General features: G+C 45.3%; 53 protein-coding genes and 1 riboswitch (2 of these 54 only partly in view). Of the genes, 26 read left to right on the top strand and 27 right to left on the bottom strand.

The window, feature by feature from the left end; all coding sequences use genetic code 11:
• The 5 genes from OCU35_RS06435 to OCU35_RS06415 form a co-directional block, all read left to right on the top strand.
• Nucleotides 1–694, top strand: partial view of an amino acid ABC transporter permease gene (locus tag OCU35_RS06435; protein ID WP_017030617.1) — the 3' portion only. The gene continues 509 nt to the left of window position 1, outside the view; 694 of the gene's 1203 nt are visible here — the last part of the coding sequence; the start codon falls outside the window, past its left edge; it ends in the stop codon at nucleotides 692–694.
• Nucleotide 695: 1 nt separating this feature from the next.
• Entirely contained in the window at nucleotides 696–1793 is a 1098-nt protein-coding gene (locus OCU35_RS06430) for an amino acid ABC transporter permease (RefSeq protein ID WP_065599385.1), read from the top strand.
• Between the two features lie 16 nt (nucleotides 1794–1809).
• Nucleotides 1810–2559 carry an amino acid ABC transporter ATP-binding protein gene (locus OCU35_RS06425; protein WP_017030615.1) on the top strand — a complete coding sequence of 250 codons (750 nt, stop codon included), beginning with the start codon at nucleotides 1810–1812 and terminating at the stop codon, nucleotides 2557–2559.
• Nucleotides 2560–2766: 207 nt separating this feature from the next.
• Complete coding sequence (locus OCU35_RS06420) at nucleotides 2767–3429, top strand: Bax inhibitor-1/YccA family protein (protein ID WP_017029008.1); 663 nt, start codon at nucleotides 2767–2769, stop codon at nucleotides 3427–3429.
• A gap of 97 nt (nucleotides 3430–3526) precedes the next feature.
• Nucleotides 3527–3856 (top strand): TusE/DsrC/DsvC family sulfur relay protein, encoded by a 330-nt coding sequence (locus OCU35_RS06415; protein ID WP_017029009.1) that lies wholly within the window; start codon nucleotides 3527–3529, stop codon nucleotides 3854–3856.
• Here OCU35_RS06415 and yccX read toward each other — a convergent pair.
• Nucleotides 3851–4123 carry an acylphosphatase gene (yccX, locus tag OCU35_RS06410; protein ID WP_017029010.1) on the bottom strand — a complete coding sequence of 91 codons (273 nt, stop codon included), beginning with the start codon at nucleotides 4121–4123 and terminating at the stop codon, nucleotides 3851–3853. The genes OCU35_RS06415 and yccX overlap by 6 nt on opposite strands.
• Nucleotides 4124–4251: 128 nt before the next feature.
• Here yccX and OCU35_RS06405 point away from each other — a divergent pair, with 128 nt between their 5' ends.
• Nucleotides 4252–5439: a class I SAM-dependent methyltransferase gene (locus tag OCU35_RS06405; RefSeq protein ID WP_017029011.1), complete on the top strand. Its 1188-nt coding sequence runs from the start codon at nucleotides 4252–4254 to the stop codon at nucleotides 5437–5439.
• A 38-nt stretch (nucleotides 5440–5477) separates the two neighbouring features.
• Here OCU35_RS06405 and OCU35_RS06400 read toward each other — a convergent pair whose 3' ends face one another.
• Nucleotides 5478–11873 carry a VWA domain-containing protein gene (locus OCU35_RS06400; protein ID WP_261825875.1) on the bottom strand — a complete coding sequence of 2132 codons (6396 nt, stop codon included), beginning with the start codon at nucleotides 11871–11873 and terminating at the stop codon, nucleotides 5478–5480.
• 274 nt (nucleotides 11874–12147) lie between these two features.
• Here OCU35_RS06400 and OCU35_RS06395 point away from each other — a divergent pair, with 274 nt between their 5' ends.
• The 4 genes from OCU35_RS06395 to OCU35_RS06380 all read left to right on the top strand — a co-directional run bounded on the left by OCU35_RS06395 (nucleotide 12148) and on the right by OCU35_RS06380 (nucleotide 15406).
• A complete protein-coding gene (locus tag OCU35_RS06395; RefSeq protein ID WP_102334943.1) occupies nucleotides 12148–13455 on the top strand; it encodes a TolC family outer membrane protein in 1308 nt (435 codons plus the stop codon).
• A 1-nt stretch (nucleotide 13456) separates the two neighbouring features.
• Nucleotides 13457–14053, top strand: coding sequence for an OmpA family protein (locus OCU35_RS06390; RefSeq protein WP_261825874.1), 597 nt, complete (start codon nucleotides 13457–13459; stop codon nucleotides 14051–14053).
• A gap of 130 nt (nucleotides 14054–14183) precedes the next feature.
• Entirely contained in the window at nucleotides 14184–14534 is a 351-nt protein-coding gene (locus OCU35_RS06385) for a DUF2750 domain-containing protein (RefSeq protein ID WP_261825873.1), read from the top strand.
• A 65-nt stretch (nucleotides 14535–14599) separates the two neighbouring features.
• On the top strand, nucleotides 14600–15406 hold the full coding sequence (locus tag OCU35_RS06380) for a Cof-type HAD-IIB family hydrolase (RefSeq protein ID WP_261825872.1): 807 nt from the start codon (nucleotides 14600–14602) through the stop codon (nucleotides 15404–15406).
• On the opposite strand, the gene OCU35_RS06375 is transcribed toward OCU35_RS06380, so the two are convergent.
• The 4 genes from OCU35_RS06375 to OCU35_RS06360 form a co-directional block, all read right to left on the bottom strand.
• The gene (locus OCU35_RS06375; protein WP_261825871.1) at nucleotides 15398–15877 is read right to left on the bottom strand and encodes a GNAT family N-acetyltransferase; all 480 of its coding nucleotides are present in this window, start codon (nucleotides 15875–15877) and stop codon (nucleotides 15398–15400) included. The two genes, OCU35_RS06380 and OCU35_RS06375, sit on opposite strands and share 9 nt — an antisense overlap.
• Entirely contained in the window at nucleotides 15861–16487 is a 627-nt protein-coding gene (locus tag OCU35_RS06370) for a LysE family translocator (protein ID WP_102321732.1), read from the bottom strand. Before OCU35_RS06370 ends, OCU35_RS06375 begins: the two co-directional genes overlap by 17 nt.
• Before the next feature lie 61 nt (nucleotides 16488–16548).
• On the bottom strand, nucleotides 16549–17292 hold the full coding sequence (locus tag OCU35_RS06365; protein ID WP_240696227.1) for a hypothetical protein: 744 nt from the start codon (nucleotides 17290–17292) through the stop codon (nucleotides 16549–16551).
• Nucleotides 17293–17303: 11 nt separating this feature from the next.
• Entirely contained in the window at nucleotides 17304–17462 is a 159-nt protein-coding gene (locus OCU35_RS06360; protein WP_017027044.1) for a hypothetical protein, read from the bottom strand.
• Between the two features lie 284 nt (nucleotides 17463–17746).
• Nucleotides 17747–17853: riboswitch (glycine riboswitch) on the top strand.
• Nucleotides 17854–17938: 85 nt separating this feature from the next.
• Here OCU35_RS06360 and OCU35_RS06355 point away from each other — a divergent pair.
• Together OCU35_RS06355 and OCU35_RS06350 are read left to right on the top strand one after the other, a co-directional pair.
• Entirely contained in the window at nucleotides 17939–19324 is a 1386-nt protein-coding gene (locus tag OCU35_RS06355) for an alanine/glycine:cation symporter family protein (RefSeq protein WP_102542481.1), read from the top strand.
• Nucleotides 19325–19670: 346 nt separating this feature from the next.
• Complete coding sequence (locus OCU35_RS06350) at nucleotides 19671–21074, top strand: IS4 family transposase (protein WP_261825301.1); 1404 nt, start codon at nucleotides 19671–19673, stop codon at nucleotides 21072–21074.
• 29 nt (nucleotides 21075–21103) lie between these two features.
• Here OCU35_RS06350 and OCU35_RS06345 read toward each other — a convergent pair whose 3' ends face one another.
• The 3 genes from OCU35_RS06345 to OCU35_RS06335 are packed head-to-tail and all read right to left on the bottom strand — an operon-like array spanning nucleotide 21104 to nucleotide 23828.
• Nucleotides 21104–21886 (bottom strand): heme ABC transporter ATP-binding protein, encoded by a 783-nt coding sequence (locus tag OCU35_RS06345; protein WP_261825870.1) that lies wholly within the window; start codon nucleotides 21884–21886, stop codon nucleotides 21104–21106.
• On the bottom strand, nucleotides 21883–22932 hold the full coding sequence (locus tag OCU35_RS06340; protein ID WP_261825869.1) for a FecCD family ABC transporter permease: 1050 nt from the start codon (nucleotides 22930–22932) through the stop codon (nucleotides 21883–21885). Before OCU35_RS06340 ends, OCU35_RS06345 begins: the two co-directional genes overlap by 4 nt.
• The gene (locus tag OCU35_RS06335; RefSeq protein WP_102478144.1) at nucleotides 22929–23828 is read right to left on the bottom strand and encodes an ABC transporter substrate-binding protein; all 900 of its coding nucleotides are present in this window, start codon (nucleotides 23826–23828) and stop codon (nucleotides 22929–22931) included. The genes OCU35_RS06340 and OCU35_RS06335 overlap by 4 nt, the downstream gene beginning before the upstream one ends.
• Before the next feature lie 191 nt (nucleotides 23829–24019).
• On the opposite strand from OCU35_RS06335, the gene OCU35_RS06330 reads away from it, so the two are divergent.
• On the top strand, nucleotides 24020–24553 hold the full coding sequence (locus OCU35_RS06330; protein ID WP_065599847.1) for an ATP:cob(I)alamin adenosyltransferase: 534 nt from the start codon (nucleotides 24020–24022) through the stop codon (nucleotides 24551–24553).
• A gap of 79 nt (nucleotides 24554–24632) precedes the next feature.
• Here OCU35_RS06330 and OCU35_RS06325 read toward each other — a convergent pair whose 3' ends face one another.
• Nucleotides 24633–25262: a LysE family translocator gene (locus OCU35_RS06325; RefSeq protein WP_017027050.1), complete on the bottom strand. Its 630-nt coding sequence runs from the start codon at nucleotides 25260–25262 to the stop codon at nucleotides 24633–24635.
• Nucleotides 25263–25340: 78 nt separating this feature from the next.
• Between OCU35_RS06325 and OCU35_RS06320 the strand changes: the two genes are divergently transcribed.
• Complete coding sequence (locus tag OCU35_RS06320) at nucleotides 25341–26822, top strand: carboxypeptidase M32 (RefSeq protein ID WP_261825868.1); 1482 nt, start codon at nucleotides 25341–25343, stop codon at nucleotides 26820–26822.
• 93 nt (nucleotides 26823–26915) lie between these two features.
• Here OCU35_RS06320 and OCU35_RS06315 read toward each other — a convergent pair whose 3' ends face one another.
• The 5 genes from OCU35_RS06315 to OCU35_RS06295 all read right to left on the bottom strand — a co-directional run bounded on the left by OCU35_RS06315 (nucleotide 26916) and on the right by OCU35_RS06295 (nucleotide 32044).
• Nucleotides 26916–28229, bottom strand: coding sequence for a malic enzyme-like NAD(P)-binding protein (locus OCU35_RS06315; RefSeq protein WP_017027052.1), 1314 nt, complete (start codon nucleotides 28227–28229; stop codon nucleotides 26916–26918).
• Between the two features lie 261 nt (nucleotides 28230–28490).
• Nucleotides 28491–29297 carry a LysR family transcriptional regulator gene (locus OCU35_RS06310; RefSeq protein WP_102382500.1) on the bottom strand — a complete coding sequence of 269 codons (807 nt, stop codon included), beginning with the start codon at nucleotides 29295–29297 and terminating at the stop codon, nucleotides 28491–28493.
• 135 nt (nucleotides 29298–29432) lie between these two features.
• Nucleotides 29433–29891, bottom strand: coding sequence for a hypothetical protein (locus OCU35_RS06305; protein ID WP_261825867.1), 459 nt, complete (start codon nucleotides 29889–29891; stop codon nucleotides 29433–29435).
• A 272-nt stretch (nucleotides 29892–30163) separates the two neighbouring features.
• Nucleotides 30164–31012, bottom strand: coding sequence for a GGDEF domain-containing protein (locus OCU35_RS06300; RefSeq protein WP_261825866.1), 849 nt, complete (start codon nucleotides 31010–31012; stop codon nucleotides 30164–30166).
• 564 nt (nucleotides 31013–31576) lie between these two features.
• Nucleotides 31577–32044: a MarR family transcriptional regulator gene (locus OCU35_RS06295; protein WP_017030591.1), complete on the bottom strand. Its 468-nt coding sequence runs from the start codon at nucleotides 32042–32044 to the stop codon at nucleotides 31577–31579.
• A 288-nt stretch (nucleotides 32045–32332) separates the two neighbouring features.
• On the opposite strand from OCU35_RS06295, the gene OCU35_RS06290 reads away from it, so the two are divergent.
• The 4 genes from OCU35_RS06290 to OCU35_RS06275 all read left to right on the top strand — a co-directional run bounded on the left by OCU35_RS06290 (nucleotide 32333) and on the right by OCU35_RS06275 (nucleotide 35487).
• The gene (locus OCU35_RS06290) at nucleotides 32333–33418 is read left to right on the top strand and encodes a DUF3179 domain-containing protein (RefSeq protein ID WP_261825865.1); all 1086 of its coding nucleotides are present in this window, start codon (nucleotides 32333–32335) and stop codon (nucleotides 33416–33418) included.
• A 294-nt stretch (nucleotides 33419–33712) separates the two neighbouring features.
• Nucleotides 33713–34288, top strand: coding sequence for a hypothetical protein (locus OCU35_RS06285; protein ID WP_240696228.1), 576 nt, complete (start codon nucleotides 33713–33715; stop codon nucleotides 34286–34288).
• 138 nt (nucleotides 34289–34426) lie between these two features.
• Nucleotides 34427–35029, top strand: a complete 603-nt coding sequence (locus tag OCU35_RS06280) for a DUF3157 family protein (RefSeq protein ID WP_261825864.1) — start codon at nucleotides 34427–34429, stop codon at nucleotides 35027–35029.
• 107 nt (nucleotides 35030–35136) lie between these two features.
• Nucleotides 35137–35487 (top strand): EF-hand domain-containing protein, encoded by a 351-nt coding sequence (locus OCU35_RS06275; protein WP_102427316.1) that lies wholly within the window; start codon nucleotides 35137–35139, stop codon nucleotides 35485–35487.
• An 84-nt stretch (nucleotides 35488–35571) separates the two neighbouring features.
• Here OCU35_RS06275 and OCU35_RS06270 read toward each other — a convergent pair whose 3' ends face one another.
• The 3 genes from OCU35_RS06270 to OCU35_RS06260 are packed head-to-tail and all read right to left on the bottom strand — an operon-like array spanning nucleotide 35572 to nucleotide 39495.
• Entirely contained in the window at nucleotides 35572–36417 is an 846-nt protein-coding gene (locus tag OCU35_RS06270; protein WP_261825863.1) for a dimethyl sulfoxide reductase anchor subunit family protein, read from the bottom strand.
• A gap of 1 nt (nucleotide 36418) precedes the next feature.
• Nucleotides 36419–37039 (bottom strand): DMSO/selenate family reductase complex B subunit, encoded by a 621-nt coding sequence (locus tag OCU35_RS06265; protein WP_261825862.1) that lies wholly within the window; start codon nucleotides 37037–37039, stop codon nucleotides 36419–36421.
• Nucleotides 37040–37050: 11 nt separating this feature from the next.
• Nucleotides 37051–39495 carry a DmsA/YnfE/YnfF family dimethyl sulfoxide reductase gene (locus OCU35_RS06260; RefSeq protein WP_017027061.1) on the bottom strand — a complete coding sequence of 815 codons (2445 nt, stop codon included), beginning with the start codon at nucleotides 39493–39495 and terminating at the stop codon, nucleotides 37051–37053.
• A gap of 199 nt (nucleotides 39496–39694) precedes the next feature.
• Here OCU35_RS06260 and OCU35_RS06255 point away from each other — a divergent pair, with 199 nt between their 5' ends.
• Both OCU35_RS06255 and napF read left to right on the top strand, forming a co-directional pair.
• Entirely contained in the window at nucleotides 39695–40261 is a 567-nt protein-coding gene (locus tag OCU35_RS06255; RefSeq protein ID WP_261825861.1) for a molecular chaperone TorD family protein, read from the top strand.
• Nucleotides 40262–40263: 2 nt separating this feature from the next.
• Complete coding sequence (napF, locus tag OCU35_RS06250; protein ID WP_017030584.1) at nucleotides 40264–40773, top strand: ferredoxin-type protein NapF; 510 nt, start codon at nucleotides 40264–40266, stop codon at nucleotides 40771–40773.
• A gap of 57 nt (nucleotides 40774–40830) precedes the next feature.
• Here napF and OCU35_RS06245 read toward each other — a convergent pair whose 3' ends face one another.
• Both OCU35_RS06245 and hrpA read right to left on the bottom strand, forming a co-directional pair.
• Nucleotides 40831–41322, bottom strand: a complete 492-nt coding sequence (locus tag OCU35_RS06245) for an outer membrane beta-barrel protein (protein ID WP_261825860.1) — start codon at nucleotides 41320–41322, stop codon at nucleotides 40831–40833.
• Between the two features lie 74 nt (nucleotides 41323–41396).
• Nucleotides 41397–45302 (bottom strand): ATP-dependent RNA helicase HrpA, encoded by a 3906-nt coding sequence (hrpA, locus tag OCU35_RS06240; RefSeq protein ID WP_261825859.1) that lies wholly within the window; start codon nucleotides 45300–45302, stop codon nucleotides 41397–41399.
• 160 nt (nucleotides 45303–45462) lie between these two features.
• Between hrpA and OCU35_RS06235 the strand changes: the two genes are divergently transcribed.
• Nucleotides 45463–45714: a DUF6482 family protein gene (locus OCU35_RS06235; RefSeq protein WP_261825858.1), complete on the top strand. Its 252-nt coding sequence runs from the start codon at nucleotides 45463–45465 to the stop codon at nucleotides 45712–45714.
• A gap of 75 nt (nucleotides 45715–45789) precedes the next feature.
• Here the strand turns inward: OCU35_RS06235 and OCU35_RS06230 are convergent, their stop codons facing one another.
• The gene (locus OCU35_RS06230) at nucleotides 45790–47163 is read right to left on the bottom strand and encodes a MipA/OmpV family protein (protein WP_261825857.1); all 1374 of its coding nucleotides are present in this window, start codon (nucleotides 47161–47163) and stop codon (nucleotides 45790–45792) included.
• A gap of 110 nt (nucleotides 47164–47273) precedes the next feature.
• Nucleotides 47274–47963, bottom strand: coding sequence for a sulfite exporter TauE/SafE family protein (locus OCU35_RS06225; protein ID WP_261825907.1), 690 nt, complete (start codon nucleotides 47961–47963; stop codon nucleotides 47274–47276).
• Nucleotides 47964–48103: 140 nt separating this feature from the next.
• Here OCU35_RS06225 and OCU35_RS06220 point away from each other — a divergent pair, with 140 nt between their 5' ends.
• On the top strand, nucleotides 48104–48553 hold the full coding sequence (locus OCU35_RS06220) for a tellurite resistance TerB family protein (protein WP_261825856.1): 450 nt from the start codon (nucleotides 48104–48106) through the stop codon (nucleotides 48551–48553).
• On the opposite strand, the gene OCU35_RS06215 is transcribed toward OCU35_RS06220, so the two are convergent.
• On the bottom strand, nucleotides 48550–49080 hold the full coding sequence (locus OCU35_RS06215) for a 3'-5' exonuclease (RefSeq protein WP_261825855.1): 531 nt from the start codon (nucleotides 49078–49080) through the stop codon (nucleotides 48550–48552). The genes OCU35_RS06220 and OCU35_RS06215 overlap by 4 nt on opposite strands.
• Before the next feature lie 151 nt (nucleotides 49081–49231).
• On the opposite strand from OCU35_RS06215, the gene OCU35_RS06210 reads away from it, so the two are divergent.
• The 4 genes from OCU35_RS06210 to msrB all read left to right on the top strand — a co-directional run bounded on the left by OCU35_RS06210 (nucleotide 49232) and on the right by msrB (nucleotide 55928).
• Complete coding sequence (locus OCU35_RS06210) at nucleotides 49232–49864, top strand: DUF2760 domain-containing protein (protein ID WP_102547304.1); 633 nt, start codon at nucleotides 49232–49234, stop codon at nucleotides 49862–49864.
• Nucleotides 49864–51708 (top strand): Hsp70 family protein, encoded by a 1845-nt coding sequence (locus OCU35_RS06205; RefSeq protein WP_065598762.1) that lies wholly within the window; start codon nucleotides 49864–49866, stop codon nucleotides 51706–51708. The genes OCU35_RS06210 and OCU35_RS06205 overlap by 1 nt, the downstream gene beginning before the upstream one ends.
• Nucleotides 51709–51786: 78 nt before the next feature.
• Entirely contained in the window at nucleotides 51787–54612 is a 2826-nt protein-coding gene (locus OCU35_RS06200) for an Hsp70 family protein (RefSeq protein ID WP_261825854.1), read from the top strand.
• Between the two features lie 188 nt (nucleotides 54613–54800).
• Nucleotides 54801–55928, top strand: a complete 1128-nt coding sequence (msrB, locus tag OCU35_RS06195; RefSeq protein WP_261825853.1) for a peptide-methionine (R)-S-oxide reductase MsrB — start codon at nucleotides 54801–54803, stop codon at nucleotides 55926–55928.
• A gap of 70 nt (nucleotides 55929–55998) precedes the next feature.
• On the opposite strand, the gene OCU35_RS06190 is transcribed toward msrB, so the two are convergent.
• The 4 genes in view from OCU35_RS06190 to OCU35_RS06175 are tightly spaced (at most 18 nt apart) and all read right to left on the bottom strand, a layout consistent with a single transcriptional unit that may run on beyond the window.
• Entirely contained in the window at nucleotides 55999–56712 is a 714-nt protein-coding gene (locus OCU35_RS06190) for an alpha/beta fold hydrolase (RefSeq protein WP_261825906.1), read from the bottom strand.
• 18 nt (nucleotides 56713–56730) lie between these two features.
• Complete coding sequence (locus tag OCU35_RS06185; protein WP_261825852.1) at nucleotides 56731–56961, bottom strand: hypothetical protein; 231 nt, start codon at nucleotides 56959–56961, stop codon at nucleotides 56731–56733.
• Nucleotides 56962–56978: 17 nt separating this feature from the next.
• Nucleotides 56979–57452, bottom strand: a complete 474-nt coding sequence (locus OCU35_RS06180) for a DUF2947 domain-containing protein (protein WP_065598758.1) — start codon at nucleotides 57450–57452, stop codon at nucleotides 56979–56981.
• A gap of 1 nt (nucleotide 57453) precedes the next feature.
• A protein-coding gene (locus OCU35_RS06175) for an HD domain-containing protein (RefSeq protein ID WP_017030571.1) crosses the window boundary here: on the bottom strand, nucleotides 57454–57671 show its end. 373 nt of this gene lie beyond the right edge of the window; the window shows 218 of its 591 coding nt (coding positions 374–591); its start codon lies beyond the right edge, outside the window; the stop codon is at nucleotides 57454–57456.

Genomic DNA, 57671 nt, shown 5'->3' with positions numbered 1-57671 from the left:
CCTCTTCTTAAACGTTCGCGGCTTGTTTATGCCGGCCCCTGTTTTCAATGAAGGCAGCGGCATTGTTATCGCAGCTTTTATCATCGCGATTATTGCCTCAATCTTTGTTGCGATTTGGGCTAAAAACAAACAAAAGCTAACCGGTCAACAAACCCCTGTTGGTCGTATTTCTGTTGCACTGATTATCGTTCTACCTTTGATTGCATATTTCATTGCGGGAATGCCAATTAGCACCGAATACCCTGAACTTAAAGGTTTTAACTTTAAGGGTGGTATCAGTATCATTCCAGAGTTAGCCGCCCTTACTCTGGCACTGAGTATATATACGGCTTCGTTTATTGCCGAAATCGTGCGTTCAGGTATCAACGCCGTTAGCCATGGGCAAACTGAAGCGGCAATGTCCCTAGGCTTACCTCGTACTCGTACGTTGCGTTTGGTCGTGATTCCGCAAGCACTGCGTATCATCATTCCGCCTCTGACTAGCCAATACCTTAACCTGACTAAGAACTCCTCTTTAGCGATGGCCATTGGTTATCCGGATCTTGTGTCGGTATTTGCGGGTACGACGCTGAACCAGACGGGTCAGGCTATCGAAATCATCGCAATGACAATGGGTGTCTACCTGACATTAAGTCTACTGACCTCTCTAGTCATGAATATCTACAACAAGAAAGTTGCGCTGGTGGAGAGATAATATGAGCATACATCAATTTCAACCTGATCTTCCGCCACCCTCTAGCTCTGTAGGTGTTGTGGGTTGGTTACGTAAGAACTTATTCAGTTCTCCTTTAAACTCTATCGTTTCGGTTCTATTGGGCTATATCGCCTTTTTACTCTTCAGCAACGTTTTGAGCTGGGCGTTTGTAAACGCTGATTGGGTAGGTACTACACGTGATGACTGCACCAGCGCAGGCGCATGTTGGGTGTTTATCAGTGTGCGTTGGGAGCAATTTATGTACGGCTTCTACCCTGAAGCTGAACTGTGGCGTCCTCGCCTATTTTACGCAACACTCGCAATATTTGTTGCAGCGTTAATGTATGAAAAAACACCGAAGAGAACGTGGATTTGGTTGTTCTTTGTTAACGTCTATCCGTTTATCATTGCAGCCTTGCTGTACGGCGGTGTGTTTGGGTTAGAGGTAGTAGATACGCATAAATGGGGCGGCTTGTTAGTTACACTGATTATCGCACTCGTGGGTATCGTCGTTTCTCTGCCTATAGGCGTGGTTTTGGCACTGGGTCGCCGCTCTGAGATGCCAATCATTCGTAGCATGTGTACCATCTACATCGAAGTATGGCGTGGCGTACCGCTAATCACCGTACTATTCATGGCTTCAGTCATGTTACCTTTGTTCCTATCTGAGGGAATGGAGACGGACAAGCTGATTAGAGCCTTGATTGGTGTGGTGTTGTTTAGTGCTGCTTATATGGCTGAGGTTATTCGTGGTGGTCTTCAAGCGATTCCAAAGGGACAATATGAAGCAGCTGATGCGTTAGGGCTCACATATTGGAAGAAAATGCGTTTAATCATTCTTCCTCAAGCGCTTAAGATTACTATTCCTTCGATTGTAAACACCTTCATTGGTTTGTTTAAAGACACCAGTCTAGTTCTCATCATTGGTATGTTTGATGTTTTAGGTATTGGTCAATCTGCAAATACCGACCCTGAGTGGCTTGGTTTTGCTATCGAAAGTTATGTATTTGTCGCGTTAGTGTTCTGGGTATTTTGTTTCGGCATGTCGAGATATTCGATATGGCTAGAGAACAAACTTCACACCGGTCACAAACGATAATTATCAAGGACGTATTATGACGCAACAACAAGATTACATGATCCAATTGAAGGACATGAATAAGTGGTACGGTGAGTTTCACGTACTAAAGAACATCAACCTTGAGGTTAAAAAAGGCGAGAAGATTGTTATCTGTGGCCCATCGGGCTCTGGTAAATCCACAATGATTCGCTGCATCAACCGCTTGGAAGAGCATCAGCAAGGGCATATCTTTGTATCCGGTACAGAGCTCACCGAAGATCTAAAAAACATCGAAGCGGTGCGTAGAGAAGTGGGCATGTGTTTTCAGCACTTTAACCTCTTCCCTCACCTAACGGTTCTTGAAAACTGCACCTTAGCACCAATTTGGGTTAAGAAGATGCCTAAAGAAGAAGCTGAAAAAGTGGCGATGAAGTATCTAGAGCGCGTTAAGATCCCAGAGCAAGCAGACAAATACCCAGGTCAGCTTTCTGGTGGTCAGCAGCAACGTGTTGCTATCGCTCGCTCTCTTTGCATGAATCCTCAGGTCATGCTATTTGATGAGCCAACGTCTGCGCTTGACCCTGAGATGGTACGTGAAGTTTTGGACGTAATGGTTGAGCTTGCCGATGAAGGTATGACCATGCTGTGTGTAACGCACGAAATGGGCTTTGCAAAAGAGGTGGCGGATCGGGTTATCTTCATGGATGCCGGAGAAATCATTGAAGAAAACAACCCAGTGGACTTCTTTGAAAATCCACAATCGGATCGTACACAAAACTTCTTGTCGCAAATACTGCACCACTAACGGCAATTTTCACGTAGAATAAAGGGTAGCTAAGCTGCCCTTTTTACTTTGCTTTAACTAGCAATATTACCATTTGTTACACTTTGCGGTTCACTCGGTAACACTATTTGCTTAATATCAAGTTGGCTCAGGCGAATGTCATACTTGAAAAATGGAACTTTTCGCCACATATATATACTAATTATTTAAAGGTCTTTGAGGAACTCTATGAACAGTCCAATGGTATCACGCACTCGCACGCAAGAAAGTGTGCTGCAAACCAACAAGGTTTTGCGTAACACCTACTTCTTGTTATCACTAACACTACTTTGGTCTGCTATCGTTGCGGGCTTCTCTATGGCAATGAACCTACCTCGCCCAGGTCTTATCCTGATGCTGGTTGGTTTTTACGGCCTACTTTACCTTACTGAAAAGAACCGTAACAACAGCATGGGTCTAGTGTTTACATTCCTATTCACAGGCTTTTTGGGCTACACAACGGGTCCTATCCTGAACATGTACATTGGTGCAGGCATGGGTGACACCATAGTTACTGCTCTTGGTGGTACAGCACTGGCCTTCATGGGCGCATCTGCTTACGCTCTAACTACTAAACGCGACCTTTCTTTCCTTGGTGGCGTTTTGATGGCTGGCTTCGTAGTGCTACTAGTAGGTATGGTGGCCAACATCTTCCTACAAATGCCAATGATTCACCTAGCAATGAGCGGCATGTTCGTTATGTTCTCTACTGGTGTAATCTTGCTAACAACACAGCAGATTGTTCGCGGCGGTGAGACCAACTACATCTCAGCGACAGTAAGCCTGTATGTATCTATCTACAACCTATTCATCAGCCTGCTAAGCATTCTAGGCATCATGAATAACGATTAATTTTGATTAATCTCTGAGTTGTTAAGCCCGCACTAGTTGCGGGCTTTTTGTTTTTTAATGATAATTCAATGAACAGAATCTAAATTAGGAACAGACTATGTTTGAATTTAACGGCAAAAGCATAGAAACCGACGCGCAAGGCTACCTACTCAACTTTAAGGATTGGGAAGAAGGCATGATCGCTATCTTAGCCGAAGAGGAAGGCATTGAATTGACAGAGGCACACCTTGAGGTGGTGCATTTTGTACGAAACTTTTATATAGAGTTCAATACCTCACCTGCAGTTCGAATGCTGGTCAAGGCGATGGAGAAAGCGCACGGTCCAGAAAAAGGCAACAGCAAATACCTTTTCAAGCTGTTCAAAAAAGGTCCTGCAAAGCAAGCGACCAAATTGGCAGGACTGCCAAAACCGGCCAAGTGCTTATAGGATATTAAAGCCTGAATAGTGCTTAAATTCGGCTTCTGATGGAATACAGCTTTCTACAGAAGCCGTTCTTGGGCCTTGTTTGAGCCATTCACCTAACTGATCGACCCCTGACTCAGAGCCACAAGCCATCACTTCTACATTGCCATCATTGAGATTTTTCGCATAGCCGGTCAAACCCAGCTTTAATCCTTCATGAGCGGTGTGATAGCGAAAACCCACCATTTGTACCCTGCCCGACAGTAAGAACTTTCTACAGATCGACACCATATCGCCTCCTGATTGTCCAAAATAGATTCACCTATACGAATATCTAAAAGTATAAGCCCTTCTGATTTGCTTTTAGCGGATGCTTACACGACAATGTCACAAAATTTCCTTCGAGACCTACATTTCCTATGAGTGCATCTATAAAACTTGCCAAAGGCAGAGATAAATCTGTTCGCCGTCGCCATCCGTGGATCTTTTCTAGAGGTATAGAAACGGTTTCAGGTGATCCTCAACTAGGCGATACTGTGGATGTGTTTGCACATAATGGACAATGGCTAGCAAAAGCGGCTTACTCGCCTCACTCTCAAATTCGAGCTCGTGTTTGGAGTTTCGCTAAGCAAGAAATTGACACTCAGTTTTTCATCAAACGCATCGAGCAAGCGCAAATGTTGCGTGACGAATGCATTGCTGAGGGTGGGCTTACGGGTTATCGCCTGATTGCTGCAGAATCGGATTCTATGCCGGGTGTCACCATTGACCGCTACCAAGATTACATGGTGTGCCAATTTTTAAGTGCGGGTGCTGAAAAACTTAAACAGAACATTGTAGATGCTCTTGTACACTGCTTTCCTAGCTGTTCTGTTTACGAGCGTTCAGATGTTGCGGTTCGTAAGAAAGAAGGCTTAGAAGAGAGCACAGGCCTTTTACATGGCACTGACCCAACAGAGCCTGTAGTGATTGAAGAGAACGGCGTTAAGATTCAGGTGGACATTAAGACCGGCCACAAGACCGGCTTCTATCTTGATCAGCGTGACAGCCGCCAACATTCGATGAAGTATGTTAAGGGTAAACAGGTTCTCAACTGCTTCTCTTACACAGGCGGTTTTGGCTTGTATGCTTTGAAGGCCGGCGCTGAGCGAGTCATCAATGTTGACGTATCACAGCCAGCTCTTGATATTGCAAAGAAGAATGTTGAGATTAATGGCTTTGACGTTAAGAAAGCCGTTTTCCTTAACGCAGACGTATTTAAGATCCTTCGTGAATACCGCGATCAAGGTACACAGTTTGATGTGGTAATTATGGACCCACCTAAGATGGTGAGCTCTAAGCAAAACTTAAACAGTGGCGCGCGAGGATATAAAGACCTAAACATGCTGGCCATTCAAATCCTTAAGCCGGGTGGCACGCTACTCACTTATTCATGCTCAGGCTTGATGGAGTCAGGTTTGTTCCAGAAAATCATCGCAGATGCTGCACTTGATGCAGGGCGTGAAGTGAAGTTTGTTGAGTCATTTACTCAGGCGAGTGACCATTTATTTGATACGGCTTATCCAGAGGGGCTTTACTTGAAGGGCTTCGCGGCTAAGGTAATCTAACCGACAAAAAAGCCCTGCTCAAAGCAGGGCTTACTTTTTTAGGCATCTGTCAACACTACCATTTGCTGTAGATCGGAAATCAAGTCTGTACTTGATACGCCTTCGAATTCAATGCTCAACGAGTTGCCATTCACCTCAACGGTAAACGATGAACTGCTATCATCTCCTTCTACAGTATCTACAAAACCTGATATCAAAGCATCAATATCGTTCGGTTCATTCACATCCGGGAATAGGTCTCTCAAGTCGACACGATCTCCCTCAACTAATGAAAAATCTTTAATCACATCGATACTACCATCCTCGGAAAGATCCGATTGGGTCCATACAAAAGTATCCGCGCCAGTACCACCAGTCATAGTGTCGTCACCACTACCACCAAATAAAAGGTCGTTACCACCACTACCATCTAAGATGTCATTGCCACCTTGTCCGTAGAGGATATCATCTTGGTCTCCTGCCACTAAGGTGTCGCCTTCATGGTTATCTGCAGAGATATTAAACTCGTTCGCATTTTCGGTGATGTAGTCAAAGACATCTTTCGTGGTTATCGTCTCGTTGGTTTGATCTGAGTTAGCAACGACGTAGTTTTTGAGAGCTTCAACTCCTTGCCCCTCAATACCATCAAAAGAAATAGTATCGCCAAACAAGATATCTCGACCACCATCGGACGAGATAGTGTCTTTTCCGGGTAGTGTTTCGAATATCTCGCCTTCAATAGCCTCTGCAAGGCCGTCAACATTGACGATAAACTCAGCAGAGCCATCACTGTCGAATGTATTTAAAGTGGTTTTTCCGTCGTCATTAAGGTCCAACCCTATCGCGACAACATTTGAAATATCGTCCAACGAATCAAAGGCACCTTCATCTTCATCTTCATCGCGGTTAGGTTGCCCATCCGTAATGAATAAGGTCACACCTGGGTTTGATTCAGACGCGCCTTGGTCTTCCAACCATTCTGTTGCAACGTCAAAGGCTTCAGCATAATTTGTAGAGCCATCAGCTTCTATGGCATTCACTGCTGCAGCAAAATCAGCCTTAATTTCATCAATAGTTCTCGTCTCGTCATCTGCTCCTAAATTTACGGAAAACGCTATTGATGTACTGCCAGCAAATCCTGCCAACATAATATTTGCATTACCAGAAAAGTCTTTAACAGCACTGTCTACAATCTTGTTAAAAGCTTGAATGATCTGGGTTTTAGCCGTCCCGATCTGAGCATCACCACGCATACTACCGGATCTATCAAGTAGTATTACTATATTCAGGTCTTCGCCTTTATCACCAATAACACTTGTTGTATCACCAATAATTATTTCATTGCGATCATCACCGTTAATATCCTGATCACCCGAACCTTCTTCCACAAAGGCATACTCGGCTTTTAACGCATCATCAGTAACTGAAGCCTTGTTACCATCGATGTCCGTGCTGTTTGCGGTCACTGTAAGCTCACCATTACTCAAGTCACCCACATCTACGCCAGTGATTATGTAATTGCCATCGACTAACGTAATACCTTCTAGCTCTACTATTAGCGTTTCGCCTTTTTCATCAGTAATGACTACTGAATCTAAACTGAGTCCACCTTCTCCGATATAGCCGGTAATGGTTGCGGTTTCAGTCCCATCAATTTCTTCCTCACCAATATCATCCGTCAACGAGACCGTTGGCTGCGTAATGGTATCGTCATTATCGTCGTCATCACCATAAGTGAAGTCTTTCACTACTGTATCGGTGACTGTTGCTTTGTTGCCGTCCACATCCGTGCTTTTTGCTGTTACGGTTAATACTCCGTCATCAAAGCCTGATACATCGATGTCTTGAACTTCGTAATAACCGTCATCATCGACCGTTACTTCACTGACTTCGAACTCAATTGGATCACCACCTGGACCAGAGATAATTAAGCTGTCTAACGTTTTACCCCCTTCGCCTAAGTAACCGGTAATGGTCGCTTTCTCAGGGTCTCCAACTGGTTGTCCATCAACCACATCCGCACCATTGATGATTTCGCGATTATTACCTTCTTCATCTGGATTATTGTCGGTTAAAGACACTGTTGGTTGTGCTATATCACTACCTTCGTCGTCACCATCGTCGCCGTAGGTAAAGTCTTTTATTACCGTATCGGTCACTGTCGCTTTGTTGCCGTCCACATCCGTGCTTTTCGCGGTCACCGTCAGTTCACCATCAAGTAAACCACTGACATCAACGTCATTATTGACCGCATACGTACCATCAGGGTTGATAGTGACATCACTCACGGCAATCACTATCTCTGTGCCCTCTGAATCAGTAATAACGAGCGAGTCGAGTGTTTCAACACCCTCTCCAAGATACCCCGTTACCGTCGCTTTTTCCGGCTCGCCGACAAGCTCACCATCCACCACATCTGCACCGTTGATGATTTCGCGATCGTTACCTTCTTCGTCTGGATTATTATCCGTTAAAGACACGCTTGGCTGTGCAATGTCATCGCCTTCATCCTCACCATCGTCGCCGTAGGTAAAGTCTTTGACTACCGTATCGGTCACCGTTGCTTTGTTGCCGTCCACATCAGTGCTTTGCGCTGTGACCGTCAGTTCACCATCAAGTAAACCACTGACATCAACATCATTATTGACCGCATACGTACCATCTGGGTTGATAGTGACATCACTCACAGCAATCACTATCTCTGTGCCCTCTGAATCAGTAATAACGAGCGAGTCGAGTGTTTCAACACCCTCTCCAAGATACCCCGTTACTGTCGCTTTTTCCGGTTCGCCGACTAGCTGACCATCCACTAAATCTGCACCGTTGATGATTTCTCGGTCGTTACCGTCTTCGTCCGGATTATTATCCGTTAAAGACACGCTTGGCGGCGCAATGTCATCGCCTTCGTCGTCACCATCGTCGCCGTAGGTAAAGTCTTTGACTACCGTATCGGTCACTGTTGCTTTGTTGCCGTCCACATCAGTGCTTTTTGCTGTGACCGTCAGTTCACCGTCAAGTAAACCACTGACATCAACATCATTATTGACCGCATACGTACCATCAACGTTGATAGTGACATCACTCACGGCAATCACTATCTCTGTGCCCTCAGAATCAGTAATAACGAGCGAGTCAAGTGTTTCAACACCCTCACCGAGATAACCCGTTACCGTCGCTTTTTCCGGCTCGCCGACAAGCTCACCATCCACTAAATCTGCACCGTTGATGATTTCGCGATCGTTACCTTCTTCGTCTGGATTATTATCCGTTAAAGATACGCTTGGTTGTGCTATATCGCTACCTTCATCCTCACCATCATCGCCATAGGTAAAGTCTTTCACTACCGTATCGGTCACCGTTGCTTTGTTGCCGTCCACATCCGTGCTTTTTGCTGTGACCGTCAGTTCACCATCAAGTAAACCACTGACATCAACGTCATTATTGACCGCATACGTACCATCTGGGTTGATAGTGACATCACTCACAGCAATCACTATCTCTGTGCCCTCTGAATCAGTAATAACGAGCGAGTCGAGTGTTTCAACACCCTCACCGAGATACCCCGTTACCGTCGCTTTTTCCGGCTCGCCGACTAGCTGACCATCCACCAAATCTGCACCGTTGATGATTTCGCGATCGTTCCCTTCTTCGTCTGGATTATTATCCGTTAAAGACACGCTTGGCTGTGCAATGTCATCGCCTTCGTCGTCACCATCGTCGCCGTAGGTAAAGTCTTTTACTACCGTATCGGTCACTGTTGCTTTGTTGCCGTCCACATCAGTGCTTTTCGCTGTGACCGTCAGTTCACCGTCAAGTAAACCACTGACATCAACATCATTATTGACCGCATACGTACCATCAGCGTTGATAGTGACATCACTCACGGCAATCACTATCTCTGTGCCCTCTGAATCAGTAATAACGAGTGAGTCGAGTGTTTCAACACCCTCACCGAGATACCCCGTTACCGTCGCTTTTTCCGGCTCGCCGACTAGCTGACCATCCACCAAATCTGCACCGTTGATGATTTCGCGATCGTTACCTTCTTCGTCTGGATTATTATCCGTTAAAGACACGCTTGGCGGCGCAATGTCATCGCCTTCATCCTCACCATCATCGCCGTAGGTAAAGTCTTTCACTACCGTATCGGTCACCGTTGCTTTGTTGCCGTCCACATCGGTGCTTTTCGCGGTCACCGTCAGTTCACCATCAAGTAAGCCACTGACATCGATGTCATTATTGACCGCATATGTACCATCAGGGTTGATAGTGACATCACTCACGGCAATCACTATCTCTGTGCCCTCAGAATCAGTAATAACGAGCGAGTCAAGTGTTTCAACACCCTCACCGAGATAACCCGTTACCGTCGCTTTTTCCGGCTCGCCGACAAGCTCACCATCCACTAAATCTGCACCGTTGATGATTTCGCGATCGTTACCTTCTTCGTCTGGATTATTGTCGGTTAAAGACACTGTTGGTTGTGCTATATCACTACCTTCGTCGTCACCATCGTCGCCGTAGGTAAAGTCTTTTATTACCGTATCGGTCACTGTCGCTTTGTTGCCGTCCACATCCGTGCTTTTCGCGGTCACCGTCAGTTCACCATCAAGTAAACCACTGACATCAACGTCATTATTGACCGCATACGTACCATCAGGGTTGATAGTGACATCACTCACGGCAATCACTATCTCTGTGCCCTCTGAATCAGTAATAACGAGCGAGTCGAGTGTTTCAACACCCTCTCCAAGATACCCCGTTACCGTCGCTTTTTCCGGCTCGCCGACAAGCTCACCATCCACCACATCTGCACCGTTGATGATTTCGCGATCGTTACCTTCTTCGTCTGGATTATTATCCGTTAAAGACACGCTTGGCTGTGCAATGTCATCGCCTTCATCCTCACCATCGTCGCCGTAGGTAAAGTCTTTGACTACCGTATCGGTCACCGTTGCTTTGTTGCCGTCCACATCAGTGCTTTGCGCTGTGACCGTCAGTTCACCATCAAGTAAACCACTGACATCAACATCATTATTGACCGCATACGTACCATCTGGGTTGATAGTGACATCACTCACAGCAATCACTATCTCTGTGCCCTCTGAATCAGTAATAACGAGCGAGTCGAGTGTTTCAACACCCTCTCCAAGATACCCCGTTACTGTCGCTTTTTCCGGTTCGCCGACTAACTCACCATCCACTAAATCTGCACCGTTGATGATTTCTCGGTCGTTACCCTCTTCATCCGGGTTATTATCCGTTAAGGAAACGGTTGGCTCCGCTATTTCGCCGTCTGGACCATCCCCATAGGTAAAGTCTTTCTCTACCGTATCGGTGACCGTCGCTTTGTTGCCGTCCACATCAGTGCTTTGTGCGGTGACCGTCAAAATGCCATCGTCAAAACCTGATACATCGATATTCTCAATTGTGTAATAGCCATCTTCATCTATCGTAACTAAATCGAGATCAACATCGATGGGCTCGCCACCAGGACCTGTGATCACCAAACTGTCTAGGGTTTTACCCCCTTCACCTAGGTAACCAGTAATGGTTGCTTGTTCGCTCTCGTTGATGATCTCATTCTCAGCTGCATCTTCACCTTCTGTGTTATCCGTCAGGGACACAAACGGTGGAGTGATATCTGTACCCTCGTCATCACCATCGTCGCCATAGGTAAAGTCTTTCTCTACGGTATCGGTAGCCGAAACCGGATTTCCATCCCCATCACTGCCCGAAGCAATAACGGTAAGGACTCCGTCAGCTAATTGAGCGACATCTATGCCGGTAACTTCATAGTTGCCATTTCCATCAAATATAACCTGAGAGGGATCAACCTCTATTTGTTGATTTTCGCTGTCAGTGATGATTAGAGATTCAAGTGTTTCGCTATTTCCACCAAGGAATCCTTTAATGGTGGCGGTCTCTCCCTCCCCGTTTATCACCTCTTCTCCGTTGTTGTCCGTTAGCGAGACAGTACTCACTGCCAGCAGGGCAACGGTTTGAACGACAAACTCAGTGACAGCGTCACTTTGCTCTGGAGTAAAGCCAGCGGGAAAGACACCTTCTGTTTGAAAATCTGTAGTCGCGATAGTTTGCGCGCCATCTCGCTCTACTGCACCGGTTGCGGTCAAGCTCGATCCTTCATCATCTCCAGATTGAGGATCGTTGCCATCTTCTGCTGTAGGATCGCCGCCCTGTTCAAGTGAGTCTAAAACACCTTGAATTCCAGATTGTGCGTCTACAGATTGAATGGAGTTTTGTTGGGCGATAGACACTCGCAATTCAGTCACTATATCTTCAGGTACAGTTAGCGGGTTTTCGCCTACGGAAAGGATCACATCACCCTCTTGGGGGACATAATCTAGAGGAGCTATTTTTAGGTTACCTTGCGCATCGACAATCAACCACGCGTCGCCAGCGACGACGTCTTGAGCAAATGAGATACTGTCCATGTGTTCTCCTTGGCTAGAGTGTTCCTAGCTAGCCTGTTATCTACATATACATCTTTCTCGCTTCTGTTTAAATTTTATACTATTTTTAAGTAACCGTGACGATAATGTAACTAAGAAAAATGTGCTAACAATAAGAAACAATTTGCTTACAAAGAGATTGTAAATAGTTTTGTATTAACTATTATGTACTTAGTGACCAAAACGCTGTATTGAAAGCAAGTGAAGGCTTCAGTTTTGGTTAAAAAAAAAGTAACGGAATACTAGGGAGTACACCTTGAAAAGGATTAAGCTAAGCGCAATCGCTCTAGCTACAATGCTGTGCAATCCAGTCTCAGCCCAGTCGTTAGAGCAAGCCATTTCATACACTCTTCAAACCAACCCAACGGTTAAGAGCTCTTACAACGACTTCATGTCCTTTGTTTATGAAAACAAGGCCGCAGTACGTGAATACTACCCCAAGCTTGACCTGTCAGCAGGTATAGGTTGGGAGAACTATCAAAACGACCAAACCGACCGAGACGATGACTATACTGCGATAGATGCATCATTGACCTTTACTCAGTTGATTTGGGATGGTTCTAATACACTCAACAATATGGATCGGACGGCAGCCGAAGCTGAGTCGCTTAGGTATAAAGTCCTCAGTGACGCATCTGATATCTCATTGGAAGTCGCCAAGGTGTATCTCGATGCTCTGAAGGCCTATGAGATTTTGGCTCTTTCTGAGAGCAACCTTGCTACTCACAAAGAGATCTTTAAAGACATCAAAAAACGAACCGATTCGGGGATTGGCTCGACTGCCGATTTATCCCAAGTAGAGGCTCGTATTGCGAAAGCTCACGGCAACCTACTAGCGGCTCAGAACAACTTGTTTGATACGCACACACAATTTACTCGCTTAGTGGGTCAAAGCCCGCAAGGACTTGTGTTCCCGCGTGCAGACGAAACTACCATACCTCTTACCCTGTCAGAGGCTATTGATGTAGCGCTAGAGAAACACCCTGTGATTAAGACAGCTAAAGTAGATGTCGATGCCGCTAAATTCCAATACAAGCAGTCTAATAGTCCAAACCTACCTACCTTCACCATAGAAGCTGGCTACAACTACTATGATGATGCTGAAGGGGTCGATTATCAGCGTGACGAAATGAACGCAACACTGAGAATGCGTTACAACCTCTTCAATGGTGGCGTTGATAGTGCCAACAAAGACAGAGCAGCCTACCAAATGAACAAGTCAAAGGACCTTAGAGACAGAGCCTACCGCAATGTGGAAGAGAGCCTACGATTATCATGGAGTGCACTGGATTTAACACTGCAACAAAAAGAATTCTTAGCTGACCATGTAGACGCAGCCTCTGATACTGTTGTGGCTTACGACAAGCAATACAAAATTGGTAAACGTACCCTGCTTGATTTGTTGAACACTGAAAATGAGTTGTTCGAGTCTCGCAAAGGTTACGTTGACGCTTTATATGCTGAGCAATATGCAAAATTCCGCGTACTTAATGCAACAGGCACCTTGCTTGAGTCTTTGTTAGTAGACGTTCCTGAACAGTGGAACGAGGCGGTGGAGTACTAATATGAAAAACTTATTTCTAGCCTCAGCAGTTTCACTAGCACTATTTGGCTGTGCCAACGATACCGAAGAGTACATCGAAACACCTCTTCCTGAACAACAAGCCGACCTTCGTGATTTCGATGGCGACGGAGTGATCAACGCTCGTGACAAATGCCCTACAACGCCAAAAGGTGCTCGGGTTAACAACGACGGTTGTGAAGAGCTTATTGAAGTAGCTCAAGAACAAACCTTGAAGATCTTATTTGAGAATGATTCAGCTGAAGTGAATCCTGTGTTCTCAGGACAGATTCAAGGGATGGCAGAGTTCCTAAAACAATACCCTGAAACCTCAATCGAAATCCAAGGCTTTGCTAGTAACCCAGGTGATCGTGAGTACAACCTCGAATTATCACGAAACCGAGCTCTGTTTGTTCAGGATAAACTGATTGGCTTTGGCGTAGAACCAAATCGAGTCACCATTATCGGTTATGGTGAAGACGAAGTGGAAGATGATACCCCTACAGATGAAGCTTTAGAACGTCGCGTAGAAGCCACCGTAGTTGGCTTTAAGGGCGACTTTATCAAGGAATGGACCATCTTCACCAAGCTACCTAAGTAAGCTAAACACAGCACGCTTAGATACTAGCCGAGCATTTGCTCGGCTTTTTTATCTACTGGACTGTAATTTGTGCCATGCAAAGAATAAGCATGCTAAAATAGCCCGCATATCACACTGTTAGGAAATAACCATGAGCCAATTGAGCAACGATATTCAGAAAAATCTAGAATTGTTTGTTGAACAAAGCAAAGAAGACAATCGTGTTTGGGGTCTAAAAAACGAAGACGGTTGGCTAGCTTGCGACTCTAGCGAGTTTGCTGAAACTGAAGTTATGCCGTTTTGGTCTGACAAAGCCGATGCACAGTACCACAACGTTGAAGAGTGGGCAGATTTTGAAGTAGTGGAAATCCCACTGGACATCTTTGTTGAAGATTGGCTAATTACTCTATCAGAAGATGGCGTTCTCATCGGTACTAACTGGAATGCTGAACTAGAAGGCAAAGAAGTAGAGTCGGAAGCGCTGGCTAAACTCTACATCTAAATACGTTTTATTTTATCCCTGCCATTTCTTGGTGGGGATTTTTGTTTTTAGGTAGGTCATAAATCATGTATAAACTCATCGCTATCGATATGGATGGCACACTGCTCAATACCGATAAGGTTATCTCAGAGCAAAACAAACTAGCCATCGCACAAGCTAAAAAACAAGGTGTTACCGTTGTTTTAGCTTCTGGTCGCCCACTGCAAGGTATGGTGGATAGCTTAGAAAAACTCGGTATGAACAGTAACGAGGACTATGTTCTTTGTTACAACGCCGCAATGATTCAAAATATTGGCACAGGTGAAGTCATTCGCGAATGTTTAACCTCCGGTAAAGACGCTAAGCGTGTTGCCAAGTTCGCAGAAGAGCGCGGCTGTAACTATCATGCGTTCAGTAAGATTCATGGGTTAATTACCCCTCGCGATAGCCACTACACGCAACATGAAGCAAAAATCAACGATCTCACCGTTACTCTAATGGACTTCGATACATTGGAAGATGATCATCCAATCGTCAAAACCATGCTAGTAGACCCTGTTGAGATCTTACAACCTATCGCAGACAGTGTTCCCGAAGCACTTATGAACGATTACTCTGTTGTACGCAGCGCTCCCTTCTTCCTAGAGTTCAATAACCCGCTCAGTAATAAAGGCGAAGGTGTTAAGGCGTTAGCAAAGCACCTTGGAATTGAGCAAAGTGAAGTGATGTGTATTGGCGATGCGGGCAATGACCATGACATGTTGAAATATGCTGGGCTTGCGGTCGTGATGCAAAATGCCGATGAAGAAACCAAATCTTTAGCGGACTATATTACCGATACCAATAACAACTCTGGTGTGGCAAAAGCCATCGAGAAGTTTGTATTAGCCTAGAGCTTTAGTCATGCAGCGAAGATGCGTTTGAAACCCTAACTTGTTATAGGTTTCAAGCGCATTATTATTGAAATCCCATACCTCTACATTCAGCCTTTTGGCGCCGCAATCCACAAACTCTTGTTCGATACGTTCAAACAAAGCTAGGCCCACTCCATTTGCTCTATGATCTTCAGCGACATACCACTGATCGATACTGCCAATTAATTCAGACTTTGTTAGTGGCGAAACCAACTCATAAAGCTGCCCAGCTATAAAGCCGCACACTTCATCATCATGAGTTGCAACAAACACAGCGCACTCTGGGGTAGTCAGGTAATTGTCTAGTTCAGCTTCTAGCTCTATGGGACAAGGTTTTTTGATTAGTTCAGCACATTGCTGATGATGCCATTGATAAAGAGCACGCCATAATTCGAGTACGGGGACTCGCTGAGCTTGCTTGGCTCTGTTAATGCTATAAGTAAGCGACATTCTGCCATACCACCCTAACAGCCAATGCAATTAACACCACACCCGAGATCTGGTCAATAAGCTTGCCCTTGTTACGTAACCTTTCCAAGAATATAGGGCTTGATAGCACTAGCGTAATAAAGGTGTACCAAAGGCCATCAATAATTAATGGGGTCATCACCACGGTTGCTTTTGCTCCAGTGCTTTCCCCTACAGCGACAAACTGGCTAAACAAGGCAATGAAGAATAAAGCGATTTTTGGGCTAAGAAGCGAGATTAACAGCCCTTCCTTTGCAGACTGTTTGATGCTTACCGCCTCACCCTTTTCTAACGTGCTAGCAATACCATCAGTGGATGTCAGTGACTTATACCCTAAATACGCAAGGTACCCTGCTCCACACAGTGAAATGGTGACAAAAAGCCCTTCAGATTTATGCAGTACGACCGCTAGGCCAATGACAGTGATAAAGGCATAAAAGCCTATACCAATAGAATGTGCCCATGCTGCGGCAAGACCATTAAGCCTACCGCCCGCCAATGTGTGCTTAGTGACAGTAGCGAGGCTGGGGCCTGGAGACATGGCACCAAGCAAGCAGATGACAAATAGCGAGAGCCAGAGATCGAGAGACATTAGGTGATCCAATAACGAAAGTAGAACTCTATGCTATTGATTTATTCTGATAGGTAAACCCCTATTGCGATTTTTTCTGCAATCCTATGGCTTCACTAGTTTGATCGATTTTGACAATTTTAGCTTGTTTAGCATCGATACTCTCATCGATCTTCTTAAGTCTATCAGAAGCAACTTTCTTACGATCGCAAGAGTCTGATTTAGCATCCCAACTCGTGCCATCCAAATAAATCTGACACTCTTTAACAAGGCTATTGAGGGTATTGATGAGTTTTGCGCGCTGAGTATGAAGCTCATTGACTTCCTGTTGTAAACGCAGCTGGTCTTGGAAGAAAACTTTAGAGGTCTCTAAAACGTTATTTTGTATTTCAGTGCGCTCTTTCAGCGCTTCATTGCTTGCGGTCAGTTCTTCCACAGCCGTTTCTTGCTCTTCAAGTGTGCTTTTTAGCTGCTTGAGTTCAGTTGAAAGCTTTTGATTTTCTTTTCGAAGTTCTACTGACTTGTCTTGAAATTCAGTCACAGATTGCGCTGTTTTTTGTTCACGCTCGTTCGTCGTGGTGAGGGTTTGCTCTGCTTCAGACAAGTCAGAACGAAGTTGATTGTTTTCTGATACTAATGTTGAGTGCTCTTGAATGAATTTTTGGTGGTTTTCTCTTTCAACAATGATCTCTTGATTGGTATTGTGTGAAATAAACGCGCTCCCCGCTGCCGCTCCAAGTGCAAAACAAACAACGCCGGCTAAAACCGTAGTTTTTGTGTTGCCTGCACGAGCGAACATGCTGGATACATTTTTTTTATCAACCACACACTTCTCCATTAGTGAATCAATTCAGTAATCATCAACACCGCAGTGTAGACTACGAAGGCACCAGATAACACTATAACGACCCATTTCTGTAGCTTTTCGTTGGTGTTATACCGTACAAACAGAAAAGCTAGGGCAATCAATATAACGATAGCCAGTAAACGCGTCATTTTACCTCCTCAAAATCCGTTTAATATCAGTTCTACGTTAAGTCTATCAGTTAAGTATTTGTTTTATTTATTCTAGAACAAAAGAATTTTCTATTATCCCCTTGAAACTGTAATGATTTATGTTAGTTTACCCGCCTGTAAGTAATTTACTTACACACCTAGCGTTTTTAACGCTAGTTCCGATGAAGACTGCAGGAGAGTGACGTTTTATTACGTCCACCGAAGAAGTAAATCTTTCAGGTTCTTGTTTATACGTTCTTGTTTAACAAGTGAGGACTGCAGTTGGAGGAATCTCTGGAGAGAGCCGTACTACTTTGTTGTAGCAATCGGCCGCCGAAGGAGCAAGCCCTTTTAGGGTGAAACTCTCAGGCAAAAGGACAGAGGAGTGAAATTGCGTTTAACTACTTTTCTGTTAATTTTGTTCTATTGATCCGCGTTCACTCTTCTCCTTATATGTTGTTTATTAAGGGGAAAACATGCCATTTTCACAATCTTCGCTACATTCTGTTTTACAATCCATCGACAATTTTGTCTGGGGCCCGCCGCTGCTGATCTTACTAGTGGGTACTGGGGTTTATTTTACCTTCAGCCTAGGTCTTATTCAGTTTAGGCACCTTCCTACTGCGTTAAAGATGGTGTTCACCAAATCCGGTGACTCCAAGTCTAAAGGCGATGTTTCCGCCTTTGCTGCACTCTGTACTGCCCTATCTGCCACTATCGGTACTGGTAATATTGTCGGCGTTGCTACAGCGATTAAACTTGGCGGGCCAGGCGCGCTATTTTGGATGTGGCTTGCTGCTCTATTTGGCATGGCGACAAAATATGCCGAGTGTCTACTTGCAGTAAAATACCGCACCACCGATGACAAAGGTGGCATGCTTGGCGGGCCAATGTACTATCTTCGTGATGGTGTTAAATCGCCACTACTCGCCACACTGTTTGCCGTATTTGCCCTTGGGGTTGCTCTATTTGGTATCGGTACCTTTCCTCAGGTGAATGCCATCTTAGATGCTTCAGAGGTGACGTTAGGCGCTGATCGAACCATGGCGGCCATTGTTCTAACTGTACTCGTTGCTATGGTGACCTTAGGCGGCATTAAATCCATCTCACGCGTCGCGGGTAAGGTCGTTCCCACTATGGCAGTGATCTATATCGTCTCCTGCTTGGGTATTCTGGTGAATAATAGCGACCAGATATTGTCGGCGATTGAGTTAGTTGTCGTCTCAGCGTTTACGCCGACTGCAGCAAGCGGTGGCTTCTTTGGTGCGAGCGTGATGCTTGCTATTCAATCCGGTATTGCTCGCGGCGTATTCTCGAACGAGTCAGGGTTAGGCAGTGCGCCAATGGCCGCTGCGGCAGCTAAGACGGATTCTTGTGCTCGTCAGGGACTTATCTCAATGACAGGCACCTTTTTCGATACCATCATCATCTGTACCATGACCGGCTTAGCGCTCATCATCACTGGCGCATGGCAAACGGATCTGGCTGGCGCAATGATGACCACACACGCATTTGCTGTTGGTCTAAACGCCGATACGCTGGGCCCTATATTGGTATCTGTTGGCTTGTTGTTCTTTGCGTTTACTACCATTCTTGGTTGGAACTATTATGGTGAGCGCTGTGTCGTTTACCTGTTTGGAACTAAAGCGATACTGCCTTATAAAGTGCTGTTTATCGCCTTGGTATTCTCCGGCGCATTTATGAAGCTAGATATGATTTGGCTTATCGCCGACATCGTTAACGGCTTAATGGCCGTACCCAACCTTATTGGTTTGATTGCTCTACGCCAAGTGGTCATAGCTGAAACTAAACTGTTTTTCAGTCAGCCCCTACCCGGTAAGGTCGCTACTAGTTCGGTATAAATAAAAGAAGCCCACGATCGAAAGATAGTGGGCTTCTTTTTGATAGCTGAAAACTATCAGCCTGACATTCATAGCCAATGAATTAATGAACTACAGACGCGTCATTGTCGAAGTCTCTTATCGGCAATCTTGGTTTTGCTACGAGAGATCCCCGATAAGAGCACTCGAGGATGACGTTGATGGTAGAAATATTGGAGGTAAGTCGACTTGTGATTAGAGACCAGCTGTAAGCTCGAGGCTTGCAACTTGCGGCTAGCAGCTTTCAGCCTGACTTTCATACACAAGTCTTGTTATCTAATCTCAGTGTGATCTAATACTTCTTTTAGCTTATTAGGTCACACTTTCTATGTTTACTTCCAACTCTGAGCACTGGGCTGAATTTATTTTTGGTCGTGCACAGCTTGGCGATCCTCGTCGCACTAACCGCCTGGTTAAAGTAGCCAGTGATCTAGCTAAAAACGCTGGTAAATCGGTGAGTCGTTCTTGTGATGACCCTGCCAGTATCGAAGGTGCTTACCGCTTCATTCGTAACGATAGTATCAGCCCCGAAGCCATTGCTGAGGCTGGGTACACTCAAACTGACGAGTTAGTTCGTCAGCGCCCTTTAGTCTTAGCACTCCAAGATACTACTGGTCTGAGCTACCGCCATTCTGTTTGTGAAGAACTCGGCGAAGTCAATTCAGGGAGCGACACCCGCCACAGTAATAAAGGACGAACACTCTATGCTCATTCCACATTGATGTTGGATGCTCAGAGTGAACAAGTGCTTGGGTTGGCTTATCAACATTATTGGTACCGACAAAGTAAGCAAGTACAACAAACCCATCAATTACAATGCAGAGAGCGTAGCGAAAAAGAGAGTTATAAATGGCAACATAATGTTGAACAACTCTCATCACGACTTGAAACACTCGACAATGTCATTGATGTTTGTGATCGCGAAGCGGATATGTACGAATACCTAGACTATCAAATCAGTCAAGGTCACCGTTTTGTCGTACGAGCAAGCGACAATCGACGCTTAGTCGGCTTTGATGAAAAGCTTTTTACAGTACTCGATGCCCTTGAACCAAGCGCTCACTACACCATAGATATTCAACAGAAAGGTGGACGTCGAGCGCGAACCGCAACGATAGCATTGAGTCATACATCGGTGACGTTGCAAAAGCCTCAACGCGCTAAAGCAGAAGCCACTATTACTGTAAATGCCGTGGTCTGCCAAGAAGTCGAACCCAACGGCGAAAAAGGTAAATTACGCTGGGTACTTTATACGACCGAACCAGTGACAACTCCCGAAGAAGCTCGTCAAATAGCTCGCTACTACGAACTAAGGTGGCGCATAGAGGAGTTTCATAAAATCTGGAAATCAGAAGGTACACAAGTAGAAAGATTGCGTATGCAAAGTCGTGATAATTTACGTCGTGTAGCCGTTATTCAAGCCTTTATCGCAGTACGTTTATTTCAGTTACGGGAACTGACGCAAAACAAGGAAGAGGCGAAGAATATTCCATGCACGGTTTATTTCAGTAACGTCAGTTGGAAAATACTATGGAAAGCGGCGCACAAAACTAAGCCAATACCAACAGAGCCCCCTTCACTGCATTGGGGATATTACGCCCTCGCCAAGTTAGGTCGCTGGCATGATAGTAAACGGAATGGTCGTGTGGGAGTTGTAGCATTATGGGATGGCTGGTTACAGCTAATGCAACTAGTCGAATCCTATGAAATGCTCAAAGGACTCGACTTGTGATCAAGAGACAGGCTTTCAGCTATCAGCTATCAGCTTTTCAATCTTTTCACCGCTAAAATATTCGGATTACCTGTCATCGTATTGCTCGATACTTGAACCTGATACGGGTAGATAGATTCTATTAACTCTTGCGTCAGTATCTTGTCTGGCTTTCCATCTGCGACCAATCTTCCGTTTTGCAATAACATTAGGCGATCACAAAACTCTGCTGCTGTGTTTAGATTATGAAGCGCGACGACGACCGTCTTCCCCTCTTTTACCAAACTGTGCAAAATATTCATTAATTGGGCTTCATGGCCAATATCTAGGCTAGCACTTGGCTCATCAAGCAATATGATGGGTGTGTCTTGAAGCAAAATCCGCGCTAAATGAACCAGTTGTTGCTCGCCTCCGGAGAGGTGATCCACCGTTCTATCGGCCAGGTATTCTATATCGAGTCTCTTTAAGGCTTGCGCTATTTTTTGCTTTTTTTCTTCGATGCTTAAGCTGGCATTATTTACCAATCCAAGGGATACCAGTTCAGTGACTTTGTAAGGAAACTCAACGCGATTGGACTGAGGTAAATAACTGATCTGGGCGGCGCGTTCACTTGCAGAAAGCGCTCCTAACGATTGCCCTTTGATAAAGACATTGCCGGAAGATGGTGTTAAATAACCACTTAAGTGCTTTAACAGACTCGACTTACCCGCTCCATTGGGTCCGATAACACCTATTAACGCGCCGGCTTCCACCTCAAAGTTGATCCCTTGCAAGATGGGTTTGCCATTAATTTGCGAGCAAAGCTCAACTGTATTCAGACGAGGTTTACTCATAACAATCGACCTTGTTTTTGCACTCTGACCACTAGCCATAGGAAATAAAGTCCACCTAAGATTGCGGTGATGATACCTGCCTTTATTTCATAGGGAGCAATCAAGTAGCGTCCTAGTAAGTCACACACGAGTAAAAGAATTGCCCCAAATAGCGCCGACAATGGCAACAAACTGATGTGATTAGCCCCCGTCAGCATTCGAACGAGATGAGGTACCATCAGGCCAATAAATCCAATAGGACCGGCAATGGCGATGGACATAGCGGTGAGTAAAGAGGCGCACAGCAATAAAGCAAAGCGACTTCTTTGTACGTTCATCCCCAGCCCGTGAGCCGCTTCATCGCCAATAGACAGAGTGTTGAGCCAACTTGCACGTTTTAAGAGCCAGACAGACGCTAATATGATGACCGGCAATGGCCAAGCAATATGTTGCCATAAGCGCCCTTCTAGGCCGCCCATGGTCCAAAAAACAAATTGATTCACCTCATACTGCCTAGCAAATAGAAGCACGCCGAGGGTTGCGCCGCCCAGCAGGGATGAAAGCGCTAGCCCCGCCAAAATAAGATAGAGGGTTTGACCATTGCCTGAGTTTTTCGCCAGTACATAGACAAACATGGCGCAAGCCAACGCTCCTACACTCGCTATCACAGGTGTCCACAATGGATTGGATAAAGAAAGTCCAGTCGCAATGGCAATCACCGCACCAAAGCTACTACCTGCACTGACGCCAAGAACATCTGGACTTGCCAAAGGATTTCGAAATAAGCCTTGCGTGCACGCGCCGGCAAGGGCTAACGCACTGCCAGCGGTAATTGCAGCGACAACACGGGGTAAGCGAATATGAACGACGATGGCTGACAACGTTGGATATTGTGAGCTCGCAACCTCTTGCCCTTCAACAAGCCACAGCTTTAAAAATGCAAATAAGTCCGCCAAAGCAATATCAACAGCGCCTAAAGTCAGTGCAAACCAAATAGAAAGCAAAAGTGCAAACAAAGATCCATAACTGTAAAGTCGTATTTTTGGCAGGCTCGAATCTGCAATCATGGAGCTGGCGCTCCTAGTACCGCTTTGTTGACGAACAAAATGGTCTCTACGATATGTTGGCTGTAAGTGCCACGTAGATTTTCAGGTATTGGATAAACGTCGCCATGCTTAATCGCGTCGATGCTTCTTAGGGCGGGATCCGTCATTACCTGATTCATGAAGTTTTCTGCGCCCTGTTCGTCGCCATAAATCCAGCCTGGGACAAATAGTACTTCGGGATTTAACGCCACCAGCAACTCTTTAGACATAGGGGTCTGTCCAAACTTGTCCGCCTGTAAATCAGAGACCAAGTTTTTGAAACCGGCTTTATCGACAATGAGCTGCCACGTTGATTGGCGAGTGCTCGATGTTCCCCAATTGTTGTAATCGAGTACCTTATATTGATGACTGGTAAATATGAGCTCTTCTTCTAGTCGGCGATCCATTTCTGTCACCATGGCTTCCGCTTTGTTTTGCTCATCGACCATCTTACCCACCAGCTTGATCAGCTGTTTTATCTCTTCATAAGTTGATGGTGTAGGTAATAGAAAGACCCTAATTCCAGCGGCGCGAAGCTGCTCTACGCGACCTGCATCGCTCCAATTAGCGGCAAACACGAGGTCAGGTTGATTGACTAAGATTTGTTCGACATTGAGGTCGAGACGAGGGATTGTCGTTGGCATCTTTCCTGCTACTGCAGAGAAGTGTTTATCATCCACTAGATTGGTGACAGAACTGAACTGCTGGGGCTCTATTAAATCCAGCAACACTTCATCACTGAATAAGGATTTCGATGAGATTTTTTGTGGTGCTGAAGGCAGATGAACCGCAGTGCCACTTGCATCCGTGACCGTCATTGGGAAACTCGCCCATGCCGTTGACGCACAAAAACAAGCAAGTAACAAAAAGACGCGCATAATACTTTCCATAGTCTGTTTTATTCAGAAACTAACCACTTGATGCTGTCTACTTCACGTGAAAAACTTGAAGTAATCCGTGATTTTATCGAATAACAGTGATTAGATATCAGATTGGGACATAGAGTAACAATGTTTCTCTACTAACGCATTGAAACATAGTCTAATTGTAAGCCGAAAAGGACGAATAAATGAAATTCAGTGGCAATATCGATGAATTAGCTTATCCATTCATCTTTGAAGAAAGCCCACTTTGTGATTTTGAGATTCTCACAGATGAACTATGTACTGTCGTTGGGTTAGCGCTCACCGCTATAGAAAATGCTCAGATACGCAAATCTCTAGACCAACTGCAACCAAAGATATTTCATCTCAATGGGTCTATACGTGGAAAAAATGGCATATTTGAGAGCGATATAGAACAGCTCACTAAGGAGTACCATTTCTTTAGAAATAGCGTCGCCGATGATCAAAAGCGTTTCGTTTTACCAAGAGGAACGGGCCCTGTTGTGCAGCTGCACTACTGCCGCAGTCTGTCTAAAAAGGTAGTTAGACAACTGGTATTAGTAGAAAAATCAGGGAAGAATGTCCCAGAAACTCTGCCGAGATTTGCGAACCTGCTAGTGAATTACTTTTTTGCCTTAACACGAGTACTAAACCAAGAAATGGGTATTGATGAACCAGAGTACGTCAGTATCAATTATCCTGCGAAACCCAAGCCTTAATGCTATCAGCTTCTAGCTTCTAGCTTCAAGCTTCAAGCTGATAGCTAGTGGCTAGTGGCTAGTAGCTAGTAGCTAGTAGCTAGAAACTACTCACCATCAGCTGCGCTCCTAACGCAACCAACACCACACAGGTACACATCTGCAGGCGGTAATTAGTTTTGCCGTTTGCTAACAAGGCTTTGGCCTTATCAAGCATACTGGCCAACCCACATTGCCACATCATTGCTATTACAAAGTGTATTGAAGCAAGAAACATAGATTGCAGCCAAAGGTTGCCATTTTGGTCGATAAACTGTGGCAAAAACGCAAGGTAGAACACCGCGGTTTTGGGGTTTAGCACATTCGAGAGAAACCCTTCCCTAAGAGAAATATAACGCGATACTCCCTTTTCACTGCTGTCGATGTGCAATGCGCCTACACCGCGACGTAAGGAACGAGCCCCTGACACGCCAAGATAGATCAAGTAAGCCGCACCCACAATCTTGATACCATTAAACAAATCGGGACTTTGGCTAATAATGGCGGCAACGCCAATCGCGGACCAAGTTGCATGAAGGTATAACCCTAAGCAAATCCCTAGACTCGTAGCATAGCCATCCCACTTACCGCCTCGACTGGTATTTCTTATCACCAATACGGTGTCTAACCCCGGTGTAATGGTCAACAAGGTCATTGCGGCGATAAAGGTATATAAGTCGTTAATCTGCATTGGATTTTCTATTGCTGGCTAGGTTGGAAGCAGGAAGTTTGCTAGTCTAAACCAATTCAACACCCTTAAGGAAGAGATATGTCTGCATTTCAATCACTCAAAGACCATTTCCAAAAGATTGATAATTTTAACCACCTATCGGCAATCTGCGGATGGGATGCGGCGGCGATGATGCCAAGTGGAGGCAATGAAGCCCGTTCTCGTGCCATGGCAGAGCTATCCGTGCATGTACACAGCTTAAAAACCGAGCCACAACTAGAAGAGTGGTTTGGCAAAGCCTCTGAGCAACCGCTATCAGCTCAAGACAGCGCCGTACTTCAAGAGATGAAGCGAAGCTGGCTTATGTCTAACGTACTGCCCGCCAAGCTGGTAGAAGCGAAATCGTTAGCAGGCTCTAAGTGTGAGCATGCGTGGCGCACGCAAAGAGGTAACGACGATTGGCAGGGGTTTTCGAAAAACTGGCAACCTGTGGTTGAACTGTCTCAAGAAGAAGCGCAAATACGCGCCGAAGCCAGTGGCCTATCTCCTTACGATGCCATGCTCGATATCTTTGAGCCAGGGACAAACAGCGAATCACTTACCCAAATCTTCGATGATGTAAAATCTTGGCTTCCAAGCTTAATAGATACGGTTATTGCTAAACAAAGTACTGAAGCAATTATTGAATCGACGGGCACCTTTGACACCTCAAAACAAAAAGCGCTGGGCCTTGAGGTCATGAAGCTACTTCAGTTTGATTTTAAACACGGGCGCCTCGATGAAAGCGTACACCCTTTCTGTGGCGGCGTGCCAGAGGATGTAAGGATTACCACCCGCTACGATGAAAAAGAATTCATGCAATCGCTGATGGGCATTGTTCATGAAACAGGTCATGCGCGCTATGAGCAGGGCTTACCTTCCTCTCTTTCTGGTAATCCAGCGAGTGAAGCTCGTTCAATGGGGATCCATGAATCACAGTCCTTGTTCTTTGAGATGCAAATTGGGCGCAGCGCTCCTTTTATTGGTCACCTAAGCCAGATGGCCACTAAGCAGTTTATCTCTCATGATCCGGCACTCTTTGAGCCTAGTAATCTGAACAAGCTTTACACACGCGTTAAAAAAGACTTTATCCGCGTTGACGCCGATGAACTCACCTACCCAGCCCACGTTATTCTTCGCTTTGAGATAGAGCGCGACCTCATCAATGGCAAGATCAGCTACAAAGATGTTCCTGAATTATGGGATTCGAAGATGCAGTCTTATCTAGGCCTGTCTACTGCTGGAAACTATAAGAATGGTTGTATGCAGGATATTCACTGGACCGATGGTGCCTTTGGGTATTTCCCAAGTTATACGCTTGGTGCTATGTACGCGGCGCAGTTTATGGCGGCTATGAGAAAAACCGTAGATGTTGATGGCGCACTTCATGCCGGAGACCTAAGCCCTATCTTCACTTGGTTGTCAGATAACATTTGGTCAAAGGGGAGCTTATTAACCACCGATGCACTGGTTAAAGCCGCGACAGGTGAGACACTGAACCCTATTCATTTCAAACAGCATCTGAAAAATCGCTATTTGTAAATTCGTTCAGAGCACCTAATCTAGGTGCTCTGACACGCTTTCTCGTAGGTGACTCTTTGTCTTCACCTAAACGAGCATGTACGAACACATTACCTACAGATATTCGTTTCTCTGTTTTATTGCTTCGCGGTATACCGCATCTGCCACCTTCGCATGCATCTCCTTATCCAGAGCCTCAGGGACAAGATCACCATTAGATGCTAATGCAGATAAGGTTTCTGATACTGCGATTTTCATTTGATGAGTGATTGTTGGAACGTCCGCGGCCAAGGTACCTTTAAATAAACCCGGGAACGCCAGCATATTGTTCACGACCTTGCCACATGTTGCAAAGCTAGCACCATGCTCTATCGCTAGACTTGGTTCTATTTCTGGGTCGGGGTTACTCAACGCCATAATTATTTGCCCTTTTCTGACCATCTCTGGTTTAATAAGGCCTTTTACTCCAGTTGTGGCCACTACCACATCCGCAGTCATCATCACCTCTTCCAAGCTCATAGGCTGGCCACCCATACCGCGAAGCTTTTTCTGAGCATCTTGGTCTAAATCACAACCTACCACTTCTTTAACACCATACTCTAGTAGCAAACTGCAGATTCCCATCCCAGCAGCACCTAGTCCAATCTGACCAAATACTCTCCCTTTAAGATCGATATTGGCTTGTTTAGTCGCCGAAAGAAGTGCTGCTAGTACAACCATAGCGGTACCATGTTGGTCATCATGAAAGACTGGTTTGTTGACCCGCTCGATTAGCTCATCTTCAATTGTAAAGCACTCTGGTGCTTTAATATCCTCTAGTAAAACAGCACCAAAAGATGAAGAAATCGCTTCCACTACTTCGATAATTTTCAAAGGATCTTTCTCTTTTAGCAAAATAGGCACTCCGGAAAGTTCGACCATTTCCGCTAGAATCGCAGCCTTACCCTCCATCACTGGAAGCCCTGCTTCTGGCCCTATATCACCAAGCCCAAGGATAGCGGTACCGTTAGTCACAATTGCAACGGTATTTTGGATATTGGTGTACTCCTTAATCTTATTCGGAGATTGCTGAATTGCCTCACAGACCCGGGCTACACCGGGTGTATATAAGTCACGAAGAATTTCCAACGAATCGATGCTAATCGCAGAGACGGTTTTAATCTTACCTTGCTTATGACGATTGAAAACACGGTCTGATTTACCTGTGATTGAGGTATCTGGCAACTGATTTATCTCGTCGAACAGCTGCTGAATATTCAATGAATCATCATATTCAAGAGTCACTTCCCACACCGTCTCTTTATCGAGACGCGAAACGGCATTCAACCCTTCGACCGTTGCACCAAAGGCACCAATCACGCCCAAAACTTTTGCCATATAACCGGGTTTGTGGGGAGCTTCAACCAATAAAATCTCTACAATATGCATACAAATCTCTTATTATGACTTAAGTAAAACAAGGTCTTACAAAGTCTACAGACTAAGATATGAATCAGTTAGAATTGTTACATAATTGTGATCTAGCAAACACAATAGAGTGTTTATTCTAAAGGATGAGATTTATACAAAAGAGCAGGATAACTAGAAACATTAGGCTAGATTGCTAGTATCCAGCGACAGACGAACTCTAGTCTTTGGGAGTTAATTCGCATGATGAGCTCTCAGAGAGCATGTTCAGACTTGCTGTTTTCAGCTCAGTTCTTGCTTTATATTGGTAATAATCGATTTGAATAGAGGGTCATTTTGATATCTCTTATGGTAGGTGAGTTTCACCCCGATGGACTTGGCTTCAAAAGGTAAATCAAACGCCACCATACCCAATTGTTTAGCAAAAGGTATAAGGCTACGCGTTGTCACCGTAACACTATTGGTTTTGTTCGCTGCTATGATGGCATTGGTCGTACCGTTTGCCGTTGACCCCACACGGCGACTGCCTAACTTTCCAAATAGCTCAACGATGCTTTGGTTATGTCGTCTTATATTGACAAGAATGTGCGTAGCTTCCATGTACTCTTGATACGTAAATGATGACTTTGAATTATGCACACCCACTAATGTTTCCTCTAATACGTCTTCATAAACGAAGGCGCTCTCTTTCAGAGAAAAGTAATCAATCGCTATGTCTACAACTCCAGCTCGTAGATCGGCGTAAATTTGCTCCTCGTAGGCAGGCGACTCCTTAAGGCCAATGTTCGGAACATCACCCAAAAGAAAATAAGCGGTTTCAGCGGCATAAACGTTGAGTGTTTGTTTTGGGGCAAGGCAAGCCTGTATGGCATCGATATGTCGATAAATATTGTCATAGAGCTGCACAGCATCTGGAGAGGGAGAGATACTGCGACCACTACGAATGAAGAGTTGGTAATCCAACGCGGCTTCAAGCTTCTTTATTGAGGCGGTTACGGCAGGTTGCGTCACATCAAGGTAATCGGCAGCGGCTGATAGTGAGCCTTGTTCGTACACCGCTTTAAAGACCTGCAGTAGTTTTAAATCCATACAACATCCTTGTTTAAATACATCTAAATCTTAGTGATGTTTTCAGGAGTATGTCGGATGAAGCTCGCACTTAACAAAAAAGGCGCCAAATATAGCAAAGTATAAAGTGCCCTTCTCTTTTATTAGGTGTCTACTTTATTGAGGTCGTATCACCGCAATGGTTACGGCGCCATCGTAAACATCTCTGTCTGTATGGTAGCGCATAATCTCACCAGTACCGTCTGAGTATCTAGGCTCAAATACATTCCCATCAAAGTAAAATCTTTCATCAAAAGTAAAGACTAAACCTATAGGCCTATGCTCTGAGTCTCGGTTCCAATGTTCAGCAGTACCTATGCGATTGTCATTGATATCCAGCAAATCACCATTAATATCTGTGCTCGCAATGACAATACCGTTCTTAATGAACTCTCCTGAATAATCATTCTCATGATAATACAGAATCCCTTCTTCCTCTCCTTCTACTGGAATATCAAAGCCTGGGTCAACTGCGATTGGATTTTCAATTGCAGGACGATCGTTAGGCGCTGTCGTTTCTGACTCATCACATCCAACAATAAAAAATAGAGCTAAAAGAGGAAGAAGTTTTTTCATAATAAATCTCTGCGTTAGTTTTAAGAGTATTTGCTCTTAAAGGTTTAATACTTCAAAGAACCGTCCCTTGTTCCAATATGCTGACAACAAATTGTCTTCGTTGCGACTTGGGATAATCTTATCTAACTAAAGCAAAAGAATTAATGGGATTTACTTATACTCACTATCAAAGTTTTATAGGAATGCGGATAAAAGGCCGAGCGGATTGCAAATGTAAACGTTCATTATTGATGGAGAGAGCGTGGTCAGTTCAGAAACTCATTTAGCGTAAGTTAGATATCATACGACAGATCATGAAAGTGGCATCGATTATTACGGCCATTATTCTTCACTTTGTATAACGCCTTATCGGCTTGAGAGAATAAACGCTCAAATTGATTTTCTGCCAACGGTGGAACGGTAGTACCACCAATACTTAAAGTGACGTCAAAGGGTGCACCTTCAACCGGCAGTGGTATTGATTTTTGTAGCCTAGTCATGACCTCTTCAACCTCAGTTGGTGACGTATTTGGGCACAGAATAATAAATTCATCCCCGCCCCAGCGAGCCAGTAAGTCATAGCCTCGAGTTTCCTTACGCAAATGCTCTGCAACCAAGACTAAGACCCGATCACCCACTTGATGCCCATATTCATCATTTACTTTTTTAAAGTGATCAATATCGACAAGGATCATTGAGGTGTCCGTCAAATAGCGCAATGAGCGCTCTAGTTCCTTTTTGGACAATTGTTCGATTGCTCGCTTATTGAAGGTATTCGTTAACGGTTCTATCTCAGCCATGCGCCTTTGCCTGCGGAACATATTGTGAATACCATACGCAATGAGCGCGAGGCCAAGCAAGGCCAATACATCACCTACAAACACATCTACAAATACATTGCCATGGGTGACCGACTGAAATTGATATACCTCTTCTAAGAACTCATAAGACTTGCAAGCCATTAATGACAGCAGACCCAGCTTTACAGTGTATTCAAGTGTGGTACGACCGAACACATAGATCGTTGTCAGCAAAATTAAAGAAGCGGACTCCAACAGAAAGTTCGTTTTATCAAGAATTTGAAAATTAAGGAATAAATAGGCAGGAAACAGTGCACTAATGGCTATCAATAGATAGTTCATAAAAGATCGCTCTAACCAATACAAAGTGAAAGTATTGGTTTGTAGAGCCTATTTTTAAGAAATGGGAAAACACTGAATTCGGTCATTTTAAACACTGAGGTCTCGACTAGATAAGAAATTAATCTTAATACCTTGTTACAAATGTAGCAAATTGACCTTCACACTTCTGGAAGGAAATGATTGTTTTAAAGTTTATCTTATAGCTCGCAGCGTGTTACTAGTAGATGCCCCTGTATCTATTTGTTGGCTGATCTACTTAAACAGAGAATGAATTTAGGCAGTTTGCCATGCAGTCACTCTTTAGGAGAGCACATGAAACATCATCATATTGTTACTGAAACTGAATTAACAGGGAGTCTATTAACCGCTATATCACAGTTTCTAAACCCGGTGAAACAGTCATAGAGCAGCAAGTCATCAAATCGAAGAGTAAACACGGTAAGCCGTACACTCTAAGGTCAAGTGCCCTGACCTACTCTCACTTTTAAAAACCGTCCTCTCAATAACACCACATTCAGAGAACGTTTTATCCTTCATTGAACAAAACTTGTTATTCAGTCCACTCTACTTATGATGGGCAAGCAAGGCTTTAGTACACAAACGTGTCAGTTCTTTGTTTTCGTCTTCAGTCAAACAGTCCATGAACTCGATACGGGTTTCGATAACCACTTCACTGCACACCTTTTTGATCTCTTCGCCACTTTCAGTCAAAGCAAGCAACTTAGTTTTCTGATTATTATCGTCTTTCATTGTCTTTACCCAGCCACGCTTTACCATGTTATCCACAGTGCGTTTTGCCGTACTTCTATCGTACATGAGGTAGTCCGCCAGGCTTTGCTGCTTGATGGGCTGATTCTCAAAAATAATATGCATCCCTAGCAACATCTCAAGAGTAACATCAGCGTGCTCGCGTAACTTCCCATGAACTAGGTTTCGATGAAGTCGGGTTAACACCGTCATCAAGAATAATGGGCTGTTCTCTAGAACCGGCAATCGGCGTAGATCTTTTGCAAAAATAGAGTCAGTAGACATAGTGAGTTCTCATTCCAAAAAGAAAGTCTTACTCTTCTTTTTATTGTTGTTTATACAACAATAGCAAAGATCATAGAAAATGTCTTGTTTTCAGACCACTGAACAATTGCCGTACTTCCCTTACCCACATCCTATTTAAGTTATTGATAATATGTACAAATTAAACTTTGATCATAAATTGCTCATTTTATTGTTGCACAAGCAACATGATTTATTTATAGTGAGCATATTGTTGAGGATGCAACATAAAGTGCAGGACGCAAAAACGATTAACTAAAAGAGACTTACATGAAAAAAGTAATCTTTAATGTATACGCTGCGGCACTCGCTTCTATTGCCATATTTTGTGCCATTTTAATGACTGAACCTGGCCAATCTCTGGCTGTGCCAAGAGACTGGGTTCTGGGTTATTACAAGAACCTTTCCGTATTTATCACGCTACAACTTATAGCCTTAGCAGGCTTATGGATTCTTAGCGAGAAGTGGAAGATGTGGAACCGAAAGCTGATGTCTTTAGCAACTATTGGTGTGTTCCTCACTTTCTGGGCTGAGTCTCACGCAATGCCAACGGCATTCCCTACTGAACAATTTAACGCTGAGTATTTCACTGTTGAAGAGGCGGATGAAAAGATCCCTGCCGAAGATCAGCGTGTCTACGTGGTAAAGCAAGGTGATGAAGTGCGTATTTTCCCTCGCTACCACATCCAGTTGCCACACGTTGCAGGTTGGAAGAATGAAGACACCGATTACGCTATTACGTTTTGCGGCCTGTCCAATCTGGCTATGGTTGTGGAAACAGACTACGGGTTGGGCGAAGCTGACTTACAAGTATTAGGTCAAGCTCACAATAACCTGATATTTAAAGATGTGAATAACGGTACGGCTATCCAGCAAGCAACCATGCAGTCTGAATTTACCGACCACAATACCAAAGTTATTCCTAACACTATGATGGATTGGGAAGAAGCAAAAGCGTTATATCCTGAAGCACAAGTCTATCTCTATGGTGCTGACCGTATGATTGATGGTCTGTTATATGACCTATTCGAGCAACCACTTATCGATCAGCGTGATTTGGACAATGAAAAATTTATCTTCCCGACATTGTCGCTCACTGATCAGCGCATGAATCCTAAGACAGAGATCTTTGGTTACGATAACGGTGAAGGACAGCAGATAGCGATAGACCCTAACTTTGCTCGCGACAACGATGGTTACCAGTTTGAGTTTGGCAACGAGACACTAAGAATTGAAACTGATGGCAGTATCGTTCGTCTGGTAAACGCGGAAACCATGCAGCAAGTACCTACTCATAACGGCTTCCACTTTGGTATTTGGGCTGAGTACTTCCCTGAGTCTGAGGTTCTTCAGTAATTAATGAATACTAGGAATAGTCCATATTCTTTATGGGCTATTGTGAGCACAACGAAAATGTGACACCTTTTAGAGAGACTAATTAACTCTCTGATTTATATAAGTAGATATAGCACTAACCCACTACGAAAGGGGCTTTATGTTCTGCTGTATTAATAGATGGATTTATTTCGAAGCGGCTCAAGGGCTCTAAATTAGACAAGCTTTATTTTAAAGCATTAATAAACCCCATAACTACCCTGACAAGATGCTCTTGTCAGTGAGTATTATTGATAAAACGTTTCTGGAGAAATCATGTTCAAACACTATTCCATCGTTGCTTTAGCTTTCTTATTATCGGCGTGTACCACCGCTCCACAAAAGGGTGATACCGTACTTGAAACGCGAGTCTTAGAGTCCAATACCATCACAACCACAGCCGCTGTCATTGATATCGATTATGACGAGCGCTCAGTCACCATTGAGAATCAAAACCGTATTGTCGTGCTATACGTAACACCTGAAGTTACTCGCTTTGACGATATTAAGGTTGGGGATTTTGTGACCACTGAATATACAGAAACTGTCGCAGTGCATGTACAGACTCAAGATGGTGAGACGCGTATTCAAACCTCTGGTGACTTAGACAAGGCGAAAGAGAGTGTTGATGCAATGGAACAAGTTCAAGTGGTATCGGATATTTTAGCTATTGATACTACCTTGGGTAACGTCACCTTAAAACAGCCGCACGGTGGTGAACTGACTCTACCGGTTGAATACCCAGAAAATCTAAACAATGTCTCTGTTGGCGACCAGGTAGTGATGACCTACACCAAAGCCGTGGTTATCTCCATTGACAATCAATCTGAAGAGATGCCCGTTACTCGATAATAAAGGGCCGTAATTCCGCTTTTTATTACCTAAAGCCTAACTTAACCGTTAGGCTTTTTTGTTTCCGTCATCCTTATATGGCTAACGATGTACTGCTAAAATGGAACAGCAAACATCAACACACCCTAGGATGCGTAAATGAAGTTAACCCGATGCAGTTCTTTTCTTGGCCTATTGCTCGTCAGTAACGTCTATGCTGGTCAGCAAGTTGTTCAATTGGAGGATGGTCGCCAAGCTGTACTCAACGACGATTTTACTTGGAAATACTTAGACGTCTCCAGTGATGAGAAAGTAACAAACCCCACCTCTGTGGTCTCAAGCGACCTCCCTACTGCAGCGCCAATGGCCACATCCGTTGCAGCCTCAACTTCTTTGGTCGCAGGTGCCAGCATAGTTGTGCTTGATGGCGACAATACCCAAGTTACAGTAGAGCACTCAGGCGTAGAGATTAACCTTGTCGGTACGCAATGGAATGACGGCTATTTAGTCATTGACACTGAGATCACCAACAATGGTCTGCAGGCAGTGATAAAGGCTGACCTCAAGATTGATGTTTACGACCTGCAAGGCAACTTACTTGCGAGCGAAGAACACGCGGCGTTTCGTTCTATCAAACGCATGGCGGACACCTATCTTCGCCCTCAACAGACCAAGCAAGGCTCGACGATAAAGATAGAGTTACCACAACAAGAACAGTATCAAATTCTTACTGAAATCAGTGAGTTAGATCATCGAGGATAATCTGCTTTTTCGTTCAAGCTATGTCTTTGCACTACTTTACATTAGCTTACACTGATATTCATTCAGGGACCTATGTTTAAGATGTACAAACAAACGAGGACAGAGCCATGAAAAGCAAATTAACACTATCCATCCTAGCACTTCTTGGTCTTTCAATTGCACTGGGTGTTAATGCGGCAGGACAAGCACGCGGAATGAAAAGCGATAGTCCAATGCCTAACTTTACTGCAATGGATACCAACAGTGATAACAAAGTGAGTGCCGATGAATTCAACGCTTTTAAAGCGCAGCGCATGCAACAACGCGCTAGCGAAGGACGACAAATGAAAAATGTCTCTAAAGCGGCGACCTTCGATACCCTAGATACAAACGGTGACGGTTATATCGACCAAACAGAGTGTCAAAACCAGCCTAAAAACGGAGGTTACAGTAAAGGTGGTCGAGGAAAAAACTCATAACTGGTGAAATAAAAAAGAGAGTGCCCAACATGTTGAGTACTCTCTTTAACTTGTAGCTGATAGCTTTCAGCTAGTGGCTATAAATTATAAACCCGTTGTCATATGCAAACTATAAAACAGCCCACGACCGATAAGCTCAGAAACCCAAATAAGTACCAGCGCAACGCCAAGATTAATTGGGTTTACTGACGCTTTGTTAATTAATGGCATAATCCAAATCAGCAAACCAAACACTAATAGTGCCACTTGCAGCAGCAAGTAGAAGCCTAAGCCGTCTACCAATTCTGAAGCCTTGACTACTGATGACTGAATATCACCAATTAGCGTCATCTTACCCACTGTCGCCAGCAAGCTGATACCAATAGCAATAACCGCAAGGATTGCAATGTTACGATCGACAGTGAACTTACTATCGTTTGCAAACACAATCACCCATTGCGAGAACAGCAAGCCCGTAACCACAATGGTCATCACAAAGCTCATTGGCGTATAGATGTTGTTCCAGGTCGGTACCGTATCAATCATGTAAACGCGGATCATCGAGTACATGAAGATAATGCCCAAAGCCATAGCCACCAGCATCAGCAGTTTCTGCACACCAGCGCCGCCCTTTTTAAGCACAGACAGTAGCCATTGCAAGCCACCTACAGTAAAGAAAGCTGCGCCAAAAAAGACTTCATTGGATAGCCAAGCTGAGCCCAGCATATTAAATGCATTAAATGCTCTTAGCGGAGAGCCAAGGTGAGTGGTAGAAAACAGAAAGCCAATACCCATGATTGCCCAAAGGAAAAACATCGGTACTTTATAGCTGTTTATCTTGTCCTCGTCATAACCTTTAGCAAGAGCGCGCGCACTGACTAGCAGATATCCGCCCACAGCAGTTTGTGCAAGAACGGTAAAAAAGATCAAAGACCATTCGTGAAAGATCATCTTACACCTCCTTAGGGTTAGCTAGGAAACCGCTAGTATCGCCGGTCGCTTTCGCATTCTTGTTAAGCTTAATAACGATGTTAGGTAGCGTTTGGGTTGACGATGGCAAAGGCGCCACATCAGCAGTCGCACCGTATTTTTCACGAAGGGTGTTAATCTCACCAAACTCCAATGCACGAAGAGGACAAGACTCTACACACATAGGTTGCATGCCTTGACCTACACGCTCGTAACAGCCGTCGCACTTAGTCATATGGCCTTTCTTCGCATTGTATTGCGGAGCGCCGTATGGACACGCATTCGCACAGTGTTGACAGCCAATGCAGATGTCTTCGTTCACTACCACTAAACCGTCTTCATCACGCTTGTGCATCGCACCCGATGGGCACACCTTAACGCACGCTGGATTGGCACAGTGGTTACAAGCGATAGAAAGATAGTAAGAGAACACATCTTTCTGCACCCAGGTATCGCCATCTTGAACAAAACCACCACCCGCATATTCATAAATGCGACGATAGTTGCTCTTAACATCTAGGTCTCGATAATCTTTACAAGCAAGCTGGCAAGTTTTACAACCTGTGCATTTACTTGAGTCTATGTAAAAGCCGTATTGTTTCATTACTTCCTACCTTATGCTTTGCTCAATGCTTTGATTTGAACGAGATTCGTGTGTTGCGGGTTACCCTTCGCCAATGGACTTGGTCTTTGGGTGGTAAGCACGTTGATAGAGCCCGCATGATCGATTTTCTGACCATCTGGGGCATACCAAGCGCCCTCACCTAACGCAACAACGCGAGGTAGGATACGTGGCGTCACCTTAGCCGCAATATGCACTTCACCACGGTCGTTGAAGATACTGACCATATCGCCATTCTTAATTCCACGCTCTTCGGCATCAATTGGATTAATCCAAACCTCTTGAGGAGCAGCAGCTTTTAGTAAAGCAACATTGCCATACGTTGAGTGCGTTCTCGCCTTGTAGTGGAAACCGGTCATCTGCAATGGATAGGTATCAATTTTCGGGTCATTGTGACCTTCAAACGCATCGGCATAGACAGGAAGTGGGTGAATCACATCCCCTTCTTTTAGCTCCCAAGTTGCCGCAATCTCGGCAAGTGCTTCAGAGTAGATCTCAATTTTCCCACTTGGCGTGTTAAGCGGGTTCGCTTGCGGATCCTTACGGAAGTCTTCATAAGCGATGTAGTCACGATTGTACTGACGCTTATAAATACCCAGCTCTTTCATCTCTTCAAAGGTCGGTAGAGATGGGTCTTGCTTACGAGTCTCAGCATACAAGTGCTCAACCCACTCTTCTTGGGTTCTACCTTCGGTAAACTCTTGCTCTACGCCCATGCGTTTTGCAAGCTGCGAACACATTTCATAGATACTTTTGGCTTCAAACTGTGGTTCAATCGCTTTTTGCGCGTAGATAAAGTACGGCGCATTCGCCGCTTTACCGTCCATTGCCCAGTCATCTTGCTCTGAAGTAGTGAGATCAGGAAGAATGATATCTGCGTATTTTGCCGATGACGTCATATGGTTATCTACCACCACAATCATCTCACACGCCTTATCATCTTGTAGGATGTCGTGGGTGCGGTTGATATCAGAGTGCTGGTTGATCAAGCAGTTACCTGCATAGTTCCAGATCATCTTGATTGGATTTTGCAGACGCTCTACACCACGTACGCCGTCGGTTTTATCGGTCATTTCTTCATGACGATAAATAGCGTCCGTCCATAGGAACATAGAGATAGAAGCTTTAACAGGGTTTGGTACCGTAGGAAAACGCACAAACGGAATGTTAATATCACTCTCACGAGCACCCGTTGAACCGCCTGCGACACCCACAGAACCTGTTAGCAAAGAAAGCATTGCGATAGCGCGGCAAGCTAGCTCACCATTTGCGGTACGCTGTAATCCCCAGCCTTGGTGAATAGCACATGGCTTGTTAGTGCCCATCTCACGAGCAAGCTTAACAATGGTGTCAACCGGAATACCGGTGATCTTAGAGGCCCACTCAGGAGTTTTTTCAATACCGTCTGCGTCTTTACCTAGGATGTAAGACTTGTAATCACTGTTCTTAGGCGCAGAAGCCGGCAGTGTTTTCTCGTCGTAGCCCACACAGTATTTATCCAAGAACTCTTGGTCTACCAAGTCTTCTGTGATCATCACATAAGCCACACCCGCAACCAGCGCAGCATCGGTGGATGGACGAATTGGAATCCATTGGTCTTCACGGCCACCGGCGGTATCGGTGTACCTTGGATCAATGATGATGGTTTTCGCGTTAGATTTGTTTTTGCTCTCCACGTAGTGATGGATCAGACCACCACCAGACATGCGAGTTTCTGCCGGGTTGTTACCAAACTGAACATTCAGTTTAGTGTTCGCCAGATCAGAGAAAGAGTTGTTGTTTGCCCAACCGCCGTAGGTGTAGCTCAGTCCCTTGGCAATCTGTGCCGTAGAATAATCGCCATAGTGGTTTAAGTAACCACCAGAAAGGTTCATCAAGCGTGCAATAAGCGTTTGTGCTGGCGGCCATGACTTAGTCACTGTGCCACCTAAGGTACCTGTACCATAGTTTAGGTAGATAGAGTCGTTACCGTAATCTTTGATAAGACGCTGCATTGTACCCGCAACCTCATCGTACGCCTCTTCCCACGTGATTCGCTTAAATTTGCCCTCACCACGCTTGCCTACGCGCTTCATTGGGTATTTCAAACGGTCAGGGTTGTAGACGCGGCGACGCATTGAACGGCCACGCAAACAGGCGCGAACCTGCGTACTTTCACCGTACACATCACTGCCCGTGTTATCCGTTTCTACGTATTTGATTTCACCATCTTGTACGTGCATACGCAGTGGACAGCGAGAGCCACAGTTTACTGTACATGCACTCCACACCACTTTTTCATCAGAACTTTGTTGGACGGCTGCTGATACTGGGCTGGATTTAAATGGAAGGCTGATACCACTGGCCAGCGCTGCAACACCCCCTACTGCTGAAGACGCTTTTATGAAGCCTCTTCGAGTAAGGTTCATTACGCCTGACTCTTGATTATTTTTTGTCATTCTAAGGTGCCTTTGCTCTAGTAATTACTACTACTTTATAGTTAGTGGGATAATTGACACCTATAGAAAAACTCTTGATTGATTGATATCAAGAACAGTTCAAAAATAGTTTTAACGTGCTAGAACTTAGAGGCAAGCCGTAGACAGTGAAACGAATTTAAATATACTGACTCGTCATCATCTATGTGGATTTATACGAATGATTCTCAATACAGCTAAGCTCGTCGGTTCCCTCTTTTATGAGCGCTGGACAAAACAAGAATTGGCCCATGTTTTAGCCGCTCTGGCTGAAGAACACGTCGTTTCCCAGCCATGTATTGATGCGCTAGAGGCGCAATCTGAAGAAGCACTTGAGCACAGTTTTTCCCACCTTTTTGAAGGCCTAGGCGATATGCCAGCTCCTCCATGGGGTTCAGTGTATCTTGATAAAGACCGAGTGGTCTTTGGCGAATCGACCGTGGAGTATCGTGCATTTCTTACAAGCCACGGAATATTGCTCGACACGGGCTTGAGAGAGCCAGAAGACCAGTTTGGTTTGACCTTGTACGCTTTTTCTCAATTGCTTAGCGAGGACAAAGAACAAGCGGCCAAACACCTACTTGAATACCACCTGCTTCCTTGGGCACTCCCTTATTTAGACTTGCTTGCTGAAAAAGCCGATAACCCGTTCTACTGCGTATTGGCTGGTGATATAAAAACTTGGCTGATGCAAGTTTCAAATGAATTACAATTAAACATTGTAAATAGAAAGCTGTATCTCGATTAACTATGACTGACGCTATTGATACGAATCGCAGAGGCTTCTTAACCCGTTTATCCAAACCGGTTACCTCGCTAAGTGCGCAAGCTGAACCGACCCCAAGGGTAGCGGCTCGCCCCCCACAAGCGGTGGATGAAGCGCTATTTACTCGTCTGTGTGACGGGTGCGGAAAATGCGCAGATGCTTGTCCTAACAGTATCGTGCACATTCGTGAAGGCCTTGCACGTATCGATATGGACTACAACGAATGTAGCCTGTGCCAAGAATGCACTAAGGTGTGTCCCACTGGCGCGCTCAATGTAAACATTGAAGCTCACATAGACCTTATTCCAAGCTTTTCACAAGGGTGCGATAACTACCTTCAGCTTGCGTGTACTTTATGCCAGTCCAGCTGCACTCTCGCCGCGATTCAAATAGAGGAAGATGAACTGCCAAGGCTTGATACCGCTCTATGTAACGGCTGCGGACAATGCCAATCTTCGTGTTACGTCAACGCCATATCCATGGTGGCAAGTTAAATCTAAAGATAAAAAAAATGCTCCTAAATAGGAGCATTTTTCATTCTAAATTGGGTATTACAAAAAGTGGAATGTTGCGTTTAGCGTAAACGAATCAATGTTGCCAGCATCACCGACTTCAAAGTTTTGGTATCCCGCACCCACTGAAATCATATCAATGACGAAGTACTCTACGCCTACGCCATACATCAGATCGTAGCCGTCATCGTTACTGGAACTAGTTTGGCCACTCACATCGTAGCGGTTTGCACCAAGGCGACCGTAAATGTGCACAGGACCTAGGTCTACACTTGGTTTAATACCCACGTAGAAAGAGTCAGCATCGTACTCTTGTCCATCAAACTTAAATTTACCGTGATTCCAATAGCCTGCTTCAATACCGATGATCGGTAAGATACCTGTACCTACATGTAGGCCAAATGTAGTGTTGTCATCGCTACCGAAAGAAGCTTGACCTACTGCACCACCCGCGTATAACCATGAATCTGCAGCTGCCATAGACGAAACACTCATCAGACCAATGGCAAGAGCATGTTTAACGTACTTCATTCTAACTTCCTGTTTTAGTTGTGATTTTACTTTGTCACATTATGAACCATAAATGACAAAATCACAGCATAGAATTACGCATTATCAATAGCATTTCGGATACGTTTATCAGAAATCGGGTACGGTGTGCCCAATTGTTGAGCAAAAAAGCTGACTCGCAATTCCTGAAGCATCCAATGAATCTCTTTCACTGATTCAGGTACTACGGCGCCTTTTGGTATCTTATTCTTTAGCTCTTGGTACTCTTTCGCCACTGCCTCAATCTTGAGAAGTTGCAAACGGTCGCGGTTAGGGTCGATAGGCAGCTTTTCCATACGTCTTTCGATAGCACGCATATAACGCAAGATATCCGGCAATTTCTTCCAACCACAATCGGTGGCAAAGCCTTTGTAGATAAGCCCTTCCACTTGCGCCTTAATATCAGACAAGGCAAAGGCCATGCTAAGGTCAACACGCCCTTTCAGCTTTTTATTGATATTAAAGGCAGTGGTCAAGATCGCTTCTACCTGCTTTGCAATATCAACCACGGTATCACCAAGCTCTGCACGCACATGCTCTTTCAGCGCTTCAAACTTGTCAGACTCCCATACAAGACCGCCTTGCTCTTCAATCAGCTTATCAACACCACAAGCAATGCAATCATCGATGAGATCCAGCACCTTACCAAACGGATTAAAATACAGGCCTAGTTTCGACTTGTTCGGCAGATTCTGATGTAAGTACTTAATTGGCGAAGGAACATTGAGCAGAACCAAACGGCGCTGACCGGCTTGCATCGCTTGTTGTTGTTCATATTCAGTCTCAAACAGTTTGATCTCAACGCTTTGCTTAGCATCGACAATGGCTGGGTATGCCTTAACCTGATACCCACCACGCTTTTGTTCATACACGCGCGGGATCTCACCGAAGCTCCATGTGTGAAGATCTTTTTGTTCGATGTCGTCATCCGCCACCTTAGATAGGGTTTGTTGAACCTTTTCTTTTAGGCTGTCTTTAAGCTCATACAGATCCGCATGCTCTTTCAATTTACGATTGCGATGATCCACGGCGCGGAAGGTGACCTTGAGGTGATCTGGGATCTGTTCTAGTTTCCAGTCTTCTCTGAGTACCTCTACGCCCGTCATACGGCGCAACTCTTTCTCTAGGCTATCAAGCAATGGGGCTTCCATTGGCGTAACGCGAGACAGAAACGCATCCGCATAATTAGGAGCAGGCACAAAGTTACGACGCAGTGTTTTAGGCAGCGCCTTAATTAAGCTCACCACCAGCTCATGACGAAGACCAGGGATCTGCCAATCAAACCCTTCTGGCTGAACTTGGTTTAATACCGGTAACGGAATGTGCACCGTGACACCGTCACTATTATCACCAGGCTCAAACTGATAGCTAAGCTTTAACTTAAGGCCGTTTTGATGCCAAAAGTTTGGATAATCTAAGTCAGTGACGTGCGAGGCATCGCCACGAAATAGCATCTCTTTTTCAAAGTTAAGCAACTCAGGATTGGCTTTACGCTCTGTATTCCACCACGAATCAAAGTGGCGGCCTGAGATGGCATCGGTTGAGACTCGCTGATCATAAAAGTCGAATAACTCATCGTCATCCACCAAAATATCGCGGCGACGAGATTTGTGTTCAAGCTCTTCTACTTCTTTTAATAGCTTACGGTTTTGCTTAAAGAAGTGGTGCTTGGTTTCCCAATCCCCTTCCACCATAGCGGCGCGGATAAACAACTCTCGACAGAGCGTTGGATCAACTGGGCCATAGTTTACCGTGCGTTTTGGCACAATCGGAATACCATACAGGGTCACCTTCTCGTGAGCCTGCACCGCCGCTTGTTTCTTCGACCAGTGCGGTTCACTGTAACTGCGCTTAATAAGATGCTTAGCCAGTGGTTCTATCCATTCAGGCTGTATCTTGGCCACAATACGCCCCCACAGGCGTGAGGTCTCCACCAATTCTGCCGTCATTACCCATTTAGGCTGCTTCTTAAATAGGCCTGATGCTGGGAAGATATGGAAGCGTGCATTACGAGCACCTTGATATTCGTTCTTTTCTTGGTCTTTCATGCCCACATGCGAGAGCATGCCACTGAGCAGTGCACAGTGTACTGACTGATAGTCTGCAGGTTCGTCATTCACCTTTATATCAAGCTCACGCAGTGATTGGCTAAGCTGGAAGTACAAATCTTGCCACTCACGAACGCGCAAGTAGTTAAGATAATCTTGCTTGCACTGGCGACGAAACTGGTTGCCTGACAATGCCTTTTGCTGGGTTTTTATGTATTCCCATAGGTTCACAAAGCTCAAGAAGTCCGAATCTTTATCAAAGAATCGACGATGCTTATCATCTGAGGATTGCTGCTTATCACTTGGGCGCTCGCGCGGATCTTGAATAGACAGCGCAGAGGCAATGATCATTACCTCTTTAGCACAGCCAAGACGCGGCGATTCAATCACCATACGGCCAAGACGAGGATCGATGGGTAGTCGAGCTAACTTACGACCAATACCCGTTAGGCGCTTACGCGGGTCGTTTGCGGTCGGGTTGATGGCTCCTAGCTCTTCAAGGAGTCGTACACCATCTTGAATGTTGCGGCGATCTGGCTTTTCGACAAATGGGAAGGCTTCGATATCACCAAGCCCTAAAGCGGTCATCTGCAGAATAACGGACGCAAGGTTAGTGCGCAGTATTTCTGGATCGGTAAACTCAGGACGAGACAAGAAGTCCTCTTCTGAATAAAGCCTGATACAGATACCCTCAGCCACACGGCCACAACGACCTTTACGCTGGTTTGCACTCGCTTGTGAAACCGCTTCAATCGGTAGTCTCTGTACCTTGGTACGGTAAGAGTAACGACTGATGCGCGCTGTGCCTGGGTCAATTACGTAGCGAATGCCCGGTACTGTCAAAGAGGTTTCTGCAACGTTGGTTGCCAGTACAATTCGGCGACCACTATGAGACTGGAAGATCCGGTTTTGCTCAGACGATGAAAGCCTTGCGTACAGCGGGACGATTTCGGTATCTCGCAGATTACGTTTACTCAAAGCGTCAGCGGTATCACGTATCTCACGCTCACCGTTCATAAAGATAAGGATATCCCCTAGCCCTTCGTCGCAAAGTTCATCAACCGCTTCAAAGATACCTTCAAGTTGGTCTCTATCAACATCATCTTCGCCAGATAAAGGACGATAGCGAGTATCTACTGGATAAGTACGGCCCGAAACCTCAATAATAGGCGCATCGTTAAAGTGCTTAGAGAAGCGTTCTGGGTCAATGGTTGCCGAGGTAATGATGATTTTAAGATCAGGGCGCTTAGGTAAGATGTTTCTCAGGTAGCCCAGAATAAAGTCGATATTGAGGCTTCGTTCATGAGCCTCATCGATAATAATGGTGTCGTATTGATTTAAGTAGCGGTCATGCTGGATCTCTGCCAGCAAGATACCGTCTGTCATCAACTTAACTTGAGTATTTTCACTGATCTTGTCGTTAAAACGCACCTTATAGCCGACAAATTCGCCTAGCTGCGTTTCCATCTCTTCGGCAATACGACTGGCCACTGAACGCGCTGCAAGACGCCTTGGCTGAGTATGACCAATTAAGCCCTTTTTCCCTCGTCCCAATTCAGCACAGATCTTAGGAAGCTGTGTCGTCTTACCTGAGCCCGTTTCACCCGCAACGATCACCACCTGATTATCGGCAATTGCCTTAGCGATATCATCGCGCTTTTGACTTACCGGTAAGATTTCAGGGTAGTCAATGGTAGGCGTATTCGATTGGCGAGACTGCACCGTCATCATGGACTTGGCAATATCTAATGCGATTTCATCAAACACGGTATTCTTAGCGCTCTCTTTCTTAATGCGACTTGCGCCTTGAATGCGTTTAGAGAGGCGAAAGCGATCCTTTATCATGCACTCTTTAAGAGCGGCTTTAAGAGAGGTAGCGGTGTTTGTTTGTTTTTGAGGCTGAGATTGGGTCAAAACGATTCCGAACTGATAACTATGAAAGGTATAACTCGCTAAATTGTATCACAATAGGCTTAAAAATCGTGTATTTGCTTCATCGATAATTACCTTTCAATGATCCATTTAGGCTGGGTTGCGTAAGTGTTTTCACTCTTCTTTGGCAAGCGAGGATCGCATGGAACTTTTAATTGAATCACTAGAGGGTGATATTTATTTGGCGTATCAAGTTCAGGGCGAACATAAAGCGCCGTTAGTGGATCATCAAAACAAACTACGAATCTTTCGCAGCCTTGAGCAGGTGCGAGAGCACTGCACAGGAGAAACATATCAATCAGCCTCCCTATTACAAGCAACCGCATACGATGAAATGTGTGGCTTTGGCGAGTCAGAGCGAAATGCCACAGTGATGAACCTAAATTGGTTCTAGAAAGCCTTCTATCTATCGTTCCCGCATAAAAAAGAGGCTCACATTAGAGCCTCTTTTTTGTGTCGCTTGTTTGCTTTAGAAATCAAACTGCAAGTAGACACTGTTGTAGTTACTGCCACCCTTGATACGCCCGTATTGAGACGATTTTTCAAAGATTGCTGAGCGGTGGTGTATTGAGTAACCCAACCACACGCCATCCATTGAGCGAGAATTAAACATAGAGCCCAAATTCACATCGATGGAGAAATCCAAATAGTTGAGGAAGTTGTTAGGCTCGTAGCCTTTTTCGTCAAACTCGTTTTTCTCAAGGGAGTTGATTTTAGAGGTGTAAGACATACCTTCCGCGACACCCAGTCTCCAATCAAATGGCCAAGGTATGGTGTAGTAGGCCTTGATCGCTAGAATGTATTCTTGGCTTGAGGCCTGATCATCATTACTCCAGTGCCAACCAAAGCCAGGGGTTAAGTAGATATCCAGTGGTAATCCAAACAGGCTATCGGTCAAAGGATGACCGTAAAATACCGTGGTAATTTGGCTGTTGTACGGATCGTCTTCTATATCCCCGCCTAAGATGTCACCAAGGTTAGACGGTGTGCCCCATCCGTGTGCAACCCGTACATAGGGTTTATTAGATAAATCCGACTTACGTGGCTTACCTGGGTCATTGAAGAAACCAAAGCCGAGGTAGTATTCGGTCTGCACTTGATCGGCAATCACAGCAGCATCTTTTGCATTGCCATCGAGTATCTGTATGTTTGCCGCGCCCAATAAGTAGAGGTTGGACACAACATGATAATTAGCACGAACCCCTACGAAATAATCCACACCCGCATCAATGTCTTCTGCATCTAACGCATAGTATTTGGTGTTAAAGTCGCTGCTTTTTAAGCGCAAAGAGGCGTAAGGCTGAACGGTAAAATCACCAAAGTAATACTCGCCCTCAGTACCCGCTGTTATGTACCATTCTCCGTCGGTGTCAGTCATTAACTCAGAGTATGCGTACCAATTTTCGTCATATTGATACTCACCTCTGACACCCAGATCCAAGGCATCAGCGCCAAATTCATTTTGAATTTCTGCAGGTATATCCACGAAACGCAGTCGCCCTAAGACCGATACATTCCAATCACTCTCTTTAGGGTTATACAGATAAGCACCTAGGGTTAGTCCCCTGACATAAACATACTCGTTTTCAAAGTAGAGCATAGGGATAAAAGTACTTACGCGCTCCGAGTCTTCGAGGTCTAGGCCATTAACGTAAGGTATCGATGCGCTGCGCACAACCGCTGCCAAACCCCAGGTTTGCTCTGGATTCTTTTTGGAATTCTCAGCAAGTTGAGCGTCTTCTGGCTCGGCAGATTCGGTCACTAGTCTTTCTTCGGCTATCGCACCAGAGGATAGGCAAATAGCTATCGATGCAGCCAGCATCTTGGGTTGAAATTTGTTCATAGAGTCCTTTCAAAGCTTAAAACTAGCGACAAGGCTAAAAGTCACTATTTATTATAGGCTTACAATTCTAAGAAAGGTAAATATTGTTTTCGGTGCCTGTCATTTGTCGGTTAAGAAAGGCCTTGCCAGATAGCGCTCGAGCCACTCACTAGACAAAGGACCAGCGAGATGCGTCTCATCCACTCTTTAGAAAGGTAGTTTACCGAGCGTATCGCCACCCAATAACCGAGCACAGCCGCAGGGATAAGTGGCACCGTTAGCCAGAAGTGCTTCATAGTAAATAACCCCATGCCCATAAGCACTATCAAGGATAAGATAGAGCTAAACACAAAGAAGGCCGACAAATTACCACGCAGCTTATTGGCATCTTGATGCTGAAGTAACAGTGCCATTGGCGGCCCGCCAATACTGGAACTGGTGCCCATAAAACCAGACAGAAACCCAGCCACAAACATGCGTTTGGGCGTTGGCTCAAGTCGAAATGGCAATGCACTCACTAAAACGGCGAGTAACACAAACAGTCCAAGTCCCAGCGACAGCATGCTCGCGGAAACGTAAAGCAGAATTGCGCCTCCCACTAAAGAGCCAGGAATACGTCCGTATAGAGCGAGCTTTAGTCCGCCAATACTGATGTTAGAGCGAAACTTAAAGGCGTTAATGAGTGACACCACCAGCGCCACTAAACAAATAGGCGCTGGAACATAATCTATTGAAACTTGGAATAATAATGGCGCGGCAACAATCGCTAATCCAAAGCCGATCGCCGTTTGAACAAAGGCTCCCACAAAGATTAATAGCATGGCAATAAGGGGTGAGGCTTCAAATAACCCTAGGTCAGGCATTATAACTCCAAAGTAGTTTTTCAAAATTCACTATTGACTTCATTCCCTGTAGTCCTGCATATAATGGATAAACGATAAAGAATCATGAGGTCGATCACATGTTCAATAAAATCCATTCTTTGTTTAAAGAGCTATTAGATGGCAACGATCTTGCCACTCACACACAAAAACAACCCAAGCTCGCTATTGCTGCTTTACTGTGTGAGGTAACTGCCGCTGACCATGAACAAACGCCGCAAGAGTTAGCAGCAGAGCAGCAGATGCTGCAAAAACTGTTAGACGTAACGGCCGAAGACGCCGCTGCACTGCTTGAAAACGCGCGGGAAAAAGCAAACCAATCCGTTTCTTTGTATGACTTCACGTCTCAATTGAGAGACTTGCCTCGAGCTGAGCGAAGTGATCTCATCAAAGCCATGTGGACGGTCGCCTATGCCGATGGTGAGCTTGACCCTATCGAAGAGTCCGTCATCCGCAAAGCCGCTGAGCTTATCTATGTGGATCACAGCGACTTTGTAAAAACAAAACTAGAGGTACAAGACGGCAACTAGAGCATAGCTAGTGCAAGCTTTGCCAGATTATAAGCATCCGTATAGCCTGAATGCTGCCTGCCTTCCCACTCAATGTTTAACGCTTCTTGTGCCGCTCTGTGACCAATTCGTTTTTCTCTAAGGCGATGTTGCATGCGGTACAAGGTCGCGAGGTTTACAAACTCAACAAAGGGAAAATCAATTCCTTTCTCTTTGCATTCGTTGCGAAAGATAATGTCGTCGCGACCCCAGCTTGCATAAATTTTGTTCGCGCCGCCAAAATTTTTGATCATCGACTTCATCACGTCTTCAAGAGGTCTACCCTGCTTTTCAATCTTGCGCGCAGAGATACCCGTCAATTGAGTACAAAATGGAGAGACTTCGTCGTTTTCAGGCTTCACATAATATTGCGCGCGCTTGACGATTTCTTGCTTAGCTAGATCAATCTCCGCTAAACCAATTTCTATGATTTCACCTGTAATGCCCTTGCCGTTTTCATTCCAGCAACACATTTCTAAATCAAAGCAAACAACTCGGTTATAGTTCATTAAATCTTGTTCATGAGCGATATTAATTGTCGTTAAGTTTACCCTAATTTGACATACTCAAACACTAACTAAATGTATTTAAGTACTTGAATTTCTATTCATGCGCCCGCACATTTAGAGCAATTACATTATACCTAATGAGACTCTAATCATGATCATCGACCTATCCGTGTTACCCAACACGTTTGATATGCTTCACGCAGGTTTAGCTGCGTCAAGTGTCGTCCTTCTGGCTGTTGCTATCGCTCGCAAGCCAAAAACCATTGAAAAGATCGTCGAAAAACCCGTTGAAAAACGTGTTGAGGTTGAAAAACCTGTAGAAAAAATCGTTGAAGTCGAGAAAATCGTCGAAGTAGAAAAAGTGGTTGAGAAAGTGGTGGAAGTTGAGTCAAAACTCAAAACCGCCTCAACTGACTCTGCGCTGCAACTGCTGTCACTGCTACAACAAGAAGCTCGCCTAATCGATTTCCTTAAAGAAGATATCTCTGCGTTTGCTGACGAAGAAGTGGGTGCAGCCGCTCGTGTTATTCATAGTGGCGGACAGAAAGTACTTAAAGACTACGTGACGTTATCACCGGTTCGTAGCGAAACGGAAGAAACACAAATTCAAGTGGCTGAAGGGTTTGATGCTCAAGAGATTCGCCTCGTCGGTAACGTTACGGGCAATGCCCCCTTTACTGGCATCCTAATTCATAAGGGTTGGAAAGCGGACAACATCGAGCTTCCAAAGCTTGCGGAAAACTACAACGCTAACATCATCGCCCCTGCGGAGGTTGAGCTGTAATGAGTGAATCTGCAAAGTACATTGTCGGTATCGATTTAGGCACCACACACAGCGTTTTATCTTTTGTTGATAAGCACCAAGAAGAAGCTAAAGTCGAGGTAATGCCAATTCCTCAGCTTAGTGCGCCGGGCCAGGTAGAAAGCCTAAATCAATTAGGGTCTTTCATTTACCAGCCTAGTGAACATGAAATGGGTGCAGGCTCTCGTACCCTTCCATGGACTGAGTCTCCGGAAGCACTTGTGGGCTCTGTTGCGAGAAAGCTTGGCAGCAAGACCCCAATTCGTTTAGTGGCCAGTGCCAAGTCTTGGCTAGGTCATGCGGCAGTAAACCGTCGTGAAGCCTTCTTGCCAGCAGGCAGCCCTGAAGAGATCAGCAAGGTTTCTCCTTTGCGTGCAACTGAGCTTTACCTAGAGCATTTAATGCAAGCATGGGATCATGCCCACCCAGAGCATAAGCTTCACCAGCAAGACGTTACGATTACGGTTCCTGCATCTTTTGACCCAGCTGCGCGCGATCTTACTGCGGAAGCGGCGCGCAATCTTGGCTTGCATCATCTTACTTTGTTGGAAGAGCCACAAGCGGCGCTGTACAACTGGATTGAGAAAACCGGAGATGACTGGCGCAACCAATTAACGGTCGGTGATGTCGTCTTAGTTGTGGATGTTGGCGGTGGTACTACCGATTTATCGCTTGTAGCGGTAACAGAAGATGAAGGGAACCTTACTCTAGAGCGTGTTGCCGTTGGCGAGCATATTCTGCTTGGCGGCGACAATATGGACCTTGCCCTAGCCTATCGCATTAAGATGAAGATGGCTCAAGACGGCAAAGAGCTGCAACCTTGGCAGATCCAAGCCATCGTACACGCGTGTCGCGACGCAAAAGAAGCACTGCTTAACGATAAAGAACTGCAATCTGTACCGATTGTGATCCCAAGCCGTGGCTCTAAGCTAATGGGTAGCACACTAAAAACCGAGTTGACCTCAGAAGAGGTTCAGCAAACCCTAGTGGATGGTTTCTTCCCTGTTGTTGATATCGACGAGCATCCAAAGCAAGCACGACGCGGCGCATTAACGCAGATGGGTCTGCCGTATGCGCAAGATGCGGGTGTGACAAGACACATTGCTGCCTTCCTTAGCAAGCAAGCTGAGTCCACCGCTGATGTGTTTGGTGGCATGTTTGGCTCTGATAAGCCTGACTTTGTTAAGCCTACGGCTATCTTATTCAACGGTGGCGTACTCAAGGCCGATACCCTTGCTGAGCGTTTGTTTGAAGTGATTAACCTATGGCTAGCTGACGCTGATGCGCCAGAGGCTAAACAGCTTCTCGGCTCAGACCTTGACCTTGCGGTATCTTCTGGTGCTGCCTACTACGGTCAAGTTCGTCAGGGCAAAGGTGTTCGTATCCGTGGCGGTATCGCTTCGAGTTACTACGTCGGCATCGAAAGCGCCATGCCTGCTATCCCTGGCATGGCACCACCAATGGAAGCATTGTGTGTGGCACCCTTTGGTATGGAAGAAGGTTCTTCAGCGAATGTACCAAGCCAAGAATTTGGCCTTGTGATTGGTGAACCTGTTCACTTCCAGTTCTACGGCTCTACCATTCGCCGTGAAGACAGCGCAGGTACGCACCTAGATTACTGGCAAGACGGCGAGCTCGATGAGCTTCCTGAAATCCATGTCACTCTAGATGCAAAAGAAGGCCGTCAAGTGGGCGATGTGGTTGCGGTTAAGCTAGCATCTCGCGTAACCGAACTGGGCACCCTCTATCTTGAAGCGATTGCAGCGGATAACGGTCAAAAGTGGCACGTTGAATTTGATGTGCGAGAAGAAAACGCGTCAAGCTAATCTATAATTCCAAAGACCCTAAACAGCACTGGGCTCCTCAGTGCTGTTTTTCTCCACCCCTGTTGCTCCGAGTTAACTATGACATCGTCAAAGACACCTGCATCATCAAAAAAATCTCGCTTTCTCGTCGGCATTGACCTTGGCACCACCAATACTGTGGTCGCGTTTTGTGAAAACACTGAACCGCTGAAAGAATCTCCTTTGCAACTGTTTGAAATTGACCAACTTGTGGGGCAAGGGGAAGTAGCACGCAGACCGCAGCTCCCTTCTTTTCGATTTCATGCGACAAAGCAGCAGTTTTCCAGTGAGGCCCTGCAATTGCCGTGGACGCAGCAACAGGTTGCAGGAGACGTAGAGAATGTCATTATCGGAGAATGGGCACGAGAGCTAGGCTCTCAAGTGGAAGGACGACAGGTATCCAGTGCCAAAAGTTGGCTATCCCATGCCAGTGTAGACAGAGAATCAGACATCTTGCCATGGGCGGGTGCTGACGATGTTGAAAAGGTCTCTCCGGTGATTGCCAGTGCCAGTTACTTAAACCATATCAGGCAGGCATGGAACCACCGAAACCCTATCAATAGACTTGAAGAGCAGGAAGTGGTTATCACGGTCCCTGCCTCTTTTGATGAAATTGCCCGAAACCTGACCCTAAAGGCTGCCTCTCTTGCAGGCTTAGATAAGGTGTTGCTACTAGAAGAGCCTCAAGCGGCCTGTTATGACTGGTATGCACGCTTTGAGCAGCAGCAGAATCCCGATTTATCCGATATTCCACTGATTTTGATCTGTGATGTGGGCGGCGGTACCACCGACCTTAGCCTTATCCAAGCGAAATACACCGATGGTGAACTGAGCCTTAATCGTATTGGCGTGGGTGAGCACCTCATGCTTGGCGGTGATAACATCGACCTTGCCCTTGCTCATATCAGTGAGCAAAAGCTCAACAACAAGACACCGATGAAAGCCCAAGCGCTAAGCAAGCTGATTTCCCAAACTCGACGTGTGAAGGAGAATTTACTTGGCGTAAATGCGCCAGAAGAAGGCAAAGTCACCCTATTAGGTGGCGGTTCTCGTCTGATTGGCGGTGCGCGCAGTGTGGCAGTAACGCGAGAAGAGGTTCAGCAACTTGGTCTTGAAGGCTTCTTCCCTCTAACACCATTTGATGAGCTACCTAGCACCAAGCGAAGTGCTGTTGTGGAATTTGGTTTGCCCTATGTATCAGACCCAGCCGTTACCAGGCACGTAGCGCAGTTTTTGAACCAGCATCAATCCGCGTGCCAAGACGCCTTAGGTAACAGCCGACAACACGCTATCCCTGTTGCGCTTCTCGTCAATGGCGGCGCGTTCAACAGCCCGTTGATCAAAAAACGTATTCAAGATGTCCTTGAATTATGGCGTGATGATTCTATTACCCTGTTGGATAACCCACATCCAGACTTTGCCGTGGCGTATGGCGCAGTGGCGTACAGCAAAGCGCGTCGCGGTGCTCAGCTAAAGATTGGTGGCGGCAGCCCCCGCTCCTACTTCTTACACCTAGCAGGTAAGAATAAAAGCCAAGCGCTATGTCTTCTTGGCAAAGGCAGTGAAGAAGGCACAGAAGTGCGCCTAACCGGAAGACGATTTGCACTCACTCTCGACCAACCCGTGCGCTTTAATCTGTTGACCACAACCATGGACAATTTGAGCGACGGCTCAATCCCTAACAATGGCACACTTCACACCATAGATAGCGGCTTAATGCAGGCTCTTCCTCCTTCTATCGCCTCTCTTGACAGTGGCAGTGATGAGGAACTAGAGGCGAATCAAAAGCGCAGAGTAGAAGTTCAACTCAGCAGCAAGTTGACAGAAGTAGGTACATTGCAGCTTGAGTGTGTGGACATCGACAATGATGACGACCGCTGGCAGGTGGAGTTTGAGGTTCGCAATCAAAAAACCGTTGAAGAGCAGCACATACCTGCGAACCTTACTCAATCCAAGCAGCTGATTTCTACCCTTTACAGTGGCAGTAAAAAGCAAACCGAAGCCAAAGAAATCAAGATGCTTGCCAAGCAACTAGAACGAAACTTAGGTAAACGCGAAAGCTGGGACTTAACCACCTCTCGTCACCTATTTGATGCCTTTGCATTGGGTAAGAAACGTCGCCGTCGCTCTGAGCCGCATGAGAAAAACTGGCTAAGATTAGCAGGCTACAGCTTAAGACCAGGATTTGGCGATCCCGTTGATTCGTGGCGAATGGAGCAAATGTGGCCACTTTACCAACAAGGTATTCAGTTTAAGAACCAGCAAGGGTGGAGCGATTGGTGGATTTTTTGGCGTAGAGTCAGCGGTGGTCTGAATCAAGATCAACAAGAAAGCATTCTTGCCGATATTGCCAAATATTTGCATCCAGGAGCGCTTAAAAACCCACAAACAGCCAAAGTAGCCCATGAAAATGGCTACGAGGCAATGGTTCGCCTATCGGCCTCTTTGGAAAGACTGCACTTTGACGACAAAACGCTACTCGCCAATTGGTTTATGACCAAGGCCTGCCACTTAGAAAGCTATCGAGATGCGCACTGGTGGGCGCTGGCACGACTTGGCAGTCGCAGGCCACTATATGGCAGCCAGCACAATGTTATTCCAGTTGAAGAGATCAATAGCTGGTTACACACCTTGCTTGAGTTGGACTGGAATAAACAAAGCATGGCGGCTTTTGCCGCAGTAATGATGGCTTGCAAAACCGGTGATAGAACCCTTGATGTAACTGAAGAGCTAAGGCAGAAAGTAATAGAAAAAATCACAGGTAGTAAGGTGCCGCAAACTTGGTTGCATCTTCTCACCACTGAGGAAGCATTCAATCAGGAAGAGGCTCAAAAAGCCTTCGGCGACACCCTACCCGCGGGCTTGCAATTACTGCAAGACGACTAGCACTCCCTTAACCCACTATTGCCCCTACGCCTAAGGGGCAATATTCGCCTTATCCTGAACCATTGTCTTCAAACACTCGTACTATTATTGTTAATAAAAATCGATAATTAATAAAAATTCGTGAAATTTTTTCTTGGTTTGTACTCTCCTATTAAGAGACTATTCAACAAAGAAAGACGAGGTCTCAAATGAAACGACTGTCTACCGCACTTTTCACCATTGTTATTGCTTCTCCTTTCGCATGGATGATGTCTAGCAGCTCTATGGCTGACGACGCAAAAATGTCCGACGCAACCAACATTAAAGTGGCAACACTTGCCGGTGGTTGTTTCTGGTGTACAGAGGCCGATCTAGAAAAATTGCCAGGGGTCATTGATGTTGTCTCTGGTTACGCCGGAGGGACTGAGGTTAACCCAACCTACAAACAAGTGGCGGCAGGTAAGACCGGCCACATAGAAGCGATACAAGTCACTTATGACGCAGACTCAGTGACCTATGTAGAAGTACTCGACCAGTTGTTTCGCCATATGGATCCCACCGATGATCAAGGCTCATTTGTGGATAGAGGAAGGCACTACCGACCTGCAGTGTTTTATCACAACGAACAGCAATTCAATATCGCCAACGGCTTCATTCAAGATATAGATCGATTAGGTGTGTACAAGAAGCCCCTGAAAACAGAGCTCATCGAATACACCACATTTTATGACGCTGAAGATTATCATCAGGATTACTACAAAAAGAATCCGATTCGCTATAAGTACTACCGTCACGGCTCAGGACGCGATCGCTACCTCGATGGCATCTTTGGTAAAGACCGTGAAGAGTCCGGCATGACCTTGATAGCAATGATAGAGGCTGATAAAGGCGTTGATACTCAGCGCTACACAAAACCCAGTGATTCTGAGATCAAGAATATGCTGAGCGAACTTCAGTACTACGTCACCCAGCAAGAGGGTACAGAGCGCCCATTTAAAAATGAATATTGGGATAACAAAAAGGAAGGTATCTACGTGGATATTGTTTCAGGTGAACCTTTGTTTAGCTCCACTGATAAATACAAGTCAGGTACAGGCTGGCCTAGTTTTACCAAGCCAATCAATGACCGCTTTATTACCGAACACGAAGACAGCAAACTGTTTTATACGCGTATAGAAGTAAGAAGCCGATTTGGTGATTCACACCTTGGGCATGTGTTTGAAGACGGTCCACAGCCTACCGGTTTAAGATACTGCATCAATTCGGCGTCGCTGAAATTTGTTCCTAAAGATCAATTAGCTAGCATGGGATACGAAGAGTTTTTATCACTATTTTAGAACGCACTACTTTAGTGTATGATTTTCTCTAGCGGCTAAGTTAACCACGTTGCAATGGCTAACCAACTGCTTAGACAACCGGCCTTCGGGCCGGTTCTTTTTTGTCTGACAATCCACGAAAAAACGCAACCAACGCCTCATTCACAACCTCTGGCTTCTCATACTGCAGCGCATGACCCCCTTCCTCTAACGCCAAAAATGTATGATCACTGGGTAGATAAGAGCGAACCTTTTCTGATTGATTGAAACTCAGCAGTTGATCTTTCTTGCCCCACATCAGTAGCGTGGGAATTTGATTCTTGTTTAGACTTTCAAGAGCCTGTTGGCTTGATTGCTGTAATGCGTGATTTGCGGTCAAATAAATCGCATTGCGAAACCCTTTTATTCTCATCTGCTCCTGATAGCGCTGTTTCCAGTGACCAAGCAATTCAGGTTCTACAAAGTCTTTGATCTGCTCTTTAATCATGTGGGGAAGATAAAAAGCATAGGTGAGGTAGCGACCAATAATAGGCCATTTAAGCGGGCCGATATTAACCGGTTCATTCAAGGGTGAAAGAAGACTCACACTTGCGACCCTTTCGGGGTGCGATTGGGCATAGTTCGACACAATAGCGCCGCCCATAGACAAGCCAACCAAATGTACTGCTTGGTTGATGTGCAAATGCTCTAAAAGGTGTTCAAGTTGACTGGAAAAAAGCGCTAGGTCATATCGCGTATTCGGGCGGGCGGAATAGCCTCTTCCGAACAGATCAAACGTCAGTACGCGAAAACCAGACTCTTCTATGGCCTGGGCATTTCGTTCCTAGGCAAAGCTAGGCACTGAGAAGCCATGCACCAATACTACAACGGGTAAATCAGAGCCACCAGCAATGCGATAGTTCACGATGCCAAGTGGCAGCTGAGCAATGGTAAGGCTAGGGTGATTTTTTAACTCTTGGGTTAAATAGCGACGTTCTAGGTTTCGCCAGAAAGGCAACATGACCAACAATAGAATGAGAAAAAAAAACGCTAGTAACCCTAACTCAAACCACACATGCCACCCCTCAAATTTTAAGGACGATTACCGAGCTTTACTTGTCCGTCAGTGGTAAACCATAGCGCCTGTTTTCGTCGTCGGCCAATCAAAATTGGGCCATCGTCAAAAAACAGAAAGTTCTTCCAATGTTGTTTGAATATAGACCAGGTCGTTTGCACGACATTGTATTTCTCGTAGCAAAAGTACACTGTAACGTCGTCTTGCCAATCAATATGTTCAATCACAGCTTCAGGCAGGCCTTCATCATCGGACTCCCAGTTGTTCATCCAATTTACCGAGTCAGACCAATTTTGCGCTGACGTCGGCCAATCTTGGCTACTCATACGCTCTGAGTCAGGACTTTGCTTACTGATGTTATCCTTCCAAAACTGAGCACTTTTAGCCTGCGACATAGGCTTAATTTCCGCTAAGTCCTCAGAGGGAATAGGCATGGATTGGTGGGTAAAGATCCACTTGCGTGAATATTCATCTAGCGATATATGGTCCATATTACTCATCTTTTAGCCAGCCGTTTTCGACGGCTTCATCTATGATCTGTAGCGCCTTCTGCCACAAGGTTTCTGAGCCTTGCTGAATGCGACCGTTGATAGCAATGACTTGACTGCGTTTCACTTGATGCTCAACCCAGCTTTGTCCTTGATTATGATAGTTCAATAACATCGGGATGAATCGATCTAACGCCTTAGCAAACTTGGCATCATCGGTTG

This window comes from Vibrio breoganii, assembly GCF_024346795.1.
GTDB lineage: Bacteria > Pseudomonadota > Gammaproteobacteria > Enterobacterales > Vibrionaceae > Vibrio > Vibrio breoganii.
Note: the sequence above shows the minus strand (reverse complement) of the source record. Positions and strands in the feature narration are given on the sequence as shown.

What these genes read in the sequence shown, in the direction of transcription:
- OCU35_RS06430 (WP_065599385.1), top strand. Translation starts at nt 696, where the DNA reads ATGAGCATACATCAATTTCAACCTGATCTTCCGCCACCCTCTAGCTCT.
- OCU35_RS06425 (WP_017030615.1), top strand. Translation starts at nt 1,810, where the DNA reads ATGACGCAACAACAAGATTACATGATCCAATTGAAGGACATGAATAAG.
- OCU35_RS06420 (WP_017029008.1), top strand. Translation starts at nt 2,767, where the DNA reads ATGAACAGTCCAATGGTATCACGCACTCGCACGCAAGAAAGTGTGCTG.
- OCU35_RS06415 (WP_017029009.1), top strand. Translation starts at nt 3,527, where the DNA reads ATGTTTGAATTTAACGGCAAAAGCATAGAAACCGACGCGCAAGGCTAC.
- yccX (WP_017029010.1), bottom strand. Translation starts at nt 4,123, where the DNA reads ATGGTGTCGATCTGTAGAAAGTTCTTACTGTCGGGCAGGGTACAAATG.
- OCU35_RS06405 (WP_017029011.1), top strand. Translation starts at nt 4,252, where the DNA reads ATGAGTGCATCTATAAAACTTGCCAAAGGCAGAGATAAATCTGTTCGC.
- OCU35_RS06400 (WP_261825875.1), bottom strand. Translation starts at nt 11,873, where the DNA reads ATGGACAGTATCTCATTTGCTCAAGACGTCGTCGCTGGCGACGCGTGG.
- OCU35_RS06390 (WP_261825874.1), top strand. Translation starts at nt 13,457, where the DNA reads ATGAAAAACTTATTTCTAGCCTCAGCAGTTTCACTAGCACTATTTGGC.
- OCU35_RS06385 (WP_261825873.1), top strand. Translation starts at nt 14,184, where the DNA reads ATGAGCCAATTGAGCAACGATATTCAGAAAAATCTAGAATTGTTTGTT.
- OCU35_RS06380 (WP_261825872.1), top strand. Translation starts at nt 14,600, where the DNA reads ATGTATAAACTCATCGCTATCGATATGGATGGCACACTGCTCAATACC.
- OCU35_RS06375 (WP_261825871.1), bottom strand. Translation starts at nt 15,877, where the DNA reads ATGTCGCTTACTTATAGCATTAACAGAGCCAAGCAAGCTCAGCGAGTC.
- OCU35_RS06370 (WP_102321732.1), bottom strand. Translation starts at nt 16,487, where the DNA reads ATGTCTCTCGATCTCTGGCTCTCGCTATTTGTCATCTGCTTGCTTGGT.
- OCU35_RS06360 (WP_017027044.1), bottom strand. Translation starts at nt 17,462, where the DNA reads ATGACGCGTTTACTGGCTATCGTTATATTGATTGCCCTAGCTTTTCTG.
- OCU35_RS06355 (WP_102542481.1), top strand. Translation starts at nt 17,939, where the DNA reads ATGCCATTTTCACAATCTTCGCTACATTCTGTTTTACAATCCATCGAC.
- OCU35_RS06350 (WP_261825301.1), top strand. Translation starts at nt 19,671, where the DNA reads ATGTTTACTTCCAACTCTGAGCACTGGGCTGAATTTATTTTTGGTCGT.
- OCU35_RS06345 (WP_261825870.1), bottom strand. Translation starts at nt 21,886, where the DNA reads ATGAGTAAACCTCGTCTGAATACAGTTGAGCTTTGCTCGCAAATTAAT.
- OCU35_RS06340 (WP_261825869.1), bottom strand. Translation starts at nt 22,932, where the DNA reads ATGATTGCAGATTCGAGCCTGCCAAAAATACGACTTTACAGTTATGGA.
- OCU35_RS06335 (WP_102478144.1), bottom strand. Translation starts at nt 23,828, where the DNA reads ATGCGCGTCTTTTTGTTACTTGCTTGTTTTTGTGCGTCAACGGCATGG.
- OCU35_RS06330 (WP_065599847.1), top strand. Translation starts at nt 24,020, where the DNA reads ATGAAATTCAGTGGCAATATCGATGAATTAGCTTATCCATTCATCTTT.
- OCU35_RS06325 (WP_017027050.1), bottom strand. Translation starts at nt 25,262, where the DNA reads ATGCAGATTAACGACTTATATACCTTTATCGCCGCAATGACCTTGTTG.
- OCU35_RS06320 (WP_261825868.1), top strand. Translation starts at nt 25,341, where the DNA reads ATGTCTGCATTTCAATCACTCAAAGACCATTTCCAAAAGATTGATAAT.
- OCU35_RS06315 (WP_017027052.1), bottom strand. Translation starts at nt 28,229, where the DNA reads ATGCATATTGTAGAGATTTTATTGGTTGAAGCTCCCCACAAACCCGGT.
- OCU35_RS06310 (WP_102382500.1), bottom strand. Translation starts at nt 29,297, where the DNA reads ATGGATTTAAAACTACTGCAGGTCTTTAAAGCGGTGTACGAACAAGGC.
- OCU35_RS06305 (WP_261825867.1), bottom strand. Translation starts at nt 29,891, where the DNA reads ATGAAAAAACTTCTTCCTCTTTTAGCTCTATTTTTTATTGTTGGATGT.
- OCU35_RS06300 (WP_261825866.1), bottom strand. Translation starts at nt 31,012, where the DNA reads ATGAACTATCTATTGATAGCCATTAGTGCACTGTTTCCTGCCTATTTA.
- OCU35_RS06295 (WP_017030591.1), bottom strand. Translation starts at nt 32,044, where the DNA reads ATGTCTACTGACTCTATTTTTGCAAAAGATCTACGCCGATTGCCGGTT.
- OCU35_RS06290 (WP_261825865.1), top strand. Translation starts at nt 32,333, where the DNA reads ATGAAAAAAGTAATCTTTAATGTATACGCTGCGGCACTCGCTTCTATT.
- OCU35_RS06285 (WP_240696228.1), top strand. Translation starts at nt 33,713, where the DNA reads ATGTTCAAACACTATTCCATCGTTGCTTTAGCTTTCTTATTATCGGCG.
- OCU35_RS06280 (WP_261825864.1), top strand. Translation starts at nt 34,427, where the DNA reads ATGAAGTTAACCCGATGCAGTTCTTTTCTTGGCCTATTGCTCGTCAGT.
- OCU35_RS06275 (WP_102427316.1), top strand. Translation starts at nt 35,137, where the DNA reads ATGAAAAGCAAATTAACACTATCCATCCTAGCACTTCTTGGTCTTTCA.
- OCU35_RS06270 (WP_261825863.1), bottom strand. Translation starts at nt 36,417, where the DNA reads ATGATCTTTCACGAATGGTCTTTGATCTTTTTTACCGTTCTTGCACAA.
- OCU35_RS06265 (WP_261825862.1), bottom strand. Translation starts at nt 37,039, where the DNA reads ATGAAACAATACGGCTTTTACATAGACTCAAGTAAATGCACAGGTTGT.
- OCU35_RS06260 (WP_017027061.1), bottom strand. Translation starts at nt 39,495, where the DNA reads ATGACAAAAAATAATCAAGAGTCAGGCGTAATGAACCTTACTCGAAGA.
- OCU35_RS06255 (WP_261825861.1), top strand. Translation starts at nt 39,695, where the DNA reads ATGATTCTCAATACAGCTAAGCTCGTCGGTTCCCTCTTTTATGAGCGC.
- napF (WP_017030584.1), top strand. Translation starts at nt 40,264, where the DNA reads ATGACTGACGCTATTGATACGAATCGCAGAGGCTTCTTAACCCGTTTA.
- OCU35_RS06245 (WP_261825860.1), bottom strand. Translation starts at nt 41,322, where the DNA reads ATGAAGTACGTTAAACATGCTCTTGCCATTGGTCTGATGAGTGTTTCG.
- OCU35_RS06235 (WP_261825858.1), top strand. Translation starts at nt 45,463, where the DNA reads ATGGAACTTTTAATTGAATCACTAGAGGGTGATATTTATTTGGCGTAT.
- OCU35_RS06230 (WP_261825857.1), bottom strand. Translation starts at nt 47,163, where the DNA reads ATGAACAAATTTCAACCCAAGATGCTGGCTGCATCGATAGCTATTTGC.
- OCU35_RS06225 (WP_261825907.1), bottom strand. Translation starts at nt 47,963, where the DNA reads ATGCTATTAATCTTTGTGGGAGCCTTTGTTCAAACGGCGATCGGCTTT.
- OCU35_RS06220 (WP_261825856.1), top strand. Translation starts at nt 48,104, where the DNA reads ATGTTCAATAAAATCCATTCTTTGTTTAAAGAGCTATTAGATGGCAAC.
- OCU35_RS06215 (WP_261825855.1), bottom strand. Translation starts at nt 49,080, where the DNA reads ATGAACTATAACCGAGTTGTTTGCTTTGATTTAGAAATGTGTTGCTGG.
- OCU35_RS06210 (WP_102547304.1), top strand. Translation starts at nt 49,232, where the DNA reads ATGATCATCGACCTATCCGTGTTACCCAACACGTTTGATATGCTTCAC.
- OCU35_RS06205 (WP_065598762.1), top strand. Translation starts at nt 49,864, where the DNA reads ATGAGTGAATCTGCAAAGTACATTGTCGGTATCGATTTAGGCACCACA.
- OCU35_RS06200 (WP_261825854.1), top strand. Translation starts at nt 51,787, where the DNA reads ATGACATCGTCAAAGACACCTGCATCATCAAAAAAATCTCGCTTTCTC.
- msrB (WP_261825853.1), top strand. Translation starts at nt 54,801, where the DNA reads ATGAAACGACTGTCTACCGCACTTTTCACCATTGTTATTGCTTCTCCT.
- OCU35_RS06180 (WP_065598758.1), bottom strand. Translation starts at nt 57,452, where the DNA reads ATGGACCATATATCGCTAGATGAATATTCACGCAAGTGGATCTTTACC.